Source organism: Mycolicibacterium llatzerense (assembly GCF_000878195.1).
Taxonomy (GTDB): domain Bacteria; phylum Actinomycetota; class Actinomycetes; order Mycobacteriales; family Mycobacteriaceae; genus Mycobacterium; species Mycobacterium llatzerense.
Window position 1 is genome coordinate 55,464 of record NZ_JXST01000008.1, and the last position, 57,671, is coordinate 113,134.

Annotated in this window: 50 protein-coding genes (2 of these 50 cut by a window edge); 20 read left to right on the plus strand and 30 right to left on the minus strand. The window is 68.4% G+C overall.

The window, feature by feature from the left end; all coding sequences use genetic code 11:
- Positions 1-91: the 3' portion of a TPM domain-containing protein gene (locus tag TL10_RS07630; RefSeq protein WP_043985181.1), read on the plus strand. Its footprint begins 1,856 nt before the window's first position; 91 of the gene's 1,947 nt are visible here — the last part of the coding sequence; its start codon lies beyond the left edge, outside the window; the stop codon is at positions 89-91.
- On the opposite strand, the gene TL10_RS07635 is transcribed toward TL10_RS07630, so the two are convergent.
- The 4 genes from TL10_RS07635 to TL10_RS07650 all read right to left on the minus strand — a co-directional run bounded on the left by TL10_RS07635 (position 88) and on the right by TL10_RS07650 (position 3,431).
- Positions 88-927, minus strand: a complete 840-nt coding sequence (locus TL10_RS07635) for an SDR family oxidoreductase (protein ID WP_043985182.1) — start codon at positions 925-927, stop codon at positions 88-90. The genes TL10_RS07630 and TL10_RS07635 overlap by 4 nt on opposite strands.
- Before the next feature lie 68 nt (positions 928-995).
- A complete protein-coding gene (locus TL10_RS07640; protein WP_043985183.1) occupies positions 996-1,436 on the minus strand; it encodes a hypothetical protein in 441 nt (146 codons plus the stop codon).
- Entirely contained in the window at positions 1,433-1,960 is a 528-nt protein-coding gene (locus TL10_RS07645; RefSeq protein ID WP_043985184.1) for an EspA/EspE family type VII secretion system effector, read from the minus strand. The genes TL10_RS07640 and TL10_RS07645 overlap by 4 nt, the downstream gene beginning before the upstream one ends.
- A gap of 85 nt (positions 1,961-2,045) precedes the next feature.
- Entirely contained in the window at positions 2,046-3,431 is a 1,386-nt protein-coding gene (locus TL10_RS07650; RefSeq protein ID WP_043985185.1) for a glycine--tRNA ligase, read from the minus strand.
- A gap of 152 nt (positions 3,432-3,583) precedes the next feature.
- On the opposite strand from TL10_RS07650, the gene TL10_RS07655 reads away from it, so the two are divergent.
- Positions 3,584-3,940: an ArsR/SmtB family transcription factor gene (locus TL10_RS07655; RefSeq protein ID WP_043394106.1), complete on the plus strand. Its 357-nt coding sequence runs from the start codon at positions 3,584-3,586 to the stop codon at positions 3,938-3,940.
- Positions 3,937-4,329, plus strand: coding sequence for a Fur family transcriptional regulator (locus tag TL10_RS07660; protein WP_043394108.1), 393 nt, complete (start codon positions 3,937-3,939; stop codon positions 4,327-4,329). The genes TL10_RS07655 and TL10_RS07660 overlap by 4 nt, the downstream gene beginning before the upstream one ends.
- 15 nt (positions 4,330-4,344) lie before the next feature.
- On the opposite strand, the gene TL10_RS07665 is transcribed toward TL10_RS07660, so the two are convergent.
- From TL10_RS07665 to recO, 4 genes are read right to left on the minus strand one after another with little or no spacing between them, the layout of a single operon-like run.
- A complete protein-coding gene (locus TL10_RS07665; protein ID WP_043985186.1) occupies positions 4,345-4,734 on the minus strand; it encodes an NUDIX hydrolase in 390 nt (129 codons plus the stop codon).
- A complete protein-coding gene (locus TL10_RS07670; RefSeq protein WP_043394112.1) occupies positions 4,731-5,144 on the minus strand; it encodes a hypothetical protein in 414 nt (137 codons plus the stop codon). Before TL10_RS07670 ends, TL10_RS07665 begins: the two co-directional genes overlap by 4 nt.
- A 25-nt stretch (positions 5,145-5,169) precedes the next feature.
- On the minus strand, positions 5,170-6,054 hold the full coding sequence (locus tag TL10_RS07675) for a decaprenyl diphosphate synthase (RefSeq protein ID WP_043985187.1): 885 nt from the start codon (positions 6,052-6,054) through the stop codon (positions 5,170-5,172).
- Positions 5,999-6,844 carry a DNA repair protein RecO gene (gene recO, locus TL10_RS07680; protein ID WP_043394116.1) on the minus strand — a complete coding sequence of 282 codons (846 nt, stop codon included), beginning with the start codon at positions 6,842-6,844 and terminating at the stop codon, positions 5,999-6,001. Before recO ends, TL10_RS07675 begins: the two co-directional genes overlap by 56 nt.
- A gap of 79 nt (positions 6,845-6,923) precedes the next feature.
- Between recO and TL10_RS07685 the strand changes: the two genes are divergently transcribed.
- Positions 6,924-8,357: an amidase gene (locus TL10_RS07685; RefSeq protein WP_043985188.1), complete on the plus strand. Its 1,434-nt coding sequence runs from the start codon at positions 6,924-6,926 to the stop codon at positions 8,355-8,357.
- Here TL10_RS07685 and era read toward each other — a convergent pair.
- The 5 genes from era to TL10_RS07710 all read right to left on the minus strand — a co-directional run bounded on the left by era (position 8,354) and on the right by TL10_RS07710 (position 12,575).
- A complete protein-coding gene (gene era, locus TL10_RS07690; protein WP_110788996.1) occupies positions 8,354-9,271 on the minus strand; it encodes a GTPase Era in 918 nt (305 codons plus the stop codon). The genes TL10_RS07685 and era overlap by 4 nt on opposite strands.
- The gene (locus TL10_RS07695; RefSeq protein WP_043394122.1) at positions 9,261-10,610 is read right to left on the minus strand and encodes a hemolysin family protein; all 1,350 of its coding nucleotides are present in this window, start codon (positions 10,608-10,610) and stop codon (positions 9,261-9,263) included. Before TL10_RS07695 ends, era begins: the two co-directional genes overlap by 11 nt.
- Positions 10,607-11,143: an rRNA maturation RNase YbeY gene (ybeY, locus tag TL10_RS07700; RefSeq protein WP_043985189.1), complete on the minus strand. Its 537-nt coding sequence runs from the start codon at positions 11,141-11,143 to the stop codon at positions 10,607-10,609. The genes TL10_RS07695 and ybeY overlap by 4 nt, the downstream gene beginning before the upstream one ends.
- 4 nt (positions 11,144-11,147) lie before the next feature.
- Positions 11,148-12,209, minus strand: a complete 1,062-nt coding sequence (locus TL10_RS07705; protein ID WP_051954778.1) for a PhoH family protein — start codon at positions 12,207-12,209, stop codon at positions 11,148-11,150.
- A 150-nt stretch (positions 12,210-12,359) separates the two neighbouring features.
- Positions 12,360-12,575, minus strand: a complete 216-nt coding sequence (locus TL10_RS07710; RefSeq protein ID WP_043394126.1) for a hypothetical protein — start codon at positions 12,573-12,575, stop codon at positions 12,360-12,362.
- 276 nt (positions 12,576-12,851) lie between these two features.
- Here TL10_RS07710 and TL10_RS31945 point away from each other — a divergent pair, with 276 nt between their 5' ends.
- Genes TL10_RS31945 through TL10_RS07740 form a run of 6 tightly spaced genes read left to right on the plus strand, consistent with a single transcriptional unit; the run spans position 12,852 to position 17,871 of the window.
- Positions 12,852-14,510, plus strand: coding sequence for an EspA/EspE family type VII secretion system effector (locus TL10_RS31945; protein WP_043985190.1), 1,659 nt, complete (start codon positions 12,852-12,854; stop codon positions 14,508-14,510).
- Between the two features lie 21 nt (positions 14,511-14,531).
- The gene (locus tag TL10_RS07720) at positions 14,532-14,846 is read left to right on the plus strand and encodes an ESX-1 secretion-associated protein (RefSeq protein ID WP_043394130.1); all 315 of its coding nucleotides are present in this window, start codon (positions 14,532-14,534) and stop codon (positions 14,844-14,846) included.
- Between the two features lie 3 nt (positions 14,847-14,849).
- Entirely contained in the window at positions 14,850-15,431 is a 582-nt protein-coding gene (locus TL10_RS07725; RefSeq protein ID WP_043394132.1) for a hypothetical protein, read from the plus strand.
- 44 nt (positions 15,432-15,475) lie between these two features.
- Positions 15,476-17,002 carry an EspA/EspE family type VII secretion system effector gene (locus TL10_RS31950; protein WP_052506341.1) on the plus strand — a complete coding sequence of 509 codons (1,527 nt, stop codon included), beginning with the start codon at positions 15,476-15,478 and terminating at the stop codon, positions 17,000-17,002.
- An 18-nt stretch (positions 17,003-17,020) separates the two neighbouring features.
- A complete protein-coding gene (locus tag TL10_RS07735; RefSeq protein ID WP_043985191.1) occupies positions 17,021-17,335 on the plus strand; it encodes a type VII secretion target in 315 nt (104 codons plus the stop codon).
- Positions 17,336-17,340: 5 nt separating this feature from the next.
- Entirely contained in the window at positions 17,341-17,871 is a 531-nt protein-coding gene (locus TL10_RS07740; RefSeq protein WP_052506342.1) for a hypothetical protein, read from the plus strand.
- Here the strand turns inward: TL10_RS07740 and TL10_RS07745 are convergent.
- From TL10_RS07745 to hrcA, 3 genes are read right to left on the minus strand one after another with little or no spacing between them, the layout of a single operon-like run.
- Positions 17,868-18,605, minus strand: coding sequence for a 16S rRNA (uracil(1498)-N(3))-methyltransferase (locus tag TL10_RS07745; RefSeq protein ID WP_043985192.1), 738 nt, complete (start codon positions 18,603-18,605; stop codon positions 17,868-17,870). The two genes, TL10_RS07740 and TL10_RS07745, sit on opposite strands and share 4 nt — an antisense overlap.
- 15 nt (positions 18,606-18,620) lie before the next feature.
- Positions 18,621-19,772: a molecular chaperone DnaJ gene (gene dnaJ, locus TL10_RS07750; protein ID WP_043394137.1), complete on the minus strand. Its 1,152-nt coding sequence runs from the start codon at positions 19,770-19,772 to the stop codon at positions 18,621-18,623.
- 41 nt (positions 19,773-19,813) lie between these two features.
- Positions 19,814-20,845, minus strand: a complete 1,032-nt coding sequence (gene hrcA, locus TL10_RS07755) for a heat-inducible transcriptional repressor HrcA (protein WP_043394138.1) — start codon at positions 20,843-20,845, stop codon at positions 19,814-19,816.
- 179 nt (positions 20,846-21,024) lie between these two features.
- On the opposite strand from hrcA, the gene TL10_RS07760 reads away from it, so the two are divergent.
- Complete coding sequence (locus tag TL10_RS07760; protein ID WP_043394140.1) at positions 21,025-21,354, plus strand: type II toxin-antitoxin system VapB family antitoxin; 330 nt, start codon at positions 21,025-21,027, stop codon at positions 21,352-21,354.
- Between the two features lie 7 nt (positions 21,355-21,361).
- On the opposite strand, the gene TL10_RS31215 is transcribed toward TL10_RS07760, so the two are convergent.
- From TL10_RS31215 to TL10_RS07805, 9 genes are all read right to left on the minus strand, one after another.
- Positions 21,362-21,742 (minus strand): hypothetical protein, encoded by a 381-nt coding sequence (locus TL10_RS31215; protein WP_052506343.1) that lies wholly within the window; start codon positions 21,740-21,742, stop codon positions 21,362-21,364.
- A gap of 431 nt (positions 21,743-22,173) precedes the next feature.
- A complete protein-coding gene (locus tag TL10_RS07770) occupies positions 22,174-22,386 on the minus strand; it encodes an MbtH family protein (RefSeq protein ID WP_043394144.1) in 213 nt (70 codons plus the stop codon).
- On the minus strand, positions 22,364-23,656 hold the full coding sequence (gene mbtG / locus TL10_RS07775) for an NADPH-dependent L-lysine N(6)-monooxygenase MbtG (RefSeq protein WP_043985193.1): 1,293 nt from the start codon (positions 23,654-23,656) through the stop codon (positions 22,364-22,366). Before mbtG ends, TL10_RS07770 begins: the two co-directional genes overlap by 23 nt.
- Positions 23,653-28,011 carry a non-ribosomal peptide synthetase gene (locus tag TL10_RS07780; protein WP_043985195.1) on the minus strand — a complete coding sequence of 1,453 codons (4,359 nt, stop codon included), beginning with the start codon at positions 28,009-28,011 and terminating at the stop codon, positions 23,653-23,655. The genes mbtG and TL10_RS07780 overlap by 4 nt, the downstream gene beginning before the upstream one ends.
- The gene (locus TL10_RS07785) at positions 28,008-33,095 is read right to left on the minus strand and encodes a non-ribosomal peptide synthetase (protein WP_479724572.1); all 5,088 of its coding nucleotides are present in this window, start codon (positions 33,093-33,095) and stop codon (positions 28,008-28,010) included. The genes TL10_RS07780 and TL10_RS07785 overlap by 4 nt, the downstream gene beginning before the upstream one ends.
- A 1-nt stretch (position 33,096) precedes the next feature.
- Positions 33,097-36,003, minus strand: a complete 2,907-nt coding sequence (mbtD, locus tag TL10_RS07790; protein ID WP_043985196.1) for a mycobactin polyketide synthase MbtD — start codon at positions 36,001-36,003, stop codon at positions 33,097-33,099.
- Entirely contained in the window at positions 36,003-37,307 is a 1,305-nt protein-coding gene (locus tag TL10_RS07795) for a beta-ketoacyl [acyl carrier protein] synthase domain-containing protein (protein ID WP_043985241.1), read from the minus strand. Before TL10_RS07795 ends, mbtD begins: the two co-directional genes overlap by 1 nt.
- Before the next feature lie 4 nt (positions 37,308-37,311).
- Positions 37,312-38,070: a thioesterase II family protein gene (locus TL10_RS07800; RefSeq protein WP_082067882.1), complete on the minus strand. Its 759-nt coding sequence runs from the start codon at positions 38,068-38,070 to the stop codon at positions 37,312-37,314.
- Positions 38,067-41,558, minus strand: coding sequence for a non-ribosomal peptide synthetase (locus tag TL10_RS07805; protein ID WP_313957341.1), 3,492 nt, complete (start codon positions 41,556-41,558; stop codon positions 38,067-38,069). Before TL10_RS07805 ends, TL10_RS07800 begins: the two co-directional genes overlap by 4 nt.
- A gap of 105 nt (positions 41,559-41,663) precedes the next feature.
- On the opposite strand from TL10_RS07805, the gene TL10_RS07810 reads away from it, so the two are divergent.
- From TL10_RS07810 to TL10_RS07820, 3 genes are all read left to right on the plus strand, one after another.
- Entirely contained in the window at positions 41,664-43,310 is a 1,647-nt protein-coding gene (locus TL10_RS07810; RefSeq protein ID WP_043985198.1) for a (2,3-dihydroxybenzoyl)adenylate synthase, read from the plus strand.
- A 150-nt stretch (positions 43,311-43,460) separates the two neighbouring features.
- Positions 43,461-44,123: a VC0807 family protein gene (locus TL10_RS07815; RefSeq protein ID WP_043394606.1), complete on the plus strand. Its 663-nt coding sequence runs from the start codon at positions 43,461-43,463 to the stop codon at positions 44,121-44,123.
- A 43-nt stretch (positions 44,124-44,166) separates the two neighbouring features.
- On the plus strand, positions 44,167-45,549 hold the full coding sequence (locus TL10_RS07820; RefSeq protein ID WP_082067883.1) for an acyltransferase family protein: 1,383 nt from the start codon (positions 44,167-44,169) through the stop codon (positions 45,547-45,549).
- Here the strand turns inward: TL10_RS07820 and TL10_RS07825 are convergent.
- On the minus strand, positions 45,490-46,200 hold the full coding sequence (locus TL10_RS07825) for a VldE C-terminal domain-containing protein (RefSeq protein WP_231575548.1): 711 nt from the start codon (positions 46,198-46,200) through the stop codon (positions 45,490-45,492). The genes TL10_RS07820 and TL10_RS07825 overlap by 60 nt on opposite strands.
- A gap of 90 nt (positions 46,201-46,290) precedes the next feature.
- On the opposite strand from TL10_RS07825, the gene TL10_RS07830 reads away from it, so the two are divergent.
- Positions 46,291-46,782: a MarR family transcriptional regulator gene (locus tag TL10_RS07830; protein WP_043985199.1), complete on the plus strand. Its 492-nt coding sequence runs from the start codon at positions 46,291-46,293 to the stop codon at positions 46,780-46,782.
- A 1-nt stretch (position 46,783) separates the two neighbouring features.
- Here the strand turns inward: TL10_RS07830 and TL10_RS07835 are convergent, their stop codons facing one another.
- The 4 genes from TL10_RS07835 to hemW form a co-directional block, all read right to left on the minus strand.
- Positions 46,784-48,136 (minus strand): salicylate synthase, encoded by a 1,353-nt coding sequence (locus TL10_RS07835; RefSeq protein ID WP_192830200.1) that lies wholly within the window; start codon positions 48,134-48,136, stop codon positions 46,784-46,786.
- A gap of 42 nt (positions 48,137-48,178) precedes the next feature.
- Positions 48,179-49,933 (minus strand): ABC transporter ATP-binding protein, encoded by a 1,755-nt coding sequence (locus TL10_RS07840; protein WP_043985201.1) that lies wholly within the window; start codon positions 49,931-49,933, stop codon positions 48,179-48,181.
- A 2-nt stretch (positions 49,934-49,935) separates the two neighbouring features.
- Entirely contained in the window at positions 49,936-51,738 is a 1,803-nt protein-coding gene (locus tag TL10_RS07845) for an ABC transporter ATP-binding protein (RefSeq protein ID WP_043985202.1), read from the minus strand.
- Between the two features lie 101 nt (positions 51,739-51,839).
- Complete coding sequence (hemW, locus tag TL10_RS07850) at positions 51,840-52,982, minus strand: radical SAM family heme chaperone HemW (protein ID WP_043985203.1); 1,143 nt, start codon at positions 52,980-52,982, stop codon at positions 51,840-51,842.
- A gap of 72 nt (positions 52,983-53,054) precedes the next feature.
- Here hemW and TL10_RS32075 point away from each other — a divergent pair, with 72 nt between their 5' ends.
- The 5 genes from TL10_RS32075 to TL10_RS07870 all read left to right on the plus strand — a co-directional run.
- Entirely contained in the window at positions 53,055-53,177 is a 123-nt protein-coding gene (locus TL10_RS32075) for an Ms4527A family Cys-rich leader peptide (protein WP_377042186.1), read from the plus strand.
- 123 nt (positions 53,178-53,300) lie between these two features.
- Positions 53,301-54,965, plus strand: a complete 1,665-nt coding sequence (locus TL10_RS07855; protein WP_082067887.1) for a nitrite/sulfite reductase — start codon at positions 53,301-53,303, stop codon at positions 54,963-54,965.
- An 8-nt stretch (positions 54,966-54,973) separates the two neighbouring features.
- Positions 54,974-55,675 carry a phosphoadenylyl-sulfate reductase gene (locus TL10_RS07860; RefSeq protein ID WP_043985246.1) on the plus strand — a complete coding sequence of 234 codons (702 nt, stop codon included), beginning with the start codon at positions 54,974-54,976 and terminating at the stop codon, positions 55,673-55,675.
- 8 nt (positions 55,676-55,683) lie between these two features.
- Positions 55,684-56,385 (plus strand): sirohydrochlorin chelatase, encoded by a 702-nt coding sequence (locus tag TL10_RS07865; RefSeq protein WP_043394165.1) that lies wholly within the window; start codon positions 55,684-55,686, stop codon positions 56,383-56,385.
- Positions 56,386-56,686: 301 nt separating this feature from the next.
- Positions 56,687-57,671, plus strand: the 5' portion of a protein-coding gene (locus TL10_RS07870) for a potassium transporter Kup (protein WP_043985204.1). It continues 932 nt past the right edge of the window; only the first 985 of its 1,917 coding nucleotides appear in the window; the start codon lies at positions 56,687-56,689; the stop codon falls past the right edge of the window.

Genomic DNA, 57,671 nt, shown 5'->3' on the forward strand with positions numbered 1-57,671 from the left:
CAGCAGTGGCAGCAGCAGTGGCGGTGGTTGGAGCTCAACGACTTTCGGCGGCTCCGGTGGCGGCTTCTCCGGCGGTGGCGGCCGGTTCTAGCCCTGCGCGGCGGCGAGGCGGGCGCGCTCGCGCATCGAGGCGACCACGCCGCCGTCGTTGAGGATGTCGGTGCCGGTGAGGTAACCGGCCTGGTCGCTGGCGCAGAACGCGAACAGCGCCGCCATCTCTTCTGCTTTGCCCCAGCGTGGGACGGCGGCGTTCGTCAGCATCGCGCCCGCACCGGCGTCGGCCTCGAGCAGCCCCATCTCGGTGTCGACCGAACCCGGCGACACCGAGACGATGCGCAGGCCCTTGGCGTTGAAGCGCTCGGCCTGCGAGCTGCTGTACCACTTGACGAAGTTCTTGCTCACCCCGTAGGCCATGCCCGAGCGCAGTTCCTCGGGCGCGAACGCACAGGCCGTCGCCAGCTCGGCCAGGAACGCGTCCTCGTCGGTGAGTGCCAGCGGGAATTTCGTGGTCGGGATGATCTCGTCAGGCAACAGGTGTGCCGCCATCGACGCCACGTTGACGATCGCCGCGCCCTCGTTCGCGACCCGGTAGAAGGTCTCGTTGACGTTGACAGTGCCGACGGCGTTGGTGCGCGTCACATAGTCCGCCGCCCCCATGCTGGGGCTCACGCCGGCGGTGTGGATCACCGACGCGATGGGGCCGAGACCTGTTGCGGTAACGAACAACTGGTCCACCGCGGCCCGGTCGGTGACATCGGCGTTGACGATGGTCGCGGCGATACCGAGTTCGGCCAACTCGGCGGCGGCTTTGTCGAGGCGGTCCTGACGGACGTCGGCGAGCACCACCGCATGATCCCGCCCGACGACCTTGGCCGTCGCTGTACCCATGCCGCCCGCACCGCCAGTGATCACCGAAACCCGAGTCATACCGGCACGCTATACCGGAAGCCCAACGGGACGCGGACCGGTGCTCACAAACCGCTCAGCAGAATGGCTCAGGTGGTGTACAGCGACAGGTGGACGTACACCTCGTCGGGCGCGCGTTGGTCGACGACGACCTCGCGGTTGACCAGCCCGTGATCCTTGGTGGTGACCTTGTCCTGCAGGAACAACGGCGTGGGAGCACTCGCCAGCGACGGCCCCGCGAGCGCCGTCATCGTCTTGGGAATCTGGGACGGCCGCGGCGCCGCCGGGAACTGGCCCAGAAAGTCGTGCAGTTGGCTGTCGGTCATCCGCAGCGCCACGCGATAGCGGGTGTCGCGGCCCGAATCGGTGACAGTGGCGAGGACCGCTGCGCTCTGCGGCAACGTCACATCGCCGAACGCCGCGGCCAGCTCAGCGGGAACCGGCACCTTCTGCTCTCGGTTCTCGGTCGAGCACGCGGACAGCGCACACAGCAGCAGGACTGCGGTCAACGCACGCAGGTATCGCGTCATGGATGTTTATCGTTCGGCTCGTCGGCCTCACCGCCGCGCCCGGCGATGTCGCCGTAGGCCGTGCCGATCTCGCGGATGCGCGCCGCGATGGCGTCCAGATCCGTGTTCGACCGACTGATGATTGCGGTGATCTCCGCAGTCCCCTTGGCTACCACGGGAAGCAGCGCACGGTCACCCGCCGCGGTGGACGGGACGCTGGCCGCGGCATCGATCACCCATTGCTTGACGGAATCGAGATCGCGACGACCCGCCGTCACCACGGCCGCGGACCGATCGACCTCGGCACCGAGGCGCCGGTCGAGTGCGGCCAGCCTGCCGATGGTCCCGGCATGCTCCCGATTGCAGCCGTCGTATGCCTCGGCCGCAGCACCCGTCCACTCTCCTCCGGGCGCCACTGACAAGACCGTGCTGCGCAGTTCGTGGAACTGCGCACTTCTGTCGAATTCGGAGCCGCCAACCGGCGTGTCGGACCCGAACGTCGCGCGCGCGTCGTCCCAAGTCGCAAGAAATGCGCCGAGAACCATCACTGTCGCCCCCTCCAGCGTCCCTTGGCCCTTGGCTCACAAGCCTATTCGAGCCCGCGGCAGGTCCCCGGCGGCAATTTCTCCGTCAGCAGCCCTTGAGGCGCACCGCGAGGTAGTCGCTGACGGCGTCGATCGCGACGCGCTCCTGGGTCATGGCGTCACGCTCGCGGATGGTCACGGCGTGGTCCTCGAGCGTGTCGAAGTCGACCGTGATGCAGTACGGCGTGCCGATCTCGTCCTGACGACGGTAGCGGCGGCCGATGGCGCCGGCGTCGTCGAACTCGACGTTCCAGTTCTTGCGCAGCTCGGCGGCCAGGTCGCGGGCCTTCGGCGACAGGTCGGCATTGCGCGACAGCGGCAGCACCGCCGCCTTGACCGGCGCGAGGCGCGGATCGAGCTTGAGCACCGTGCGCTTGTCGACGCCGCCCTTGGCGTTGGGGGCCTCGTCCTCGTGGTACGAGTCGACCAGGAACGCCATCAGCGACCGGGTCAGGCCGGCTGCGGGCTCGATGACGTACGGCACGAAGCGGGTGTCGGTGCCCTGGTCGTAGAACGACAGGTCGACGCCCGAGTGCTCGCCGTGCGTGCTCAGGTCGAAGTTGGTGCGGTTGGCGATGCCCTCGAGCTCACCCCACGGGTTGCCGGCGAAGCCGAACTTGTACTCGATGTCGGTGGTGCCGGCGCTGTAGTGCGACAGCTTCTCCAGCGGGTGTTCGTACAGCCGCAGGTTCTCCGGGTTGATGCCCAGGTCGGTGTACCACTGGAAGCGGGTCTCGATCCAGTACTTGTGCCACTCCGGCGCGGTCGAGGGCTCGACGAAGAACTCCATCTCCATCTGCTCGAACTCACGGGTCCGGAAGATGAAGTTGCCCGGCGTGATCTCGTTGCGGAAGCTCTTGCCGATCTGGCCGATGCCGAACGGCGGCTTCTTGCGCGCGGTGGTCACCACGTTGGCGAAGTTCACGAAGATGCCCTGCGCGGTCTCCGGGCGCAGGTAGTGCATGCCTTCTTCGGACTCGATGGGGCCGAGGTACGTCTTGAGCATCATGTTGAAGTCACGCGGCTCGGTCCACTGGCCCTTGGTGCCACAGTCCGGGCAGACGATCTCGTCCATCGAAACGGAGTCGGGGTCGTCGAGGCCCTTCTTGAGGGCGTAGGCCTCCTGCATGTGGTCCTGACGGTGCCGCTTGTGGCAGTTCAGGCACTCGACCAGCGGGTCGTTGAACACCGCGACGTGGCCCGAGGCCACCCACACCTGCCGCGGCAGGATGATCGCGCTGTCCAGGCCGACGACGTCGTCGCGGGAGGTGACGACGGACTTCCACCACTGGCGCTTGATGTTCTCCTTGAGCTCGACACCCAATGGCCCGTAATCCCACGCAGACTTTGTGCCGCCGTAGATTTCGCCGGACTGGAAGACCAGACCACGGCGTTTGGCCAGGTTGGCAACGGTGTCGATGATGGACGCCACGATGTTCGAGCACTCCTCGAGTCAGCTGGGATGCAACCCGTCCAGCCTAAAGGCCCCACTCACCGGTGAATGTCGCACCCACCTTTGACATGCGTATGCACGCATGGAAAGCTAAATGAAAACTATTTCCAATAGCTTGGGAGTTACCTAGGGTGCCACCCACCACCACGCATGACGAGCTCGACCACCAGCACAGCGGTGCGCCGTTCCCGTCGCCCCCGCCGCGGGAGACGCTCGACGCCGCCGGCGACCTGCTGCGCGCCCTGGCCGCCCCCATCCGCATCGCGATCGTGATGCAACTGCGGGAGTCACAGCGCTGCGTGCACGAACTCGTCGACGCCCTCGGTGTGGCGCAGCCACTGGTCAGCCAGCACCTGCGCATCCTCAAGTCGGCCGGGGTCGTCGCCGGTGAACGCGCCGGCCGCGAGGTGATGTACCGCCTGGTCGACCATCACCTCGCGCACATCGTGGTCGACGCCATCGCCCACGTCGAGGAGGACCGGCCGTGACCGCCCCTACCCGATCCACCAAACAGCGCACCGCGATCGCCGCACTGCTCACCAACGTCGAAGAGTTTCGCTCCGCCCAGGAGCTGCACGACGAACTGCGCCGCCGCGGTGAAGGCATCGGCCTGACGACCGTCTACCGCACCCTGCAGTCGATGGCCGCGGCCGGACAGGTCGACAGCCTGCGCAACGACAGCGGTGAGGCGCTGTACCGGCGCTGCTCGCAAGCGCACCACCATCACCACCTGGTGTGCCGGCAATGCGGTGCGACGGTCGAGGTGGCCGGCAGCGAGGTCGAGGCGTGGGCCACCGAAACCGCTGCGGCCCATGGCTTTTCCGACGTCAGCCACACCCTGGAGATCTTCGGCGTTTGCAGTCGGTGCACGGCCTGACCGCGTCCGCGCCGGTCAGCTGATCCGGACGAAATCCAGCACGATGTCGCGGGTCAGCGGCGCCAACACGACGTCGCCGAGATCGTGCGGATCGATCCAGGCCATCTCCTCGATCTCCGCGGCAGCCTGCGGTACGCCGTCGAGCCTCACGAAGAACAGGTCGGCCGCGACACTGTGCCCAGGCTCGTTGGCCGCGATCGCGGTGTGGTGACCCAACTCCCGCACGTCGGTCACCCCTACCCCGAGCTCTTCACGAACCTCGCGGACCAGCGCGTCGACCGGCGCCTCCCCCGGCTCGAACTTGCCGCCGGGCTGCATGAACGCCGTCGTCCCGCGTTTACGGACCAACAGCAGCCGCCCGTGCTCGTCGACCACCACCGCGGCGACGATCCGGATGACGGTCATGACGCCAGGTCGGCCCGCACGTCGACACCGGTGGACAGCACCAGCAGGACCAGCGTGGACAACGCGTCGTCGCTGAGACCAGCGGCCGGAAAGTTGTAGCGCAGCATGACGTCGCCGACCTTCTTGGCGCCGTTGCTCCGCGGGTCGCCCGCCCGCTCGACCAATACCACCGAGCCGAGCATGGTGCGTCCCGCATGATCGGACACCCGGTCACGAATCTTGTTGTCCAGCTTGATGTCCCACGCCAGCGGCTGGGTCAGTGAGATCAGCTCCAGGCCCTCGCTGATGTTCACCACCCGCAGTGAGGCCACCGTCCCGTCGTGCCCCACGGTCAGGGCGCCGTCGTTCTCCTCGACGATGGTGACCGTATCGGCCAACACCGAAGCCAAGCGCTGCAACAAGTTCGACATCAGGCCCTCCCACTCAGGTTCATCGTCAGGCTCTGCCGAAGCGTCGGTTGCGATTGACGTATTCCTCGCACGCAGCCCACAGGTCGCGGCGGTCGTAGTCCGGCCAGAGCTTGTCCTGGAAGACGTACTCCGCGTAGGCCGCCTGCCACAGCATGAAGTTGCTGGCGCGCTGCTCGCCCGAGGTGCGGATGAACAGGTCGACGTCAGGAATGTCGGGGCGGTGCAGGTGCTTGGCGACCGACGCCTCCGTGATCCGGCTCGGGTTGATCTTGCCCGCGGCCGCCTCCTCGGCGAGTTTGCGTGCGGCTTCGACGATCTCGGTGCGCCCGCCGTAGTTCACGCAGTAGTTGACGGTGATGACGTCATTGCCGACCGTCATCTGCTCGGCGATGTCGAACTCTTTGATGACGCTGCTCCACATGCGCGGCCGGGACCCGACCCAGCGCATGTTGACGCCCATCGCGTTGAGGTTCTCGCGGCGGCGGCGCACCACCTCGCGGTTGAAGCCCATCAGGAAGCGCACCTCTTCGGTGCTGCGCTTCCAGTTCTCGGTGGAGAACGCGTACACCGACAGGTGCTTGATGCCCAGTTCGATGGCTCCGCAGGTGATGTCGATCAGCACCGCCTCGCCCATCTTGTGGCCTTCGGTCCGCCCGAGCCCGCGCTGGGTGGCCCACCGGCCGTTGCCGTCCATCACGACGGCGACGTGGTTGGGCACCTGGTCGGCGGGAATCTGCGGGGCCACGGCCTTGGACGGGTGCTGCGGCGGCCGGGCGAAGCGGCCATTGGACCTCGGTGGGAGCTCCGGAAAGACCACCGGCCAGGTCGAAACGTCCGGGAAAATCGGATAGTCGTCAGGCGCCTGCGGCAGCTGCGGATAGCTGGTCTTGCGCGCCCGGTTGAGTGCCATGGGCAATATCCTGCCTGAGGAGGGTTACTCGCTGTTCAATGAGTGCGGTATCAGGGCGGTAGACGCGCTCGACCAGAGGCAATGTCCGCAGCTGACGCTCCAGATGCCACTGCAGGTGCGCGGCCACCAAGCCGCTGGCCTGGGTGCGATGCCCCGCCGGTGAGTCCTGCGCAAACTCCCAGTCGCCGTCGTGCAGCGCGGCCATCAGATCCAGCACACCCTGAGGTGGGGTGACCGATCCCGACGGCCGGCAGTGCACGCACACGCTGCCGCCGGCCGCGACGTGGAACGCCCGGTGCGGACCGGGTGCGGCGCAGCGGGCGCATTCGGTGATGGCCGGCGCCCAGCCGGCGATCCCCATGGCCCGCAGCAGATAGGCGTCGAGCACCAGTTCACGGGGCCTGCTGCCGTCGGCGACGGCCCGCAGCGCACCGACGGTGAGCCGCTGCAGCGCCGGCATCGGGTTGCGCTCCTCACCGGACAGCCGTTCCGCGGTCTCCAGGATGGCGCAGCCGGAGGTGTAGCGACCGTAGTCGTTGACGATGTCGGTGGCGAACGCGTCGATGGACACCACCTGGGTGACGATGTCGAGGTTGCGGCCGGGATGCAGCTGCACGTCGATGTGGGCGAACGGCTCCAGCCGCGAGCCGAACTTGCTGCGGGTCCGGCGCACGCCCTTGGCCACCGCGCGGACCAGCCCGTGGTCGCGGGTGAGCAGCGTCACGATCCGGTCGGCCTCGCCGAGCTTGTGCTGGCGCAGCACGACCGCTCGATCCCGGTACAACCGCATCGGCAGATTGTCCCATCGCGGACCGACAACTTCGGTTAGGCAGCGCCGGGCGAGTGGCCAATCTATTCTCGGAATCGCTATGGCCAGCCTTCCGAAACCGTCCACTCCGCCCCGATTCCCGACCCTGACCCAGCAGTTGTACCGGCTCGCGAGCGGCGCGGTGACGTCCCAGCAGATCGTGCAGCAGTCGCTCGACGCCATCGCCGCCAGCCAGCTCGAGTTGAACGCGTTCCGGGTGGTCTTCACCGAACAGGCACTGGCCGACGCCGCCGAAGCAGACCGCAAACGCGCTGCCGGACAACACCTTCCACTCCTGGGTGTACCCATCGCGATCAAGGACGACGTCGACGTCGCGGGAGTGCCCACCCGGTTCGGCACCGACGGCACGGTGCGCCCGGCCACCGCGGACGCCGAAGTCGTGCGCCGGCTGAAGGCGGCCGGCGCGGTGATCGTCGGCAAGACCAACACCTGCGAGCTCGGCCAATGGCCATTCACCAGCGGCCCCGGATTCGGGCACACCCGCAACCCCTGGTCCCGCGAGCACACCCCGGGTGGGTCGTCGGGCGGCAGCGCCGCGGCCGTCGCCGCCGGATTGGTCACCGCCGCAATCGGATCCGACGGTGCGGGCAGCGTCCGAATCCCCGCCGCCTGGACCCATCTGGTCGGCATCAAGCCGCAGCGCGGACGGATCTCCACCTGGCCGCTGCCGGAGGCCTTCAACGGCATCACGGTCAACGGGGTGCTGGCCCGCACGGTGGCCGACGCCGCGCTGCTGCTCGACGCGGTCTCCGGCAATGCCGACGGTGATCTGCACCAGCCGCCGCCCATCGAGGCCGCCGAGGCCGTCGGGCGGGCGCCGGGTCCCCTGCGCGTCGCGCTGTCGACCAAGTTTCCGTTCACTCTGTTCCCGGCCCGGCTGCATCCGGAGATCCGGACCGCACTGAACAACGTTGCGGGACAACTGGAGGAACTCGGACACACCGTCCGGCCGGACGACCCGGAATACGGGCTGCAACTGTCCATGGACTTCCTGGCCCGCTCCACCTCCGGACTTGCCGAATGGCGCGACCGCGTCGGACCCGGGGTCGCTCTGGACCGTCGCACCCGCAGCAACATCCGGACCGGTTGGCTGCTGTCGGAGCACGCGCTCCGGGAGGCACGGCGGCGGGAAAAGTCCCTTCAGCGCCGGATCGGCTGGATTTTCAACCTCTTCGACGTGGTGCTGGCACCGACCACCGCGCTGCCACCGCCGCTGATCGACGCCTTCGACCGGCTCGGCAGCACCGCCACCGACCGCGCCATCATCGCGGCCTGCCCGGTGTGCTGGCCCTGGAATGCGCTCGGCTGGCCGTCGATCAACATCCCGGCCGGCTTCACCGCCGACGGGCTGCCCATCGGCGTGCAGCTGATGGGTCCGGAGGGCAGCGAACCGCTGTTGATCTCCCTGGCCGCCAGCCTCGAAGCGATCAGTGGCTGGGCCACCAAGCAGCCCGACAACTGGTGGGCCGGCTAAAAGCCAAGCTTGCCAAGCTGTTTCGGGTCGCGCTGCCAGTTCTTGGCGATCTTCACCCGCAGGTTCAGATACACCTTCGTGCCGAGCAGCTTCTCGATCTGGGTGCGCGCCGCGGTGCCGACCTCACGCAGCCGCGAGCCGCCCTTGCCGATCACGATGCCCTTCTGGCTGTCGCGCTCGACATAGATGATGGCGTGGATGTCGCACATCTCGCCCTGCTCGGGGGTGCGGCCTTCGCGCTCGGTGAACTCGTCGATGACCACCGCCAGCGAGTGCGGCAGCTCGTCGCGGACGCCTTCCAGCGCGGCCTCGCGGATGAGCTCGGCGATGAGCACTTCCTCGGGTTCGTCGGTGAGTTCGCCGTCCGGGTAGAAGGCAGGCCCCGGCGGCAACTTGCTCGCCAGCACGTCGATCAGCACGTCGACCTGTTCTCCGGCCACCGCGGAAACCGGGACGATCTCGGCCGTGCCCTCGGTGAGCTCGCTGACCGCCATCAGCTGCGCGGCCACCTTGTCGCGCGGCACCTTGTCGGTCTTGGTGACGACCACCAGCAACGTGGTTCGCGGTGCGACAGTGCGGATCTGCTGGTAAATCCAGCGGTCGCCGGGCCCGATGGCCTCGTCTGCCGGGATGCACAGGCAGATGATGTCGACCTCGGAGTAGGTGTCCTTGACCAGTTCGTTGAGTCGCTGGCCGAGCAGCGTGCGCGGCCGGTGCAGGCCCGGCGTGTCCACCAGGATGATCTGGAAGTTCTCGCGGTGCACGATGCCGCGGATGGTGTGCCGCGTGGTCTGCGGCCGATTCGACGTGATCGCGACCTTGGTGCCGACGAGCGCGTTGGTCAGCGTCGACTTGCCGGTGTTCGGCCGGCCGACCAAACAGACGAAGCCGGAATGGAATTCGTCACTCATCAGGTTCTCCTTCTTCAACAGCATCGGGCGCGGCGGATCGTTTCGGCTCGACGGGCTTCACCAGCACGGTGCCGACGCGGACCCGGCCACGATGGTCGCGCCCGCCCTCGGCCCGCAACTGGAGGTAACGGATGTCCTGCGAGCGATGCGACGGAAAGGACACCCGCACCTTGACCCCCGGCAGTGGCACGCGCCCCAGCTCGTGCGCGAGCAACCCACCGACGGTGTCCACGTCCAGGTCGTCATCGACCTCGAAGCCGTACAGTTCGGCCAGGTCTTCCAATGGGAGGCGGGCGGACACCCGAAACTTGTTGTTGCCCAATTCCTCTACCGGCAGCACTTCGTCGGTGTCGTACTCGTCGGCGATCTCGCCGACGATCTCCTCGAGCACGTCCTCGATGGACACCAGACCGGCGATCGCGCCGTACTCGTCGACCAGCAGCGCCATGTGGTTGCGGGTGCGCTGCATCTCGTTGAGCAGCTCGTCGAGCGGCTTGGAGTCCGGCACGAACACCGCGGGACGCATCACCTCGGCGACCTTGGTCCCGCGGCCGCCGTTGGTGGAGTTGTACGTCCGCTCCACCAGGTCTTTGAGGTAAACGACGCCGACGACGTCGTCGACGTTCTCCCCGATCACCGGGATGCGGGAGTGCCCACTGCGCACCGCCAGCGACGTTGCCTGGCCGGCCGACTTGTCACTTTCGATCCACACCATCTCGGTGCGGGGCACCATGACCTCGCGCGCGGGGGTGTCACCAAGTTCGAAGACGGACTTGATCATTCGCCGTTCTTCGGCGGCCACGACGCCACGCTGCTGCGCGAGATCGACGACCTCGAGCAGCTCGATTTCCGACGCGAAGGGTCCGTTGCGGAAGCCCCGGCCCGGAGTCAGGGCGTTACCGATGAGCACCAGCAGTCGGCTGATGGGGGTCAGCAGCACCGAAATGAACTGCAGCGGAAGCGCCGACAGCAGTGAGATGGAATAGGCGTTCTGCCGCCCCACGGTGCGCGGGCCGACGCCGATGCCCACGAAGCTGACGACCACCATGATGGCCGCGGCGGACACCAGCGCCCAACCCCGCGTCATCAGATCGTCGAGGTAGTCCACCAACAGGACGGTGGCCGACGCCTCGCAGATAACCCGCAGCAGCACAACGAGATTGACGTACTGTGGCCGGTCCCGGATGATCTTCGCCAGCCGCACCGCACCGGGACGCTCATCGCGGATCAGCTCATCGACGCGCGCGATGGAGACGGTGTTGATGGCGGCATCGATCGCCGCGAACAGCCCGCCGACGACGACGAGCACTATGGCGCCGACCAGCGGCGTCAACCCGGTCACGGCTCGTCGAAGTACCGCGACTTGTCGAGCAGCCTGCGGTCTTTCTCGGTCTGCCGATCCTCGTGGTAGGCGTGCACCTGGTCGGCAACCCACTCTTCGAGCAGCTGGCGCTGCAGGTCGAACATCTCTTTTTCTTCGTCGGGCTCGGCGTGGTCGTAGCCCAGCAGGTGCAGCACGCCGTGCACGGTCAGCAGCGCCAGCTCGTGGCCCAGCGAATGTCCTGCGGCCTCAGCCTGATTCGCGGCGAACTCCGGACACAGCACGATGTCGCCGAGCATCGACGGCCCCGGCTCGGGCGCATCCGGACGACCGCCGGGCTCGAGCTCGTCCATGGGAAAGCTCATCACATCGGTGGGGCCGGGCAGGTCCATCCAGCGCATGTGCAGATCGGCCATGGCCGACTGGTCCACCAGGACCATCGAGAGTTCAGCGGCCGGGTTCACGTCCATCTTGGAGATGACGAACCGCGCCACGCTGATCAGCTCGTCTTCGGATACGTCGATCCCCGACTCGTTGGAAACCTCGACCGTCACTCCGTCACCGCCTCGTCCGGCCGGTGGATCGGCGGTGTGAACGGTTGGCCAGACCGTGCTCGCTCACTTTGGCTTCCGCTGCTTCATACGCGTCGACGATTTCCGCAACCAGCTTGTGGCGCACCACATCCGCGCTGGTGAGTTCGGCGATGTGAATGTCGTCGATGCCTTCGAGCACCTCGACGGCCGTCCGCAGCCCCGACCTCGATCCGCCCGGCAGATCGACCTGAGTGACGTCACCGGTCACGACGATCTTGGACCCAAAACCCAAGCGGGTCAGGAACATCTTCATCTGTTCGGCGGTGGTGTTCTGCGCCTCGTCGAGGATGATGAAGGCGTCATTCAACGTCCTCCCCCTCATATATGCCAGCGGCGCAACCTCGATCACCCCGGCTGCCATCAGCTTCGGGATCATCTCGGCGTCCATCATGTCGTGCAGCGCGTCGTACAGCGGCCGCAGATACGGGTCGATCTTCTCGTTCAGGGTGCCCGGCAGGAAGCCGAGGCGCTCCCCCGCTTCGACGGCGGGCCGCGTCAGGATGATCCGGCTGACCTGCTTGGTCTGTAGTGCGCTGACGGCCTTGGCCATTGCCAGATAGGTCTTGCCGGTACCGGCGGGGCCGATGCCGAAGACGATGGTGTGGGCGTCGATCGCGTCGACGTAGCGCTTCTGGTTGAGCGTCTTGGGCCGAATCGTCTTGCCGCGCCGCGACAGGATGTCCAGCGTGAGTACCTGCGCGGGCGACTCGGTGTCGGCACCGTCGAGCATGCCCACACTGCGGCGCACCACGTCCGGGGTCAGCGACTGCCCGCCTGCGGCGATCGCGATCAGCTCACTGACGACGCGCTCGGCCATCGCCACTTCAGCGGGCCGGCCGGATATCGACAGCGAATTGCCGCGGACGTGGATGTCGGCCGCCAGCAGGTTCTCCAGGGCACGCAGATTCTCGTCGGCTGAGCCGAGCAGGCCCACCACAAGATCAGGCGGAACAGTGATGCTGCTTCGAACCGACGGGTCGAGCTCCGAGGAGCGCGACGAGGCGGCGTTCGTATCGCGGGGCGTCACGTGGTTTTCGATGCCTGCTTTCTTGGGTCGAGCTGAGAAGCACATTCTACCGCCGGGCCGATGTCACGCCCAATGAGTTGGCTGGTCACGCAACCGCGGGCGGTACCTTTCCGGTACCGCCCGCGGGGCCTGAGTAGTTGTGGTCGCCGATTACCGACTCTGGTGGACGTTGGTGTCGACCTTGGGCGACTTGGCGCCCTGGTGGACGTCATCCAGCCAGTTCAGGTGATCAACTCCGGTCGGCACCATCGTTGCCTGCACTCCTGTCGGTGCCGGGCCGGTGGCTGCAACGGCGGGAACGGCGAACCCCATGGCACCGGCGACCAAGCCGCCGGCGATAACTGCTGCAATTCCGAAATTCTTCATGGTGAGTTCTCCTTCACGTCTTCTGTCCGTCTTTGTCCCCTTGCAGCCCGAGCTGCTGTGACATTTAGGTAAACAGGCAGGTCAAGGGATTAATTCCGCTGGCAGGAAATTGTTGTTTCCTGGCAGGAATTGCTGTGCCCCAGGCCACACGATCCGGCCGTCCGGTCGCGCCGCGCAGTTCCGAATTAGCGCAATGGAGGGGCTTCGGCCGCTGTTAGGCTCGATTTCACCGGCGAGGGTCCGCCGGGGCGATGAGAAATCGGGGAGGGTTTCTGCATGGGTCGGCATAACCGTCACGGCGGTCACGGCGGATCGCATGATTCGCCGAGCACCCGCCGCCCGCGTCACGACGACGAGCCCACGGTGCGCATCCCCCGGCCACACCACAACGATCGCAACGACCACAACCCGCGGCGCCACGACGATCACGACGGCAACTCACACCGGCGCGGCGACCACGACGGCGGTGACACCCCGAGCCTCGGCGAGAAGATCAACGACATCCTCGACAAGGCCAACGATGTCCTCGACACCGCCACCGACATCGCGGACAACGTCAAGAAGCTGATGGAAGGCGACCCGATGGGCGTCGTCGGGCTGCTCAGCGACGCGGGCGACGTCGCCAAGATGCTGATGCCCGAGGCCGCGGCGACCCCCATCATCGAGGGCGGACTGTTCGCGTTGGACCTCGCAGGACTCGGCTTCGGCATCGGCGATCCCGACGTCGGCGAATCATTCTCCGACGGCGCCGAGCTCTTCCAGGCCGCGGGCGACGGACTCAGCGGCGCCTATCCCAACGCGTGGCACGGCACCGGCTCGTCTGCGTACTCCAACCGGAACGCCGAGCAGATCGGCAGCGCCGAACAGTTGCTGCAGGCCGACAATCTCGTCGTCGAAATCCTGAGCGCCGAAGCCGATCAGGTGGTCGCCGGCCGCGAGCAGATGGACAACATCGCTACCGGCCTCGGCGCGATGATCCCCGTCTGCCTGGCGCTGGAGGCGACGGTCATCGGCGCCCCCGAGTCGCTGGCGCTACAGGCCGCGTCCGTCGCCGTCGCCGCAGCGGCCTCCGCCCTGGTGATGAACAACATGATGGCGCAATCATCAAGCAACGCATCGAAACTGAGCCAAGCGACGAGCATGTATCAGAGCGCGTCGCACGCCCCACCGCTGAGCACCATGCCGCCGCCGGCGAAAAAGCCGGGCGACGGACCAGATTTCGGCAACAGCGATCCCAATGCGCCGGGCAACCCGAACCAGCCGGGAAATCCGCCGGGAACGAATTCGCCGTACGGTCCGCCGACGGGCAACCCACCCAGTTCCGGCAATCCCACCGGGACTGGGACGGGCACCGGAGGCGGAGGCAGCGGTTCCGGTGGTGGCTCGGGCTCCGGTGGCGGTTCGGGCTCCGGTGGCGGTGGCGCCACGCCGAGCATGCCGAAGATGCCTGAAATGCCCACGGCCCCAGCGGCATCGGGTGCGGGCACCGGCGCGGGCGCCGGCATGGGCGGTATGCCGTCCCTGCCGCAGATGGGTGGCGGCTCCGGCAGCGGAGGCGGCGGTCTCCTCGGTACTCTCGCCGGCCTCGCAGGACAGGCCGCGCAAACCGCGACGCAGGCCGCTCAGGCTGCGCAGCAGGGCAAGCAGGATCCGAACGCCCAGGATCCGAACGCACCCGGTGCGGACAAAGACGGCGACGGCAAGCCGGACGATCCGGCCGCCGACCCCAATGCCCAACCCGCGGCAGAGAATCCGCCGGGCGCCGCGGCCGGGACCGACTCCCCCGCGGGACGTGCGCCCATCCAGGTGTCGTTCGACGACGGTACCCATCACGTCGAGGTGGCCGTCGATCCCGACACCGCCAAAGGCCCTGTCCACGTGAGCCTCGACCCGGCGAATCCCACTGCGCCACCGCGCATCACGACCGAAATCTAGTTCTTAGCAAAGGAGCAACACATGAGCAGCAAGCTCAGCGTCGAGACCTCAGAGTTGCGAGAGCTCTCCACCAAACAAGACGACGCTGCCGCCACGTTCAGCGCAGCGGGCAACACCACGTCGTACGTCGAGGTCAAGGTGCTCGCGACCCACGGGCCGCTGTGCATGTCGACGCAATCAGCCCTGAGCGCCGCGAACAACGCGCGCAAGGCCGCCTGCGAGCAGATGATGAACAAGTCGCGCGACCTGGCCTCGAAGCTGACCACGGCCGCATCGCAATACGACCAGACGGATGCGCAGGAAGGCTCCAACCTCGGCAAGCAGATGCAGATCTGATCGATGTCAGACCATTCTTGGGACGACCACGACGACGAGCATCTCGCCGAACCCGAGGACTCGCTCGACTTTTTCGCCACCGACAGCGGTGACGACGCAGACCTGGAAGACTCGGGCCTGGATCTGTTCGCAGCGTCGGACGACGAAGGACCCGGCGCGGCAGCTGAGACCGACTCGTACGCGGCCGCGATGGAGCAAGCAGTTCCCCCAGTAGCGGACGCCGACGAAGATCAGGGCGACGAAGGTCCGCGAGTGGTGGTGTTCGCGGTGTCCGATCCCGCGGGCAACGTCACCGCCGAGGCGTCGATCGCCGGATCGATCCAGCGGATCAAGCTGGCCCCCAAGGCCGCATCGGTGACCGAGGCCGAGCTCGCTCGCAGCATCTTGGCGACCGCCAAGCTCGCGAACATGAAGGGCCGCGCGGTGCAACGCGCCCTCATGGAAGGCGTCCTCGCGGCCGAAGGGCTGGACGCGGATCGCGTCGAGACCATCATCGAGGCCAACGCACCCGACCTGCCGACAGCGAGACAAGCCGACGACGCGGTCGCCGATGCCCAGGCGGCATACCTCCGCGGTGAGCATTGATCGTCGATGCAGCGGCGCTGAACGAATACGGTTGGGTGGCTTAGATGTTCGGTGGACTCACTGACTTCCTGACCGACGTCGGGCGCGGCGCGGCCACGGTCGTGAGCGGCGTCGACCACGTCGTCGACGAGGCCGGCCACGCTTTCGCCGAAGGCGTGGAGACCTACACCCACACCCTCGGTGAGGTCGGCGAGAGTGTCCTCGACGGCGGCGAGAACCTGGTCGAAGGTCTGGTCGACGGGGTCAAAGGCATCGTCGGAGCCGAACTCGGACTCCTCGGTGACGTCAACACCGCGATCATGGACGGTGTCATGGCGGTCGGCGGACTGGTCGCCGACGCAGCCGACATGGCCGGCAAGTTGTTCCAGATGGCGTCATTCGAGACGCCGATCATTGCGCGTGGCCTGCAGGACCTCGACAAGATGTCCAAGCAGCTGGGGACGGGTGCACCCGAGAACGGAGAGTCCTTCACCAAGGGCGCGACCGAATTGAATTCGGGCGCCACGGCTCTCGGCCAGGCGGTGCCCGGAGACAGTTGGTCCGGCAGCGGTGCCGACGCCTACTCGACGAAGAACAAGACCCAGATCGCGCAGACCAACGCCGTCGCCAAGACCGACAGTGCCGTAGCGAAAATCCTTGCCCGAGAAGCACAGCAGCTCGCCACTGCCCGCAAACAGCTGAACGCGATCTCTACGATGCTGTCCCTGGCCATCCCGGGGGCGGTGATGTCGCTGCACATGGGCGACCTCGTGGGGTGGCAGGTCAAGCAGATCACCGCAGTCAACCTCGCCATGGCCGCGGCCGGCCAGGTCATGAGCACGATGACGGCCCACGCCGCCACCAACGCAGCCGAAATGACCACGGCCGCAAGCGGTTACCAGACGGTGGCGACGGCCACGACGGCTCAGACCCCGACACCGCCTACCCCGCCCCCGGGCAACACTCCCGGCACCACGCCGGGATCCACGCCCAGCGGCAACCCCGGTACGGGTGGAAACCAGGGCGGTGGCGGCGGGAACTCGGGCGGTGGCGGTGGAAGCTCCGGCGGAGGTGGGTCACCCAGCGCACCCACGATGCCCGAAATGCCCAGCACCACAGGTGCATCCGGCGGGTCCGGCGGCGGTTCCCCGACCGGTGGCATGCCGTCCTCGGGTGGCTCGCCCTCAGGCGGCGGCGGGTCCCCCTCCGGGGGCGGCGGCAGCGGAGCCGGCAGCGGGCTCGGCTCCCTGGGCCAACTGATCGGCCAGGCGATCCAGGCCGCTCAGGAGAAGAAGGACGACAAGACCAAAGAGGGCGAAGAGGGGCCGGCCGACGAAAAGGACAAGGACGGCAAGGACAAAGAGGGCGAGGCGGACAAGCCTGGCGAGGAGTCGAAGGACCCGACCGCTGCGCCCGAGGGCGCTGCCGCAGCCGACGGCGCCGCCGGACGCGCGCCGATCCACGTCTCGGTGGACGACGGTGTCCGCCGCGTAGAGTTCGACGTCCAGCCCGAGCAGGCCCAGGGCACTGTCCACGTCAGCCTGGATCCGGCCAATCTGGCTGCGCCGCCGCGCATCACCACCGAGACCTAAACCCGAGAGGACTGCATCATGACCAACCTGAAAGTCATCCCGGGCAAGCTGCGGGAGCTGTCCGGCAAGCAGAGCGAAGCCGCCGCGCACTACCCCACCGCGAGCAGCGCCACCGCAGGCGCGGCTGCCAAGGTGACGTCGACACACGGCACCATCTGCTCGGCCACCGCCACCGCCGTGACCACTGCCGCGACCGCGCGCACCACCGCATGCACCAACCTCCAGCGGATGGTGACGCAGACCGCCGAAGACCTGATGACCGCTGCCGGCCAGTACGAGCGGGCTGACGCCCAAGGCGGCGAGAACATCAACGGCACCCCGATGCCGCGCTGATCGACATGCCCGGTGACTGGGATGACCCCGACGAGGACGATGCCGGCTGGCCCGACGAAGAACAGGACGAAACTGCTTGGGTGCCAACGCAGTATGACGAGCCGGTGCGCGAGGACCGCTGGCTGCCCGGCGACGACGGCGACCAGCAGCCGCAGGTAGCGCAATACGAGCAGCCGGCGCCGGACACCACCCCGGTCCCCGCTGTCCCGGTCTGGGTGAACGTCTCCAATCCGTCCGGTTCGGTCACGGTGCAGGCCAGCACCGGTGGGCGTATCCAGCGCGTGGCGCTCTCCCCCGAAGTCGCCCGCATGCCGGAATCACAACTCGCGCACCAGATTCTGACCACCGCCAGGCTGGCCAATCTGAAAGGCCGGGCGGTGCAGCACCTGTTGGTCGAACAGATGCTCACCTATCAAGGCCTGGATCGGGCCGCAGCCCGCGACTACATCGATCAGCAGATGCAGCTGCCGACGCCCGAACAGTCACTGGCAGCCGAGGCCGAAGCGCGAGCCCGGTACCTGCGCGGCGAGTACTAGACCTGCCAGCGCGGCGTCAGCACGCCCAAGGCGCCCAAAGCGACCGCGGCCGCGGTCGACGTCCGCAGCACCGATGGTCCCAGGCGAACGGCGATCGCGCCGGCGGCAACCAGCGCCGTCACCTCGCCGTCGGTGATGCCGCCTTCCGGTCCGACGATCAGCGTCACAGCCGCGGCGGACGGCGAAATCACGTCGCGCAGAGCTACTTCCGCCGACTCGTGCAGGACCAGGGTGACGCCGGTACCGATCGAGGCGACCAACTCGGCGGTCGATACCGGGCCGCTGACCGACGGTACGTACGGCCGCCGGGACTGTCGCGCCGCCGACCGGGCGACCGCGCCCCAGCGCCGTAAACCCTTGTCCGCCTTGGCCGCACCGTCCCAGCGCGCGACGCACCGCTCGGACTGCCATGCCACGAAAGCGTCGGCGCCCGCCTCGGTGGCCAGTTCGATGGCCAGCTCGGAGCGTTCTGATTTGGGCAGGGCCTGCACCACGGTCACCGTCGGCGCCGCGGCCGGGACCTCGGTGACCGACAGCACCCGCGCCGTCAGCCGGCCCTTCACCGCGTCCTCGATCACGCAGTGCGCCAACGTCCCTGCCCCGTCGGACAGGTCGAGTTCCTCGCCGGGACGGATGCGTCGCACCGTCGCCGCGTGGAATCCCTCGTCGCCGTCGACGACGGCGAGCCCGCCGACCTCCGGTACCGCATCGACGTAGAACAGCGCCCGGCTCACCAGCAGCCCCGAAGGCTAACGGCCGCTGAAGGTTTCGCGCAGGCGGCTGAACAGTCCGCCACCGCCGCCGGCGACGGACTGCGTGGACCGCACCTCGGTGACGTCCCGGGTCCGCTGCTCCTTGAACTTGCGCAGCAGGTCCAGATCCCTGTTGTCGAGGCGGGACGGCACCACCACGTCGATGTGCGCATGCAGGTTGCCGCGGACCCCGGACCGCAGGTGCGGCATGCCGTGGCCGCGCAGCGTGGTGATCGAACCGGGCTGGGTGCCCGGCGCGATGGTGATCTCGGTCGGCCCGTCGAGGATGGCGTCGACGCTCACGGTGGTGCCCAGCGCGGCGTCGACCATCGGCACCGAGACGGTGCAGTGCAGGTCGTCGCCGTCGCGGAGGAACAGCTCGTGCGCCTGCTCGTGCACCTCGACGTACAGGTCGCCGGCGGGTCCACCGCCCGGGCCGACCTCGCCCTGGGCCGCCAGGCGCACCCGCATGCCCTCACCGACACCGGCCGGAATCTTGACGCTGACGTCGCGCCGCGCGCGCACGCGGCCGTCGCCGCCGCAGCGGTGGCACGGGTCGGGAATGACCTCACCGACGCCGCCACACACCGGGCAGGGACGCGACGTCATCACGTTGCCGAGCAGCGACCGCTGGACCGTCTGCACCTCACCCTGACCGTGGCAGGTATCACACCGGGCCGGCTGGGAATTGCCGTGCGTGCCCTTGCCCTGGCACAGGTCGCACAGCACAGCGGTGTCGACGGTGACCTGCTTGGTGACACCCGTCGCGCATTCCTCGAGGTCCAGCCGCAGGCGCAGCAGCGAGTCCGAACCCGGGCGCACCCGGCCGATCGGACCGCGCGAGGATGCACCGCCACCGAAGAACGCCTCGAAGACGTCGCCGAGACCGCCGAAACCGGCGAAGCCCCCGGCACCACCACCGCCTCCGGCGCTTCCCATGGGGTCACCACCGAGGTCGACGATGCGCCGCTTCTCCGGGTCGCTGAGGACCTCATAGGCGGTGCTGATCTCGGCGAACCGTGCCTGTGCGCCCTCGTCGGGATTGACGTCGGGGTGCAGCTCCCGGGCCAGCCTGCGGTAGGCCTTCTTGATCTCCGAGTCGCTGGCGCCCTTGCTCACGCCGAGCAGGCTGTAGTAATCGCGTGCCACGCCTAAGAACCTTGCCTAATCTCTCGAACCGCTGTGCACCCTCACCGGGTGCCCAGGACCTCGCCTATATACCGGGCAACGGCCGCGACGTTGGCGATGGTCCCCGGATAGTCCATCCGGGTAGGACCCACCACGCCCATACCGCCGTAAACCTTGCCCAAGCTGCCGTAGGCGGTGCTCACGACTGACGTCCCTGCCATCTGCTCGGCCTCGGTTTCGTGGCCGATGCGTACCGTGACTTTACCTGCCTCCTGCTGGGCAGCCAGCAACCGCAGGACCACGACCTGCTCCTCCAGTGCCTCGAGCACCGATCGCAGGGACCCACCGAAATCCGCCGTGTTGCGCGTCAGGTTGGCGGTACCGCCGAGCAACAGGCGCTCCTCCTGGTGCTCAACCAGGGTCTCGACCAGCACCGTCGCCGCGCGGCCCACTGCGTCGCCCAGGCCGCCGTGACCGTCCATCTGCGATGCCAGGTCGGCCACCGCGATCGACGCGGCCGACAACAGTTTGCCTTCCAGCGCCGCGCCGAGCCGCTCCCGCAGCTGGGCCAGCTCGTGCTCACCGATGGAGTCGCCGAGTTCGACAACCCGCTGGTCAACCCGGCCGGTGTCGGTGATGACGACCAGCAGCAGCCTGGCCGGGGTCAGCGCGACAACTTCCAGGTGGCGCACCGTCGACCGCGACAGCGTCGGGTACTGCACGATGGCGACCTGACGGGTCAGCTGCGCCAGCAGTCGCACCGCGCGGCGCAGCACGTCGTCCAGGTCGACCCCGGACTCCAGGAAAGTCAGGATGGCGCGGCGCTCGCCGGACGACAGCGGCTTGACGTCGTCGATCCGGTCGACGAACTCGCGATAGCCCTTCTCCGTGGGCACCCGGCCCGAGCTGGTGTGCGGCTGGGTGATGTAGCCCTCGGCCTCCAGCACAGCCATGTCGTTGCGGACCGTGGCGCTCGAAACGCCCAGGCTATGGCGCTCGACGAGCGTTTTGGAGCCGATGGGCTCCTTGGTGGAAACGAAGTCGGCAACGATGGCGCGCAGCACCTCAAAGCGACGGTCGTCGGCACTTCCCATTCGCTACCTCCGGATTCACTGCCATTTTACGGTGACGATGGATTTGGGCGGGCGTCAGAGGCCATCTAGTGGTTGGATGCCTCGGCAAACCCCGAGTCGACCCGCTAGGGTCAGGTGTATGCCGACGCTGTCACCGCGGACCCGCTCGGCTCACGGGGAGCTTGCGGAGTGATCTACTCATGATTTTCAAAGGGGTACGCGACGGAAAGCCCTACCCGGAACATGGGCTGAGCTACCGCGAATGGGCCCAGATTCCACCGCGGCAGCTGCGCCTCGACGAAATCGTCACCACGACGACGGTGCTCGCCCTGGACCGGCTGCTGTCCGAGGACTCGACCTTCTACGGCGATCTGTTCCCGCATGCCGTGCGCTGGCAGGGCACCATCTATCTCGAAGACGGCCTGCACCGTGCTGTGCGCTCCGCGTTGCGGAACCGCGTGGTGCTGCACGCCCGGGTCTACGACATGGATGTGCCACTGTCGCAGCAGATTTCGCCGACCGGCGTGTGAACTCGCGCTAGCGCAGGTACATACCGGCCAGCACGATGATCACCAACGCGACGAGCCCGATCCCCATGCACATCAACGCCGTGACGACGCGGGCGCGGGCACTGCCGCCCAGCCGGTAGGTGCCGCGAAACAACAGGGACATTCCGATGCTGGCGGCCCGCCAGCCGGTGGAGTTGCCGTTGGGCGGCTCGCCCTGCTGCGGGTGGCCGTAGGGCTGTTGGTACCCGTACGGCTGCGGGTAGCCCGGCTGCTGGTACGGCTGCTGCGGGTAGCCCGGCTGCGCATACGGGTACGGGTACTGCTGCTGCGGATTCGGATGGCCCTGCGGCGGCGGATACGGCCCCGGCGGTGGTTGTTGCTGCGGATACCGAGGATCCGGATACGTCATTGCTGCACTCCCCCTGGTCAGCTTTGGCTATCGCGACTCTACTCGGGCTGGTAACCCTTCTGAGGATCGCCAAACTCCGGTGAACTGTACGAACGCAACTGCACGGTGATACCCGGCCAGATTTTCCGCCACCCAGTTGCGGTCGAGCTGCGCCGCCGGCACCAGGACACCCGACAACGGAGTCACGCCGGGTAGCCGCGGACACAAACGTCAGGGGCGGGTGCATTTCGCCGTGAATTCAGGGTCGACGGGTACCGCGGGTCGCAGTGCCGTTGACCCTGAAGCCACGGCGGCCTCTTCTCGGCTTTTCGCGCCCTGAGTACAGGCTCAACGCAAAACCTGGCCGTGAGTTCCGGTCAACCCGCCCACAACGCCGTAGCGCGTTCACCCTGAAACGTTGTCTCGTAATCCCCCACGCTCGAGGGAGCGGTTCAGCCGACCAGGGAGTCCCGCAACGTCTTGGGCCGGATGTCGGTCCAGGTCTCTTCGACGTAGGCCAGGCAGTCCGCGCGCGTGCTCTCGCCGAACACCACGCGCCAGCCGGCGGGCACATCGGCGAACACCGGCCACAAGCTGTGCTGCTCTTCGTCGTTGATCAGGACGTAGAACGCGCCGTTCTCGTCATCGAACGGATTGCTGCTCATCGCTTCTCCTCGCGGATCGAGTGGAATATTCGGCACCCAGCACACGGTCGCTGAGCAGACCGAGGCAGCTGAGGTTGGGGAAACCAGGGCCTTGGGTGAGCCAGGACAGGCTGGGCAGGAACAACTTCGGCGCGACGCCCGTGACCGCGAGGTCGTAACCGATGGACCGTTGCAGCGAGTCGGACGACAGCGGCGCACCGATGCCGAGCTCCAGTACGTCCAGTGCGTCCTGGCTCAGCAGCGGCGCGAACCACATGGCATCGGCACCGGAACCGTCGATCACCAGATCGAAGCCGTGCACCGTCTCCAGACTGCCGGAATCGCGTTCGGTCTGCAGGGTCAACCGGATTCGGTCTTCCCGGGGCACCGCATGGGCGACGCGGCCGCGCAGATGCCGGATGCGGTCGTCGGCCAGGAGCGAATCCTGCACCCGGGCGGAGAACACGCCACGGTCGGTGCGGGCCATGGCATCTCGGCGCTCGGAGACGCTGAGCCCGGCCCAGCCGGTCGGATCCGAGAACAGGGTGTTCTCGAAGTAACCCTCGCCGCGGGTGAACAGGGTGACGCCCGGGGAGATCACCGTGATGGTCGAAACCCGGTGCGAGAACAGCTCATCGAGCATGGTGGCGGCCGTCTCGCCGCCACCGATGACGGCGACCCGCTCGGCGTTGATGCGCTCGTCCTGGGCGACGCGATGCCAGAACTGGGCGATCGACAGCACCCGCGGGTGTCCCGGCAGGATGGATCGCTCGGCCTGGCCGGGCCCGGTGATCATCACGCCGTCGGCGCGGACCTGCTGATCGCGGCAGTGCAGCACCCACTGGTCGCCATCCACCGACAGTTGCGTGACCTCGCCCGTAACCACCTGCATGGCAACGCTTTCCGCCACCCACGCCAGGTACTGGCTCCAGCGCCGGTGGGTGGGCGCGGGCCGGCCGCGGTCGATCCATTCAGCGAACTGCCCCGTCGAGACCAGGTACGACTGCCAGCTGTGCCGCATCATCCGTTCGTCGAGCTCGACGTTGCGGCGCGGCACCAGCGCGGACCGGTACGGGAATCCGACGTCCTTCTCGGGGCCGGTACCCAGCCGGTGCCGGCCGTCGGTCCAGCCGCCGGCGGCCTGCCAGTTGGCGCCCACGCCAAGGCGTTCCACTGCGATGATGTCGGGCGCGTCCACGCCCATCGCCCGCAGTTCAGCAGCCTTGGCGGCCACGGCGACGGCCTTGGCACCGGCGCCGATGACGGCCAATGTGTTTCTGGTCTCGGTCATTTCACCACTTCCCTGAGCTGCGATTCCCACAGCTGCTGCAATTCGGCAATGTCATCTGCGCTGAGAATTTCTGGCACCGTGCGCCATTGGACACCGAGCATCGTGGTACCCCCATGGTCGATGATCCCGGCCATCAAGGTCAGCTCGTGGTGCACCGCGTAGTTCGGCTCGGGTACCGGTGACGCGCCGGCCAGCAGTGCACCATCGAGCTGCATCGCATCACCGTTCGCCCCGAGGTGCACTCGGCCCAGGTAGTTCAGCAGCACCTGAGGTTCCGGGTAGGCCGACAACCGCTCCGCGGTGTCCGCGCGCAGATACCGCAGTAGCCCGAAGTCGATGCCGTGCCCCGGGACCGCGGCGATCTCGACGCTGACCTCGTGTGCCGCTTCGGAGCTGATCCGGACCGGGTAGATGGCACTGAGCAAGCCGACGGTGTCACCGGTGTCGACGTCATCCGACACCACGGAGTCTGCGCGGCCATGGGTCTCCAGAGCCAGCAGCGGAGCCGGGGTGTCCTGTCCTCGGCGCTGCCGCCAGCGGGTCACTGTGCGTGCGGTCGCAGCGGCCAGCAGATCGGTGACCGGTTGACCCGCCGCAAGCACTCGCGCGGCCAGCTCCGGGTCGATGGTCGCCATGGCGACCACCACGTCTGCGGCGCAGTCCGTCTCGGGCCGCACCCGGCGGCTGCCGAGCTGCGGATCGGGGCCGGCGACCTGTGCCTCCCAGAAGTCCGCGGTGTCGAGGCGCTGCGCTCGTTCGGCGACCAGTCGGGACCACGCCCGATAGCTGGTGTGTTCGCGGATGGCGGCGGGTTCGGCACCGGAGGTCAGTGCGTGCCAGCCGTTCTCCAACTCGCCGAGCACAATTCGCCAGGATGCCGGGTCGACGGCCAGCACGTGCGCACTGAGGACCAGCACCTTGTCGCCGAACTCGGTGTGTATCAGCACCGCCTGCAGCAGGCGTCCCTGCTCCGGGTCGAGCCGTTCGACCGCGAGATCGGTCTGCTCGGCGACCGCGACCACGACGTCGCCGTCGACGGTGATCTCGGAGAGGATGTCCCCCACCGGATGGTCGACCAGGGTCATCGTGGCCCGGTCCAGACGGCTGCGCAGGGCCGGGTGTGCGGCGATGACGTTGTGCAGCAACAGGGTCAGTTGTTCGGCGGTGATGGCGTCCGGTAGTCGCAGCGCCTGGGTCTGGGCCAGTCGCCGGCCGTCGCCATATTGGTACAGCCAATGCACGTTGGGCAGCACCGGTACGGGGCCGGCCTCCTCTGCCGCGGTGGCGGCCAACTCGTTCTCGGCGTCCAGTTCGTCGGCCAGTTCGCGAATGCTGTTGCAGTCCAGCATCATCCGCGCACGCAATGCCAGCCCGCGGCGGCGTGCGGCCTGTACCACCGACAGCGCGACGATGCTGTCGAGCCCCAGATCGAGGAAATCGGCGGTGACGTCGAGTCCGGACGGCTCGGCCACACCGAGGACCTCGGCGAACAGCTCGGCCACGGCCAGTTCGGTAGCGGAGGCCGGAGCTGCCGTCTGCCCGGCGCCGGCTGCGGCGTCGATCGCGGCCAACGCGGCATCGTCCACCTTGCCGTTCACTGTCAGCGGAATCTCGTCGACGGCGATGATGTGGTGCGGCACCAGGTATCTCGGCAGCCGGGACGCCAGCATCCGCCGCAACTCGGCGACAGCTGCCGCTCCGGCGACGTAGGCGACCAGTCGTGGCCCGCTGCCGTGCCGCCGGACGGTGACGTGCGCGTGCCGCACCCCGGGGTGCGCGTGCAACACCGCGGCGACCTCGCCGGGTTCCACCCGGAAGCCACGGATCTTCACCTGGTCGTCGGAGCGCCCCTGGAACTGCAGGCCACCGCTGGCGGGATCGCGGCGCACCACGTCGCCGGTGCGGTACATCCGGGCGCCGGGCACGAACGGATCAGCGACGAATCGAGCGGCGGTCTCGCCGGCGCGGCCCAGATAGCCGCGCGTGAGCTGTTCACCGCACAGGTACAGCTCACCGGTGACACCGTCCGGCACCGGCCGCAGCCAGGCGTCCAGGACGTACGCGCGCGTGGCGGTGGTCGGGTGCCCGATGGACGGCGCGTCGTGCTCGGTGAATGCGGCCACGACGGCTTCGACCGTGGTTTCGGTTGGGCCGTAACAGTTGTAGGCCGACATGCCGGTGCGATCGCACTCGGTGCGGATGGCCGCCCACGCGTTCGGGTCGACGGCTTCGCCGCCCAGCGCCAGCGCGGTCAGTGGCACGGTCGTCAGCAGACCTTCGGCTTGCAGCTGGGTGAACATCGACGGCGTGGTGTCGATCAGGTCGACGCCGTACTGCCCGATGGTCGCCACCAGCGCCTCGGCATCGCGCTGCACCTCATCACCGACGATGTGCAGGCCGTGGCCGTCCAGCAGCGCGGCCAGCGGCTGCCAGGCCGCGTCGAAGGTGAACGACCACGCGTGCGCAACCCGAAGTGGCCGACCCGTTTTCGCCACCGCGGGGTGCAACACCCGAGCGGCATGATCGGCGGCGTACGCGAGCACCGCGGCATGCGTCCCGATCACGCCCTTGGGCGTGCCGGTGGTACCCGACGTGAACACGATGTAGGCACCCTGGCCGGGATGTGTTGGCGCTGGCTCGAATTCGCCGACGGGAGTGCTGCCCGCGGCGGTCAGCAGGGCGTCGTCCACCACGATCGATGCACTGGTCTGGCCCAGGATCTCTTCGATCCGGTCGGCGGGCATCGACGGATCCAGCGGCACGATCAGTCCGCCGGCCTTGAGCACGCCGAGCATCGCGACCACGTAGTCGGGGCCCCGGCGCAGCAGTATCGGCACCGGCGTCTCGGTCACCACGCCGCGGCGCCGCAGTTCGGCGGCGACGTGGTCGGATGCTTCGTCGAGACCGCGGAAGGTCAGTGCGCCGCCGTCGTAGGTCAGGGCCACCGAGCCCGGCTTGCTGCGCGCCGCGGCGGTGAACTTCTCGTGGATGCCACCGGTTTCGGTGGTGGCCGGCGCCCCCGCCACAGCGGGCGCCGTCAGATGGATGCCGACGTCCCGCAACGGCCGGTCCCAGCCGTCGACGAGCCGCTGCATCACCGCGAGCACCTGCCGGCCGAGACTCTCCGGCGAAAGCAGCCCGGTGGCACCGTCTTTCGTCTCGACCAGAATGGTCAGTTCGCCGTCGGTCAGGTGCGCCGCGACGGTGATCGGGAAATGCGCGAGGCTCTGCAGTGCCCGGGGCCGGAAAGTGGCTCCGCGGACGTCGAATTCGCCGCTGCCGACCAGGGCACCCGGCGGGAAGTTCTCGTAGACCAGGAGGCTGTCGAACAGTTCCCCCACACCGCCGAGGGATCGGAGTTCGGTGTGCGTCAGGTAGCTGTGCTCGCGCAGTTCGGCGGCGTCCCGCTGCAGTGCCAGACACTGCTCGCCGACGCGCCGCAGCGGGTCCAGCCGGATCCGCAGCGGCACGGTGTTGATGAACAGCCCGACCATCGACTCGACGCCGGCCAGTTCTCCCGGCCGTCCCGAGACGGTGACGCCGAAGACCACGTCGCGCCGGTCGGTGAGCACCGACAGTATTGCCGCCCAGGCCATCTGGGTGAGCGTGTTGACCGTGACGCCGTGCGCCCGCGCAGCCTCGACCAGACGGCGCGTGTCATCGCGGGATGCGTTGATCTCGGTGCTGTGCGGCAGATCGTCGCCGAGTTCGCCCGAGCCGAGCGCCGGAGCCAGCATGGTCGGGCCGTCGAGTCCGGACAGGTGCTGCAGCCAGAGCCGGCGGCTGGCCTCCGGGTCGCGGGCCGCGAGCCATCCGATGTAGTCGCGGTACGGACGGGGTGCGGCGGGCAGCACCGTGATGTCGCCGCCGGCGGCGTACAGCGCGAGCAGTTCGCCGACGAACAACGGCAGCGACCAGCCGTCGATCACGATGTGATGCGCGACGACCGCGAAACGCCAACGTCGTTCCGGCATTTCGATGAGCAGGAAGCGGACGGCCGGGCCGCGCTCCAGGGTGAACGGACGGCGCCGTTCCCGCGCTTCGAGGTGGTCTGCATCGTCGGACGACTCGGCCGTGAGCTGCTGCCACGGCAGCTCGACGGCACTCGGAATCAGCTGCACCGTGCGGGTTCCGGCCTGCACGAAGCTGGCCCGCAGGTTCGGATGCCGCACCAACAACGCTGCCGCGCAGTCCCGCAGGAGCGCTGCGTCGACGTCGCCATCGATTTCGGCCGACATCGCGATCAGGTATGGATCGTCCGCCTGATCGAGCTGGGCCATCGAGTACAGCCCGTGCTGCAGCGGGCTCAGTGCCAGCACGTCCTCGATGACCGGTGCCGGTTGCAGTGTGGTCACTGCGGCTCCTGCGACGCCGCGAACGATGCGGTCAGCTCGGCCAGCTCTGCCGCGGACAGACCGGACACCGTCATCGGCGCGTGCTCGCGGTCCTCACCCTGTTCCCCAGGAGTTTCCGCGGACGAGCGGGCGTCGATCGCCGCCGCCAGCTCGTGGACCGTCGGATACTCGAACACCATGCGAGCGGTCAGCTTCAGGCCCGTGTCGCGGCCCCGAGCTGCCAGCTGCACTGCCTTGATGCTGTCGCCACCCAGACTGAAGTAGTCGTCGTTGCGTCCGATCTCGGCGTCGGCGTCGAGCACCTCGGCCAGCAGGGCGATGAGGGCGCGTTCGGTGTCGGTCCGCGCAGGTTCCGCGACGGTTGTCCCGGTGCCGGCCGCGCGCAGCTGTATGGCCTCGATGCGCTCGAGCTGCCCGTGTGCCAGCCATCTGCCGCGTTCGCCGGTCGGCTCCGAACCTGTTGCAGCGTCGTAGATGTCACCCACCACACCGACGCCCACGGGCTGACGCCACTCGTCGAGCACCAGCACCCCGTCGGTACCTTCGACCGCCTCATCGACACGCAGATCTCGCAAGCGCTGATCGGCGTTCTCGGCGATGCCGGTGATCACGCGGACCAGCCGATCGGCAAGCCGCTCCGCCGTCTGCCGCGTGTACAGATCGGTGCGGAAGATCAGGTGACCGCGGTAACCGTCCTGCGTGGCAAAGAAATTCACCGACAGGTCGGCATGCGCCACATCGAACGTCGGCTCCAGCGCGGTGAACGTGGTGTCGCCATCGGCACGCGAATCGATGACGTGGTCGGTGGGCAGGTCTTCCCGCACGTGCACGACGACGCCGAACAGCGGGTTGCGCGACAACGACCGGGCCGGGCTGACCGCATCGACGACGTGATCGAACGGCAGGTCCTGATGCGCGTAGGCCGCCAGGGCGGTGTCCCGGGACCGGACCAGAATCTCGCGCAGGGTCGGGTCCCCGCTCAGGTCGTTGCGCAGCACGAGGATGTTGATGAAAAAGCCCACCAGCGCATCGAGTTCGGCTTCGGTGCGGCCGGCGACCGGGGTGCCGAGCGGAATGTCGAGCCCCTCCCCCGATTTCGCGAGCGCCACGGCCACCGCGGACTGCAGCAGCATGAAGTCGGTGATACCGAGCTCGCGGGTCAGCGCGGTCAGCTTGGCCCGAACATCCGGGTCGACGACGAACGGCACCGACGCGCCCTCACCCGAGAGCACCGGCGGCCGGGTGAAGTCGGGCCGCAGACCCGGGTCGGCGGCCGGCGCGGCGAGTTGGCCGCGCCAGTAGTCGCGTTGCTCGGCAAGCATTCCCGACTCATCGGACAGCAGGGTGGCCTGCCAGGCCGCGTAGTCCGAGTACTGGATCGGCAGCGGCGCGAACTCGGGAGCGCGGTGCTCGAGGCGAGCCCGGTACGCGGTCACCAGATCGGTGAACAGCACGCCGGCCGACCAGTGATCGGCGGCGATGTGGTGCACCATGATCGACAGCACGTGCTGGCCCGGGATCGACAGCACCGCGGCCCGGATCGGCCACTGCGCCTCCAGGTCGAACACGTACCGGCGTTCCTGGTCGAGTTCGGCCTGCAACCACTCCTCGTCGGCGCCGCGGGCGCGGCGCACCGGCAGCGGCGCCGGGTCGTTCACGACCTGGTAGGGCACGCCGTCGATTTCGGTGTAGGTGGTGCGCAGCACCTCATGCCGCTCGACCAGATCACCGAGCGCGGCGACGAAGGCATCGACGTCGCACGGGCCGGTGATCCGGGCCGCGAACGGGATGTTGTTGACCGGGCCGGGACCGTCGATGCGGTACTGGAACCATTGGCGCAGTTGCGATGCCGACATCTGGCGCGGGCCGGTGTGCTCGATCGCCAGCAGCGGCGGCCGGTTGTGCGGCGCCCCGGTGTCGACCCGGGCGGCGATCTCGGCGACGGTGCCCAGCTCGAACACCTCACGAACGCCGATCTCGGCGTTGCAGCGCGCCCGGATTGCGGCGACCAGTTTGGTGGCCAGCAGCGAGTGCCCGCCGAGTTCGAAGAAGGAGTCGTCGGCACCGATCTGGTCGACGCCGAGCAGGTCGGCGAACAGTTCGGCGACCTTCCGCTCGGTGTCAGTGGTCAGTTCACGGAAAGCGTTGCGGGACTGGATGTCCGGATCGGGCAGCTCGCGGCGGTCGATCTTGCCGTGCGCGGTGATCGGGATTTCGTCGAGCACGACGTACCCGGCCGGCACCATGTACTCCGGCAGCGCTGCCGCCACCCGGGCCTTGATTCTCTGCACGTCAACCGATTCCAGGTCACCGCGCTCGGCCGGGGTGAGGTAGCCGACGAGGCTCTTGCCCAGCCCGGGCAGGTCGCTCGCCACAACGACGGCCTGGCCGACGCTGGGGTCCACCGCGATGGCGGCGGCGATCTCGCCGAGTTCGATGCGGAAGCCGCGGATCTTGACCTGCTCGTCAGCGCGGCCGACGAACTCGATGTCACCGTCGCTGTTCAGACGCGCCAGGTCGCCGGAGCGGTAGAGCCGGCCACCCGCGGTGAACGGGTCGGCGACGAAGCGCTCGGCCGTCAGGCCGGGGCGCCGGTGGTATCCGTGCGCGACATGTGTTCCGCCGATGTAGATCTCGCCGATGACGCCGACCGGCACCGGCCGCAGGGCATCGTCGAGCAGGCGCATCTGCGTGTTGATCTTCGGCTTACCGATCGGCACGATGCGCGTGCCCTGCTTACCCTCGACGCGGTACCGGCTGGCATTGATGACCGTCTCGGTCGGTCCGTAGAAGTTGTGCAGCAGCGCGTCGAAGGTGGCGTGGAACTTGTCGGCCACCTCGCCCGGCAGCGCTTCACCACCGATCGGCACCCGCTTGAGGCTGCGCCATTCGTTGACGCCCGGCAGGGACAGGAACAGCCCCAGCAGCGAAGGCACGAAGTGCATGGACGTGATGCCCTCGCCGCGCAACAGCTCGGTCAGGTACCCGATGTCGTTGAGGCCGCCCGGGCGCGGAATGACCAGGCGCGCACCGCACGCCAACATGCCGAACACCTCGGCGATCGACACGTCGAAGCTCGGCGAGGCGACCTGCAGCAGCCGCTCGTCGGCGTCGATCTGGTACTCGTCGACGAACCACACGAAGTACTCGGCGACCGGCCGGTGCGGCACCGGGACGCCCTTGGGCAGACCGGTCGAGCCCGAGGTATAGATCAGGTAGGCGGTGTTGCCCGCGGTGAGCGGCCGCACCCGATCGGCGTCGGTGGGGTTGTCCTCGCGCTGCCCCGAGAGGTCCGTGATCGGTTCGCGGATCACGAGTTTCGGGTCGCAGTCACCCAGGATGAAGGACAGCCGGTCTTCCGGGTAGGTCGGATCGACCGGCAGGTACACGCCGCCGGCCTTGACGATGGCGAGCGCCGTGATCACCAGCTCGGGCGACTTCTCCAGTAGTACGGCAACCCGGTCTTCGGTGCCGATGCCCTGGCTGATCAGCCAGTGCGCCAACCGGTTCGCCTCGGCGTTGAGTTCGCGGTAGGTGTAGTACCGGCCCTCGTAGGCGACGGCAACCGACTCCGGGGTGCGCTCGGTCTGGGCCTCGATCAACGCGGCCAACGTGGTGTCCGGGGTGCTGAACTGTTCCCCGTTCGCCATCTGCCGCAGCCAGTCGGCGTCGTGGTCGTCCATCAGTTCCAGCTCGGCCAGCGCCCGGGTCGGGTCGGCCAGTGCGGACTCCAGCAGCACCACGTAGTGCCGCAGCAGTTGGTCGGCCAGTGCGGCGTCGAGGATTTCGGTCAGGTACTCCGCCTCGACCACTGCCCCGTCGTCCTCGAACTCGACCATGAAGCCCAGCGGCAGCTGCGTCTGGTGGCCCCGGTACTCGGCCCGGCGGCAGGTGATGCCGGACGGGCAGAAGCCGCGGCCGTCGGCCTCGCGGGCGCCGAACGAGACCCGTGCCAGCCGCTCCACGCCGTGCCGGCGGTCCGGGTTGAGCTCGCGCACCACCCGGTCCAGGTTGATCTGCTGATGCGCGAAGGCGCCGTGGGTGGTGTCCTTGGCCTGAGTGACGAATTCGCCGAAACTCTGGCGTGATTCAGGGCGCAGGCGCAGCGCCACCGTGTTGCCGTAGTACCCCAGCGCTTCCTCGGTGCCACCGCTGCGGTTGAGCACCGGCGTCGCGACCAGGACATCGTCGGCGTGGGTGTAGCGGTGCAGCAAGGTGCCGAACGCCGCCAGCAGCACGGTGTACGGCGTGGATCCGGTCTGGCGAGCCAGCTCGGAGATCCGGGCCACGGTATCGGCATCGATGCGCCGGGTGACGCGCTGCGAGCGGTGACCGGTCGGCACCAGCGAGCCGTGCGGACCCGGAAGTTCCAGCGGCTCAGGCGGATCGGCGAGCACGCCGCGCCAGTACTCCAGGGCCTCGGTGTGGTCATCGGCGGGCACCGCCGCCGGCACCACCTCGGCCAGCCGCTCGCCGTCGTACGCCCGTGTGAGATCGCCGAAGAAGACCTGCCAGGACGCGTCGTCCCAGGCGATGTGGTGTGCGGTGAGCAGCATGATGTGTTCGTCCGCCGCGGTGCGAATCAGGCTGATCCGCAAGGGTGATTCGGTGTCGAGCTGGAACGGCGTGCCGAATTCCCGCTGTGCCAACACTTCGAGCCGCAGGGCGCGGGACGCTTCCGAGAGCTCGCTCAGGTCGTGGGTGCTCCAGCCCGGTGCCAACTGGTCGTGCACCGTCAGGCCGGGTTCGCCCGTCGCGTCCGCCCGGTAGGTGGTGCGCAGTACCGCGTGCCGGGCGGCCACCGCGTTCACCGCAGCCCGCAGGCGCTGGTGGTCGAGTTCGCCGGTGATCGCGAAGGACACACAGACATTGAGCAGGGCGCCCGCTGGTTCGGCGGTCTGCACGAACCACATCCGGCGCTGGCCGTCGGACAGCACCGGCACTACCGGCGCCCCATCGTTCGACTGCGTGTTGCCCTGGGACTGCAGGCCGCGCTCGGCCAGCTTGCGCCGCATGAGTACGAAGCGCGCATCGTCCTCATCTGCTCCTCGCGTGCGCGGCGCCCGGATGTCGGTCTCGGTCACGCTAGCTCTCCACCTTTTCTGATCTATCGGTTAGCAAATCCACCAGTTCGATACCGGTGATGCCGCTGAGCAGCCCGGCCAGCGGCACGGACCGGCCGGTGCCCCGGCGCAGTCGCTTGCGCAGGTCCAGCGCCAGCAGCGAATCCAGGCCCAGGTCGAACAGGGCCGCGGTCAGGTCGATGCCGCCGGGGTCGCCCAATTTGAGCACCGCCGAAAGCTCGTGCCGGACGACGTCTTCGGCGTCGGCACCGGCACTGATGGCGACCGGAACCTGCTGCGGTACAGCCGGTTCCGCGTCAACATGGGCAGCGCCGAGCAGCGTCGCCAACCGCTCGGCATCGGCGCTGAAGATCAACGGCGCGGGCGCGGAGGTCCCCAGGGCCGCTTCGATGGCGACGTCGGGATCCATCTCCCGTAGCCCGGCGCGCTCGATCCGCGCCACCTCCTCGGCACCGACGATGCCGGCGCCCGGCCACAGTCCCCACCGCACGGCCACACAGTCGAGCCCCTTGGCGCGGAACTGCCCGGCCAGCACATCCTGCATGCGGTTCACGGCTGCGTAGGCGACATGACCGAGCCCGCCCCACAGCCCGGACACCGATGAGCACACCAGGATTCGGGCATCGGGACGCAACGGCCAGGACTCGGCCAGCCGGGCCAGACCGGCGACCTTCGCGGCCGCGGTGGCGATGAACTCATCCGCGCCGACCGTCGTGCCGAACGCTGCCACACCGGCCGCGTGGACCACGAGCGTCGCACCGTCACCGGCGTGGGCGGCCGCGGCGGCCGAAACCTGTTCGGACGACGTGATGTCGCACTGCACCGACACGACGTCGGTGCCGTCGAACTCGGCCAGTTGCTGTGCATCGGTGCCCCTGCGGCTGACCAGCACGATGCGCCGGGCGCCCGCGGCGGCGAGAGTCCGCGCGGAATGCAGCCCGACGGCACCGCTTCCGCCGGTGATCACCACGTTGTCCAGTAGCCCGGGCGCCGGCGCGTCAGCAGCCGGCAGGGCCGCCAGGCCGCGCCGGTACTGCTGCGAATCACGCAGCGCCACTTCGGTACCCGTGCCCAGCATGGTGTCGACGACGGCAGTCGCGGCCGGCGTGTCGATTTCCCAGGAGGCCAGGTCAAGGTGGCGGAAGGACTGATCCGGATGGTCGAAGCCGATGCTGCGGTGCATGGCGGCCAGGGCCGCCTGAGCCGGCAACGCCACCGGCTCGTCGTCGCGCACGTGCTCGCCGCCGACGGTCACCAGCCACACGTCGTTGCATTGTGACCCAATGGCATTCGGGTAGTCGCAGAGTCCACCGCGGATGAGCTCGGCGAGGTCCGTGATCGCCGCCTCGGTGTCGGGGTGGTCGAGCATCGGCGCGACGACGATGAGCAGATCGGCCTCGGCGGGCTCGACCAGCACGGTGCCGAGATTGGCCCGCACGCCGTCGCGGATCCGGTCGGCCAGCTCACCCCGCGGTCCCGGCAGGTCCAGCACCGCGGCACGCCGGATGATCAGCGGCACGGTCTCGTCGGGCTGCGGCAGCCAGTGTTCGGCGCTGACCGTCAGTCCGGCCACCGCGGGCAGCGGTTCCGGCGCGGCCCACAGGTGCATCGCTGCCATCGGGGCATGCGGAAATCCGCGCAGCATCGGTTGATTCGGCTCGATGTGCTCGGCCCAGTCGTAGTCGGGATCGGCCACGGCCATGGTGGCGATGTTGTCGGAGAGCACGTCGACGAGAGCCTCGTCGCGGCGTCCCGACCCGACGATCAGCGGCGCATCGGTATCGGCGAGCGCGTGCAGCAACGCGGGGTGCGCGGACATCTCGACGAATCCCTCGACGCCACTGTCCCGCACCGTCGCGGCGGCCCGGTCGAACCGCACGGTGTTCCGCAGGTTCGAGTACCAGTACTCACCGAATTCCGTGTCCGCGCCGACGACCTCACCGGTCACCGATCCGACGAACGGCACCGCGCCATCGCCGAATCGAGACTCAGGCACACCGGCGAGCAGTTGTGCCCGCAGCGGATCCAGCGCACTGGTGTGGGCGGGGAAGCTCATGGCGATGACGCGCGCGAAGCGACCGCGCGATTGCAGGTCGGACACCAGGTCCGCGATGGCGGTCCGGTCCCCGGACACCACCACCGAGGCCGCCGAGTTGACCACCGACAATTCCATCCAGCCGGCGGCCTCCGAAACCGCTTGCCGCGCTTCGTCGACACTCACGCCCAGACTCGCCGCGCCGAAGTCGCCGGCCAGGCTGTCCAACGCCCCGGCCCGGGCGATCACCACGGCGACCGCTTCCGCCAGCGTCATGGCACCGGCGACATGGGCCGCGGCGATTTCACCGAGGCTGTGCCCCAGCGTGACGTCGGGCTCGATGCCCAGCGCCCGCCAGACCGAGGTCAGTCCGACGGCGTGCGTGAACTGCGCGCTCTGACTGTCGATTTGGGTCCACTCGCGATCAACGGGGTCGACCAGGAAGTCCAGCGGAGAGTCGATTCCCGCGGCGACGAACGCGGCGGCGCAGCGGTCGACCGCGGCGCGGTACACCGGCAGCTGCCGATATGCGTCGGTGCCCATCGACGGCCACTGGCCACCGTTACCCGGGAACACGAAGGCCGTCCGGGGGGCTGCGGTCCGGGAGGACACCGCCGCCAGGGGGTGCTCTTCGCCCGCAGCCAGCGCCCGCAGTGCGGCCGCCAGTTCGGCGGCGTCATGCGCCCGGACCACGGCGCGGAACCGACGACGACGGCGCAGCCGCAACAACATCGCGGCCACCGCACCCAGGCTCACGGCCCCGATCCGGTCCAGGTAGTCGGCGACGCCGGTCGCCTCAGCCGTCAGCAGCTCCTCGGTGTGCGCGCTGAGCAGCACGGGTACGCGGCCGTCAGGAAGGTGCGAAAGGCTCATCACGCCACCTGCTCCTCGGGCATGGCGACGATGACGTGCGCATTGGTGCCGCTCATGCCGAACGCCGAAACCGCGGCAAGACGTTCGCCGTTCACCGCAGGCCACGGCGTGGGGTCGGTGGCGAGCTTCAGTCCCTGTGCGCTCCAGTCGATTTCGGCGCTGGCCAGTTCGATGTGCAGGCTCGCCGGGATGGTGGCGTGCTCGGCCGAGACCAGCACCTTGGCCAGTCCGAGCGCGCCCGCGGCGGCCTGACTGTGTCCGACATTGGATTTCACCGAACCAAGGACCGCACCCTGCCCGGGTGCGGTGGCACCGTAGGTCTGGGCCAGCGAGTTCAACTCGGTCCGGTCCCCGAGTTTGGTTCCGGTGCCGTGCCCTTCGATCATCCCGATCTGGTCGGGCCGGGCACCGGATTGGTCGAGCGCGCGGCCGAACAGCCGTGCCTGGGCCGGACCGCTCGGAGCGGTCAGGCCGGTGCTGCGTCCGTCCTGGTTGAGGCAGCTGGCACGCACCTCCGCGAGCACGCGGTGCCCGTTGCGCTGCGCCACCGACTTTCGTTCCAGCACGAACATCCCGGCGCCTTCGGCCCACACGGTGCCGCTGGCCTGCGCGCTGTAGGGCCGGCAGTGCCCGTCGTCGGAAAGTGCGTGCTGCTTGGCGAATTCGACGAAGTATCCGGGCGACCCCATCACGCATACGCCGCCGGCCAGCGCCATGCTGCAATCCCCCGCGCGCAGTGCCTGCACCGCGGTGTGGAACGCGGTCAGCGCCGACGAACACGACGTGTCGACCGTCAGCGCCGGACCATCGAGGCCCAGCAGGTAACCGATGCGTCCGGAGATCACACCCAGCGACGTCCCGGTGATCAGATGCCCGCTCAAGTCCGAGTATTCGGCAAGGTCGGGGCCGTACCCGGTGACCGAGGCGCCGATGTAGCAGCCGACGTCGTGTCCGGCCAGCTCGTCCGGGTTGATCCCGGCGTCCTCCAGCGCCCGCCACGTCACCCGCAGCGCCACTCGCTGCTGCGGGTCCATCGCCACCGCCTCGCGCGGCGAGATACCGAAGAACGACGGATCGAACAGGGCGGCGCCCGAGAGGAAGCCGCCGCGGTTGTGGATGCGCTTGAATCCGTCGCGGCGCGATCCGGCGAGCAGGTCACGCACGGCCCAGCCCCGGTCCTCCGGGAACGTGCTCAGCGCCTCGTGCCCGGAAGACAGCAACTGCCAATAGCTTTCGGCGTTGTCCACGTCACCGGGCGCTTCGACCGCCATCCCGACGATGACCACCGGATCGTCCGTGCCCATCAAGTCAGCGCGCACTGATCACTTCCGCGATCGCGTCCAGCTGGTCGTTGAGATAGAAGTGACCGCCGTCGAATTCGGTCAGGGTGAAGGCACCCGACGTGTGATCTTCCCAGCGGCGCAGCATGTCCTGGTCGATGCGATGGTCGTCGCGTCCGCCGAGGGCGTGGATGTCGGCGGCGATGCGGCCGCCGCCCAGGTACCGGTTGAGTGCTTCGTAGTCGGCACCCACCGCCATCAACAGGAGTTCGACGAAATCTGGATCGGCGAGCAGCCGGGGGTCGGTACCCCCGAGATCGACCATCTCCGCAAGCATTTCGCGAGGTCCGGTCGGCAGCGGAGGCGCGTCGACCACATCGCACGGCGCCTGACCGGCGGATGCCCAGAGGCTGTGCACGGTGGCGCCGCTCTGTTCGGCGACCCGGGCGAACTCGAATGCCACCACCGCACCCATGCAGTGCCCGACGAGCCGCAGCGGGCCCGCGGCCGCCCAGTCGCCCGCGGCGAACAGGTCGACTGCCAGTTGCTCGACCGTCGGGTGCGCCGGATGCGCGAGCCGATCGGCGCGACGCGGATACTGCACGACGTACGTGTCGATCCCCTTGCCCGACAATGCAGTTGCCAGGTCGCGGTAGGCCACCGCGGCACCGCCGGCATGCGGGAAGACCACCACGGCCCCCGCGTCGCCGGTGCCCGGGTAGTACTTGATCCATGGCGCGAAGGCGCCTTTCAGCCCCGTCGCGGAGGCCGATCCCATTTCGGTCATGAGACAGCCGCCGGATCCAGCGCGGTGAGCACGTCGTCGTGGTTCATGTCAGCAATCTCCAGATAGAGCTCGGCGACCATATCCAGTCGCCCGTTGCCGTCCTCGCGGCCGATGAGCCGCTGCGCCAGCGCCCGCACGGTCCGGGCGGCGAAGATGTCGGGCACGCCGACGGTCGGGGTGTCCAGCCACTTCCGGATCCGCGCCACGGTGGCGGTCGCCAGGACCGAGTCACCGCCGAGCTCGAAGAAGTCGTCCTCCACACCGGCGTCGACCGCGAGCAGCTCGGAGACGATCGCCACCAGCGCCCGCTCCAGCGTGGTCTCCGGCAGTGCCCGGCCGGCGCCGTCGGCCGCCTGAACCAGCGCCGCCAGTTGACCGGCTGCGGCCCGACGGTCGGTCTTGCCGCCGACGGTGAACGGAATCGCCGCAACCACCTGCAGCTGCCGCGGAATCATGTGCGGCGGCACGAGTTCGGCCACCGCCGCGCTGATGCGCTCGGTGGTCAGGGCGGGATCGTCAACCGAGACCAGCGCCGCCAGCACGTCGTGCCCGCGTTCGCCCCCGGAGACCACACCGGCCACCGCGGCGCGCACCCCGGGCACCCGCTGCAGTGCGGCTTCGACGTCACCGAGCTCGATCCGGTAGCCGCTGATCTTCACGCGGTGGTCGGCACGCCCGACGAACTCCAGGACGCCGTCCGGCCGGTACCGCGCCAAATCCCCTGAGCGGTACCAGGTTCGGCCGGCGTAGCGCACGAATCGGTCGGCGGTCAGGTCCGCCCGGCCACGGTAGCCGGAGGCGATGCCGCGTCCGGTGAACCACAGTTCGCCGGCCACCCAGTCGGGGCAATCCTGGCCGGCCTCGTTGACCACCCGGCATGCGTTGTTCGTGAACGGCACGCCGTAGGGCACCGCCGACCAGGTTTCGGGCAGCTCGCCGGCCTCGAAAATGGTTGCGTGGATGGCAGTTTCGGTGGCACCGCCGAGCCCGGCGACGCGCACACCCGGTGCCTGCGCCTGCAGGTGCCGCACCATGGCGGTCCGGACCCAGTCACCGCCGGTCAGCACCACTCGCACCGACGCCAAGCGGTCCGCGCCCGCCCCTTCGTTCACGGAAACGAGCATCTCCAGCCAGCCCGGCAGGAAATTGAGCACCGTCACGCCGTGCTCGGCGATGAGGGCGGCCCAGTGGTCCGGGTCGCGCCGGTACGGCTCGTCGACCACCACGATGCTGCCGCCGGTGGCGAGGGTGGCGAACATGTCGAGCACCGACAGGTCGCATTCCAGGGTGGCCAGCGCGAGGCAGCGGTCAGCCGGTCCGATGTTGAAGTGCCCGTACAGGAATTCGGCGGTGTTCATCGCCGCATCATGGGTGACCTCGACGCCCTTGGGCTCGCCCGTGGAACCGGAGGTGAACAGCACGTAGGCCAGCTCGTGCGGATCGGTGGCGGCGGGGACGAACGGCCCGTCGGCGCGGCGCCCGATCCGCATTGCCTCCGTCACGGTCAGTGACGGCTTCCACGACGGTGTCAGGTCGCCGCAGTACAGCGCCATCCGGACGCCGCCGGTCGCCAGAATCTTCTCGGTGCGGTCGGCGGGCTGGTCGACGCCGATCGGCAAGTAGACGCCGCCGGCAGCCAGGATGGCCAGCAGCGCGATGATCTGTTCTGCGCCCTTGGGGCCGAGCACGGCCACGGTGTCCCCCGGCGTGATGCCGGCGATCCGCAATGCCGATGCCACGGCCGAAACTTCTTCGGCCAGTTCGGCATACGTCCACTGCCGGGTCTCGCCGATCATCGCCGTGGCAGCCGGCCGCGCGGCAGCCGAGGCGAAGAAACCGGTGTGCAGCGCCGCGCCACTGGGCGCCCCCGTGCGGCTGTTGGCCTCGTCGCGTACCGCGCGCTGCGCCGCCGACAACGGCTCCGGCGTGGTGGCCTCCCAGGCAGTGTCGTCGACGGCCAGCCGCTCCAGCTCGGCGATGTGCCGCGCGAACATGGCGTCGATGACGCCCGCCGGGAACGCCTCTTCGCGGACGTCCCAGTTGACCAGCACGCCGCCGTTGAACTCGGTCACCTGGGCGTCCAGCATCACCTGCGGCCCTTGCGAATTGATCCACCCCGGCGTGCCGAACGTCTCGATCACCGCCGAGCCGAACAGTTCGCCGAGGCCGAGGGCGCTGGTGAAGACCACCGGCGCCAGCACCTGGGTGCCGCGGTGCCGACTCAGGTCCCGGAGGACTTCGAGCCCGGAGTAGTCGGAATGTGCTGCGGCGCTGCGGAATGCGTCCTGCAGGACAGCGCATCGCCCCGTCGCGGTGGCCGCGTCGGTCAGGTCGACGTCGAGCAGCAGCGACGACGTGAAGTCGCCCACCAGGCGGTCGACATCAGCGTGGCGTTGGTCGCGCCCGAACAGCGGCACGTTCAGCAGGAAGCGTTGCCCGGCCGACCAGCAGGCCAGCGCGTCGGAGAACGACGCGGCCAGTGCCATCGCGGGCGTGATGCCGCGCCGGCGTGCGGCGGCATACAGCGCGTCGCGTACGTCGGGCGCCAGCCAGTGCCAGCGCCGGGTGGTGTGGCGCGGGTCGTTCTGCTCGGCGGCCGGTACCAGCGGAAGACGAGGCGGATCGGGCAGTTCCGGGATCCGGTCGCCCCACCACTGCCGGTCCGCATCAGCCCTGGGATTGACCTGTTCAGCTGATTGTGTTGTGGCCATGCGATATTCGCGGTAGGTGTAGGCCAGCGGAGCCAGCTCGACACCGCGGTACAGAGCCGCGAGATCGGCCATCAGGGTGCGGTAGCTCATCGCGTCAGCGGCCTGCATGTCCAAGTCGACGTGCAGGCGGGTGGCGCCGTCCGGGAGCAGCGTCAGGCTCAGTTCGAACACCTGGCCGGTCAACTGCTGATGTGCCTTGCGGCGTTGGATGGCGGCCAGCTGCTGCGCGATCTGATCGGCAGGCAAGGCCCGCAGGTCGGTGACCGTCACCGGAAAGTCACCGTCGAGCGCGGCGATGCGCTGCGTGCCGTCGGCCAGGAACTGCACACGCAGCATGGGGTGCCGCGCCGCCAATGCCGTTGCGGCAGCGGTCAATCGCTCCGCATCGACCTCGTGGCCGTCGAATTCGACATAGAGATGTCCGGCCACACCGCCCAGTAGCTGGTCGTCTTCCCGGCCGATCCACATGGCGTGCTGCATCGGCGCCAGCCCGAACGGCTGGTCATGTTCCGAATTATCCTGCGGTACCGATGCTTCGGCGCGTTGCAGACCGCCCGCCGCGGACAGCAGTTCGGACCAGGCCGCGATCGTCGGCTCCGCTGCCAGTGCGGCGAAGTCGATGTCGATGCCCTGCTTCCGCCAGCGCCCGGCCAGCGACATCATGCGAATCGAGTCCAGCCCCTGACCGATCAGGTCGGCGCCGGGATCGAGGGTGTCAGCGCGGGCGCCCAGCAGTTCGGCAACCTCCTCGCGGATGGCCTGCGAATTCACTGCCACGACGCCCACAACACCCCTCCAAATACGTTAAAGACAGGCTGTCCTAATTTTGATTAGGCTACCCTATATTGCTGCTACCTCCATGCCTACCCCGAGGGATCTGCCGTGACGCGCACCACTGCCTCCGCCGAGGTCGATCAGCATTTGCTGAACGGATTCGTACCGTTTCCGCACGATCGCGCCGAGCGCTACCGCAAAGCGGGCTATTGGGCCGGCAAACCACTGGACAGCCTGCTGACCGACGGCGCGAGGCAATGGCCGGACCGCGTTGCCGTCATCGATCCGTCCGCGTCATACACGTTTGCCAAACTCGATGAGCTGGCCGCAGAGGCGGCCGCCGGCTTCGCCGCCCTTGGCATCGGAATCGGCGATCGGGTCCTGCTTCAAGTGCCCAACACCGCGAACTTCGCCATCGCCCTGTTCGGGCTGCTGCACGCGGGTGCGGTGCCCGTCATGTGCCTGCCCGCCCATCGCCGCGCCGAACTCAGTCATTTCGCCACGGTCAGCGGCGCGGTCGCCCTCGTCATCGCCGACCGGTTCGGCGGCTTCGACTACCGGGACATGGCGCGTGAGCTGGTCGCCGAGCACCCGAGGCTCGAGCAGGTGATCGTCGACGGCGACGCCGGCGAATTCACCAGCTGGACTTCCCTTTTCGGCCATGCGCCAATACCCGCGCCGACAATCAACACAGCGGAACCCGCATTGCTCCTGGTATCCGGCGGCACCACCGGAGCGCCGAAGCTGATCCCCCGCACCCACGACGACTACTACTACAACGCCACCGCCAGCGCCGCGCTGTGCGAAATGACCGGCGACGACGTATATCTGACGGTGTTGCCGGCGGCGCACAACTTCCCGCTGTCCTGCCCGGGCATGCTCGGTGCGATGTCCGTGGGTGCCACCACCGTCTTCACCACCGATCCCAGCCCGGAATCCGCGTTCGCCACCATCGCCCGGCACGGCGTCACCGTCTGCGCCCTGGTGCCCGCGCTGGCCACCCTGTGGACGCTGGCGTGCGATTGGGAACCGCAGCGCCCCACCACGTTGCGACTGCTCCAGGTCGGCGGCGCCAAGCTCTCCGCACCGGACGCGGCGGCCGCCCGCGCCGCGCTCACGCCCGGCCTGCAACAGGTTTTCGGCATGGCCGAGGGGCTGATCAACTACACCCGCCCCGGCGACGACCCCGAACTGCTCGATCACACCCAGGGCGCGCCGCTGTGCCCCGACGACGAACTGCGCATCGTCGACGACGAGGGCGCCGACGTGCCGGCCGGCAGCGAAGGCGAACTCCTGGTGCGCGGGCCGTACACCCTGGGTGGCTACTACCGCGCGCCGTCCGACAACGAGCGGTCGTTCAGCCCAGACGGCTACTACCGCAGTGGGGATCGGGTGCGCCGCAGGGCCGACGGCTACCTCGAGGTCACCGGACGCATCAAGGACGTCATCCACCGCGGCGGCGAGACCATCTCGGCGCTCGATCTCGAAGAGCACCTACTCACGCACCCATCGATCCGGGCCGCCGCCGCGGTCCCGATGCCCGACCCCTACCTGGGCGAAAAAATCTGTGCGGTGGTCGTTTTCAGCGGACCGCCGGTCAGCCTCAGCGACCTCAACGGCTACCTCGACGGCCGCGGTGTCGCCGTACACAGCCGGCCTGACACCCTGGTGGCACAGACGTCGCTGCCGGTGACCGCGGTCGGCAAGGTCGACAAGAAGGCCATCATCCGCGCGATCGCCACAGCCACTACCTGACAGCCACTCGCGAGCAGACATAAAACTGTCGATTTGCGACTGAAATTGACAGTTTTGCTGGGGGCACCTCCCGCTTGCGGGGGACTGCTCGCGAGACAACACCGACCCCCACCAGGAGCAACCCGAATGTCACAGCAAGCCGACGCCGGCATGGACACACCCAAGAGTCTGCGCGAATACATCACGAACACGGCGATCAACACCGTGCCGCCATTGGTCGCGTACTACGTGCTGCGCATGTTCGACTTCGAGCCGTACCTGGCGCTGGTCGGGGCGATCATCACCGCGGCTGTGCAGGGCGCGCTGACCATGGTGCGCAAGCGGAAGGTCGAGCCCGCGAACGTCGTGGTGATCGTCGGCGCGGTGTGCTCGCTGACCATCGCGCTTACCACCAAGAACCCGCGCATCGTCCAGGCCCTCGAGCTCGTCCCGATGTCCCTGCTGGTGTGGTCGTTCGCCATCAGCGGGCTGCTCCGCAAGCCGAATTCGAAGAAGATGACCGGCGTCATCTCCCCCGCCCTTGCCGAGCCGGCCCTGCCCGAACGCGGCTGGACCGAGCAGAGCCTCCAGGACTGGCACCGGTTGCACACCCAGCTGTGCGTCGGACTCGGGCTGCTGTGCGGTTTCTATCCCGTCTTCGCCCTGTACATGATCTTCAGCTATCCCGTCGACCTCTCGCAGTTCGTCATCGTCGCGACCGGGCCCACCCTCGTGGTGCTCTGCATCGTGTTCGCGGTGGCCCGCATTCGTCGTTTCGTCGGACAGCACGACGCTGCCGCCGAGGCGGTGGCAATACCTACCGGTTCTGAGTAGTCACACTCATCCGCGCCGCGCGGCGCTGGGGCATCATCAGTTCATGCCGAGACTCCTGCCCGACTTCCGCGCCGTGATCGATGGCACCGCGCCCGACCGCGACCGCAGCATCGATGTCGCCAGGCTGGGTGCACTGCTGGTGGTGATGTTCGGGCATTGCGCGCTGCTGCTCGCCACCATCACTGCAGGCGGCGTCCAGATCGGCAATACCTTGGGTGCAGTCCCGAGCCTGCAACCGGCCACCTGGGTGCTGCAGGTCATGCCGCTGTTCTTCTTTGCCGGAGCCGCGGCAGGCATCTACAGCTGGCAGGACGGCACACCGTGGGGCACCTGGCTTTTCACCCGGGCGCAACGGTTGTGCCGACCGGCGCTGTGGTACCTGGCCGCCTGGACGGTCGCCCTGGTCGTGGTGCGGTTCACCGTGGGCGCCGAATCCGCAGCTGCCCTGGGCAACGAGGCGGTGGCGCTGCTCTGGTTCCTCGGCACCTATCTGATCGTGCTGGCGTTCGTTCCCGCATTGGCCCGGTTGCGCTCGGCCCGAGCTGCCACCGTGGTGGTCGCGACCCTGATGGCGGTCGCGGCGCTCGGCGACTGGGCCCGCATCAGCACCCACACCCTGGAGGCCGGCGCGGCGAATCTGGTGGTGGTCTGGCTGATTCCGATGGTCATCGGCGCGGCGTACGCACACCGCCTCGTCACTCCTCGCACAGCGCTGATGGTCGCCGCCGCCACACTGGCCGTCCAGGTACTGGTCGCCAGGTGCGGCCCGTACGAGGCGTCACTGGTGGTCACCGGCACCGAACGGATGTCCAACGTAACCCCGCCCACGATCATGCTTGCGCTGCAGTGCATCTGGATGTCCACCCTGTTCATCGGCTGTGCCTCGGTGGTTCGCCGGTGGGCCCAGCGTCCCCGCGTCTGGTACCTGATCGTCGTGGGCAACAGCGGGGCGATGACGTTGTACCTCTGGCACATTGCGGCCATCGCGATCGCGACGTTCGGCCTGCACGCGGTGGGCCTGGACGCCTACGACCCTGCGGCCCCGCACTTCTGGCGCAATATCGCGATCCGGGCGCTGGTCTTCGCGGTGGTGATGACGGTCATGTTCCTGCTGCTGTCCCCACTCGAGCACAACCCGTTGAAGTGGTGGGATGCCCGGGTCCAGGCGACCGGAAGCCCGTCGACCGTGGCAGGTGTGCTGGTCTGCGCCGCCGGCGTGGCGTTGCTGCTGATGGCCAAGTACGGGCTGGGTACCAGCTCGGGCTGGACACTGTTGGCGCTCTTCACGATTACGCTCGCCGGCGCACGGATCAGCGCAGGACGATCGGCGGCGCGGCGGCCAGTGACCCCGGGCGAATCGGCCGGCTCAGTGCGCGCTGACGAAGATGGCGTTGACCGTGCCGCTCTTGACCAGAGTCGGCCCTGACGCGGAGACGAGGTACGCCTCGTTGCCCGTCGGGTAGCCGCCACCGTTGGTCGAGATGTGCACGTGGGTGTAGTGATTGGCGTCGGGACCGCCGTAATCGGGCATCCGGTGGGCAGTGCCGTCCGGGTAGTAGATCACCTGCCGCCAGATCACATGGTTCAGATCGAACCGCCGCGCGTTGGCCAGCACGTACGACAGGATGCGGTCGCCCAGCGCCTTGCCGGCGGACGACCCGTAGTCGGGCACCATCACGTCCAGCGCCAGGCCTTCGGGATGCCAGCGCAGCGAATCCGGGCGAACTCCGGTCATCGTGTGGATTTCCGGGAACGCCGCGCTGACGGCGCGCTCGGCGAGGATGGTGTCGATCTGCAGCCCCCGCTCGGCGGCGACACCCACCGGCAAAGCGATGCTGCGCACCATGGCGCGCGAACTCTCGGCCGCCTCGGCGACGATCAGCGAACCCGGATGCAAAGCAGTGGGCTCGGCCAGGACCACCTGCGCGCAGCAGACGTCCACCTCAGTGGCGGTGGCGCCGGTGTGGGCCGCCGTGCCCGCAGCGACGAACGCCGCAGCCGGCATCACCAGCGCCGCCAGAGCCACCGACCAACGGCGCCGTGCGCGCGTCTCGGTAGCTAATCCGGGCTTGTCCACCGGTGCACCATACCCTGCAGGTCACCGTTTGGTAACGGCTTCGAATTAGCAGCGCTGGTAAATTCGCAGTACACGTCAGCAGGAGGAGCCGTGGCGAGCGCACGACCGAGAACCACCGCCGAGCCGTCGGTCGACGCGATCGCCGATGCTCTCGTCACCGCATCGCGGCTGCTCCTGGACATCACGGCACGCTCGGTCGCGGGCGTCGACGACACGTTGACCGTCCCCCAGCTGCGGGTTCTGGTGATCCTGTCGTCGCACGGCGCGAGCAACCTGACCACGCTGGCCAGTCAACTCGACGTCCAACCGTCGACCATCGGCCGGATGGCCGAGCGCCTCGTCACCGCCGGCCTGATCGACCGGCGCACACACCCGAACTCCCGCCGCGAGATCGTCGTCGAGCTGACCAGACGAGGACACGCCGTCGTGGACACCGTGACCAAGCGCCGCCGCGCCGAGATCGCCCGGGTCGTCGAGACCATGCCGGCCCGCGAGCGACTTGGCATGGTCCGCGCATTGCACGCATTCACCGACGCCGGCGGCGAACCGCCCGCCGACGCCCCGGCCGGCCTGGACTTCTAGCTCAGCTGCGGGGCACCAGGTACGGCGCGAGCGTCGTCAGCTTCTCGCAGGTCTCCTCGAACTCGCGTTCCGGAGTCGACTCGGCGATGATGCCGGCGCCCGCCCGCAGCCAGGTCTGGCCGTCGGCCTCGTAGGCCGAGCGCAGCGTCAGCGCCGCGTCCATGCCGCCGTCGGCACTGAACATCACCACTGCGCCGGAATACAACCCACGCGGCGACTCGTCGAGCCGCATGATGGCGTCGACGCTCTCGGCCTTGGGGATTCCGGAGGCCGTCACCGCCGGGAAGAGTGCCTCCAGCGCGTGCATCCGGTTCATCTGCTCCGACAGCTGGCCCGACACGGTCGAGCCCAGGTGCTGCACGCTGCCGCGCTCGCGCACGGTCATGAAGTCGCTGACGACGGTGGTGCCGGGCTCGGCCACCTCGGTGATCTCCTCTTGGGAGCTGCGCACCGAGATCGCGTGCTCGACAATCTCTTTCGAGTTCGATTCCAGATCCGCACGTGCCGCACGGTCTTGGTCGGCGCCGCGGCCGAAGGCCCGCGTGCCGGCCAGCGGTTCGGTGATCACGGTCCCGTCGGCGCGCACCGCGGCCACCAGCTCCGGGCTGAAGCCCAGGGCGCGAATCCCGCCCAGCCGCAACAGGAATGACCGCACCGGGGTGTTGTTCGCCCGGCCCACGCGGTACGTCGCCGGGAAGTCGACCGCGAAGGGGACCTCGAACCGGCGCGACAGGATCACCTTCTGGTAGTCGCCGGCAACGATCTCGGCGACGGCCGCGGCAACCCGCGACGGGTAGTCGCTGCCATCGACGCTCACATCGACGGCGCGGGTGACGCCGGCTGCCGGAATCCCCGACTGCAGCAGACGATTCAGCGTGCCGGCCACGACGTCGACGTCGCCCAGCACGTACACCTCACCGCCGGTGACGACCACCTGAGTCCGTGCGCTGAAGACCCGCGCCAGCGGGGTCCCCGCCGGCAGGCTCTGCTGCAGCCCGAACCGGTAGGCGCCGAATTCGAAAGCGACCCAACCGAACAGCCGGTTGGTCTCCAGGAGTAGCCGATCGACGGCGTCGCCGAGTACCTCTCCGGGTCGGCCGCTCCACGCCTGGCGGGCGACTGCGCCGCCGGCGTCGACGATCCGCAATTCGTCACAGTCGAGTTCGATGGCGGTGCGCACTCCGATGGCCAGCACCCACTCACCCGAATGCTCGTAGGCGACGTAGTCGGCGCCGGAGCGCTCCGGCAGTTCGGCTGCCAGTTGCGCGATCAGATCGGCCGGGGAGACATCGGCGGGCAAAGCAATCCGCGTCACAGACGCCGCGTCTATAGCTTCAGCAGTCACAAAGTTAATTTAGCCTAACCTCACCAAAAAGACACCGCCTACCCCTGTGATTCACGCCCCAGCATCAGCCTTGGCCGCCGCTTTCGCGACGGTCCAGCCACTGGCCGACGTCCGCTGCGCCCAGAAATCGGCGTAGCGGCCACCGCGCGCCATGAGCTGCTCATGGGTGCCGCTGTCGTCCACCGTGCCGCGACCGGACAGCACGACGATGTTGTCGGCGGCAGTGACCGTGGACAGTTTGTGCGCGATCACGATGACGGTGCTGCGGTCCGCCAATTCGCGGATGGACGCGGCGACATGGCGTTCGTTCTCGGGGTCCAGTGCGCTGGTGGCCTCGTCGAACAGCACCACCGGGGCGTTTTTCAGCAAAGCGCGCGCGATCGAAACCCGCTGCCGCTCACCGCCGGACAGTGCCGAACCGCCCTCACCCACCCGCGTTTGCCAACCGGCCGGCAGGCGGTCCACGACAGACTGCAGTCCGGCGATGCGGGCCGCTTCCCGGATGTCGTCGTCTGATGCGGTCGGCGCACCGATCCGCACGTTCTCCCACAGGGTGTCGTCGAACAGGTACACGTCCTGGAACACCAGGGACAGCTGGCCCATCAGCTCCGCGGTGCCCTGATCGCGGACGTCGACGCCACCGACCCGGACCACGCCGGCGTCCACGTCGTAGAACCGCGCCAGCAGCCGGGTGATGGTCGTCTTGCCCGAGCCCGACGGACCCACCAGCGCCGTCATGGTGCCGGGCGCCGCGACGAAGCTGACATCCTCGAGCACCCGGCGCCCCGGATAGCTGAATCCGACGTGGTCCAGCTGAACCCGACCGCGCTCTGAAACTGGTTGCGGGGCAGCCGATTCCGGCAGCGCCGGGGTATCCAGCACCGATGTGATGCGGTCCAGTTCGGCACCGGCCATCCGCATGGCGGAGCCGTATTCGGCCAGTTCTGACAGCGGAGAGGTGAACCGCGCCGCCAGACCGAGGATCGCCACCAGCGTCACCGGATTGATCTCGCCGCCGACCGCCAGCCAGACGCCCACCGTGATCAGCCCGCCCAGCACCGCCTGCACGCCGACGCCGCTCAGCATCATGCCCGCCACCGACGCCCACAGGGCCCGCTTGCCGACCTGCTCTTGCTCGGCCAGGGCTGTCGTCAGCGGATCGAACTCGGCCCCGGTCCGCCCGAACGCGCGCAACACCGGCTGGCAGCGCGCGAATTCGATGACGCGGGAGTTCACCTCGATCTCGGCAGCGTGGGTGCGCGCTTCGGCCGACGCGATCAACGTGGCCGAGGCCCGGGTGGCCAGGATCAGGACCACCCCACCGGCCAATGCGGCGATGCCGATCCGCCAGTCGAAGACGAACAGGCCCACCACCACGGTCAGCGCACTGGTGGTGTTGACCACCAACGGCGTGACCAGGTGCGCACTACTCGTACCGACGAAAGTCGTGCCCTTGACCGCGATCTGGGATACCTGGCCGACCCGTTCCCGGGTGAACCAGCCCAGCGGCAGGGTGACCATGTGGTCGCCGAGGCGGTGGTGCAGCAGCCGCATGGTGGTCAACGCCATCCGCATCGACTGCGCCGCCTGCACGTAGTGCGCGACAGCACTGAGCAGCACGACCACCGCCAGGACGACCAACCAGCGGCCCGCGGCACCGAAGTCGCCGCCGAACAGCGCGAGCGAGATCGGCACCAGCAGCGTCATCGAAAGACCGTGCAGCAGCCCGTAACCGACGGCCCAGGCCAGGAAGCTGTACATCCGGCCGCGCTCGGCGCCCAGAATCCGCAGGAACCCACTGATCATCGTCATCGCGATGCCTCCAACTCGCCGGACGCCGTGTAGGTCTGCCACATGCGCGCGAAAACACCTTCCTGAGACAGCAATTCGTCGTGCCGGCCCTGTTCGACGATCCGCCCGTCCCCCAGGACGACGATGTTGTCGGCACCGACGATCGACCCCAACCGGTGTGCGATCACCAGCACCGTGCGCCCTTCGATCAGGGTCGACAGTGCCGCCTGGATCTGCGCCTCCGAGTCGGGGTCCGCGAAGGCCGTGGCCTCGTCGAGCACCAGGATCGGGGTGTCGGCGAGCAATGCGCGGGCGATGCTGATGCGCTGCGCCTCACCGCCGGAGAAGTGCGCGTCCTCCCCGACCACCGAGTCATATCCGTTGGGCAGGGCCATGATCCGGTCGTGAATGTGCGCGGCACGCGCGGCCTGCCGCACTTCCTCGTCGTCGGCGCCGGAGCGGCCCAGCCGGATGTTGTCGGCCACGCTCATGCCGAGCAGTTGCACGTCCTGCAGGACGAATCCGACGTTCCGGTACAGCACCGCGGGGTCGATCTGGCGGACGTCGACGCCGCCGACGCGCACCGCACCGGCGGTGGCGTCGTGGAAGCGCGGGACGAGCGTCGCGAGCGTGGACTTGCCGCTGCCGGACGGGCCGACCAGCGCCGTGATGCTGCCGGCAGGCAGGTCCAGCGAAATGTCGTGGAGCACAGTGTTGGTGCCGTCGTACGAGAAGTCGACGCCGGAGAAGCTGACCGAATTGTCCTGCGGCACTTGCGGGTCCTGGGCGACCGGCAATTCGGGGGCAGTCAGCAGCGCCATCAGCCGGCCGGCCGCTGCCACCGCCTGGCGGCTCGCGGCGGCGGAGTATCCGACGGCCAGCACCGCGGTCGGGATGGTGACCGCGACCAGCGTGGAGCCCAGCACCTCGATGGGCGTCACCCAACCGTTGCGGATGAACCACAGGCCGCCGGCCAGGTTCACCAGCAGCACCACCGGCGCCTCGACGAACACCGACGACACCGCGCGCAGGCGCACCATGGGCCCGACGAAACCAGCGAAGCCGTCGTTGAACTCGTCGGCGGCGTCGGCAAATCGCTTGTGCGCCTTGCCGGTTTCGCCGAAGGTCTTGACGACGGAGACGCCGGCGATGAACTCGACGATGGTCGCGCTGATCTGCGCGATGCCCTCGTTCATCTGCCCCATCCGGGCCATCGCGCCGCGCATCAGGACGCCGTAGACCACGAGGTAAATCGGGATGGTGCCGATGGCCAGCAGCCCCAGCCGCCAGTCCAGGTACGAGCAGTACGCCAGGCCGAACACCGGCGTGGCCAGCGCGCCCGTCTTCTCGACCGCGGCGTGGGCCACCAGGTGGTGCAGTTCGCCGACATCGTGCTGCACCGCTTTGCGCACCTCGCCGGAGGACGTCGCGCCGAACCAGCCCAGCGGCAGCCGTCCGAGCGTGGTCACCAATCGACGACGAAGCTCGCCCTGCAACTGGACATCGGCGTGATGCGTGAGGGTCAGCGCCAGACCGCCGGCCAGCGTGCGCACCGCCAGGCCGCCACCGATCAGAACCGCGACGATGGTCCACACCCGGGCCGCGTCGATCGGGCCACCGGCCAGCAGATACCGGCCCAACTCGACGATGCCGATGAACGGCACCACCGTGGCCGCCGCGGCGATCAGCTGCAGCAACTGCGCCAGCGCGGTGCGGCCGCGCACCGGGGCCAGCAGTTCTTTCAGCGCCACGCGGTCCTGCGCGGCCGCGAGCTTGGCCTGTTTGAGCTGCTCACGCGGCGACGGTTCTGCGTTGGTCATACGAATACCCACTCCACCCAAAGACTAAGGTTTGCCTAACCATAGCGACTGGCTGCGGGGTGCGAGTACCCGCCTGCTCGTTCAGTTCAGTCCAGTTCAGTTCAGTCCAGGACGGTGCGCACCACGGCGTCGGCCAACAACCGGCCCGGGTCGGTCAGCACCAGACGATCGTCGGTGACCGCCACCAGACCGTCGGCCACCGCCTCCTGTGCCCGGTCCCGCTCCGCGGGCGTGAGCACGGCAACCGGCAAACCGGAGCGCAGCCGCAACCGCAACATGACGTCCTCGACGTGCCGGGTGGCGTCGTCCAATTCCTCGAAGTCCGCGATCGGCAGCCTGCCCTCGGCCAGCGCCTCGGCATAAGCGTTGGGGTGCTTGACATTCCACCACCGACGGGCCCCCACATACCCGTGCGCGCCGGGTCCGGCACCCCACCACTGGCCGCCGTCCCAGTAACCCAGATTGTGCCGGCACTCGCCGCCCGGGCGGCTCCAGTTCGACACCTCATACCAGTCCAGCCCGGCCCGGCTCAGGTGTGCGTCGAGCAGCTCGTAGCGGGCCGCCAGCACGTCGTCGTCGGGCGCGGGGAGCTCGCCGCGCCGGACCCGTCGGGCCAGGGCGGTGCCGTCCTCCACGATCAGCGCGTACGCCGACACATGGTCGACGCCGACCTCGATCGCGGCGTCCGCGGATCGGCGCAGGTCGTCGTCGGACTCCCCCGGCGTGCCGTAGATGAGATCGAGGTTGACGTGCTCGAACCCGGCCGCCAGCGCCTCCCGCGCCGCTGCGGGCGCCCGTCCGGCCGAGTGGGTCCGATCGAGTGCCGCCAAGACGTGCGGCGCCGTCGACTGCATACCCAGGGACACCCGGGTGTAGCCCGCGTCGAGGAGCTCGGTGAAGAACTCGGGTGACGTCGACTCCGGATTGGACTCGGTGGTCACCTCGGCGCCGGGATTCAGGCGGAAATTGTCGCGGACCGCGTCGAGCACCGCCCGCAGCCCGGAGCCGCCGAGCAGGGACGGGGTACCGCCGCCGACGAACACCGTGTCGACCGGCAGATCAACCTGGGCGCCGGCCATCGACAGCTCGGTGCGCACCGCGGCGAGCCAGCCCTCGGGGTTGGCTCCGCCCAGCTCACCGGCGGTATAGGTGTTGAAGTCGCAGTATCCGCACCGGGTCGAGCAGAACGGCACGTGGATATAGATGCCGAACGGCCCGGTGTCGCTGGTATGGGCGTCGGTCATGGCAACCAGTGTCCCATCGCAGGTGGCGAACTTTTGCTCGCGATGATTCCGAACCTGGCCCGGTTAGGCCGAATGTCCTGTTCGTGGCAGAATGACGGGGTGTCCGCCAGCCTCAACCGCGCCCTCGGTTCCGCATTGGTAATGCGGCGGCATGTCGACTTCAAGCGTGTATGCAGCTGTTGCTGTCTGCCTTGACGCCTGCCTTGATGCCCTAGTTCTGACCACAGAATCTTTCAGCCGGCACAGGATCGGCAGTGTCGGACAGCCCCCGGCGAACGCGTGATCCAACGCCTGCTCTTGCGCGAAGGAAACCACCCAGTGACAACAGCAAAACCTGCCAAGACCCGCGACGAAGGCCAGTGGGCGCTGGGCAATCGCGAGCCGCTGAACCCCAACGAGGTGTTCAAGCTGGAAGACGACGCCCTCAATGTGCGGCAGCGCATCATCGACGTCCACTCCAAGCAGGGCTTCGAGTCGATCAGCAAGGACGATCTCCGCGGCCGCTACCGCTGGATGGGTCTGTACACCCAGCGTGAGCAGGGTTACGACGGCACCTTCACCGGCGACGACAACGCCGACATGCTGGAGGCCCCCTACTTCATGATGCGGGTGCGCTGCGATGGCGGCGCCCTGACCAGCGCCGCGCTGCGGACCATCGGTGAGATCTCGACCGAGTTCGCCCGTGACAGCGCCGACATCACCGACCGCGAGAACATCCAGTACCACTGGATCCGGGTCGAGGATGTGCCGGAGATCTGGCGTCGTCTCGAATCGGTCGGCCTGCAGACCACCGAGGCGTGCGGCGACTGCCCGCGCGTGGTGCTCGGTGGCCCGCTGTCCGGTGAGTCCCTCACCGAGGTGCTCGACCCGAGCTGGGCCGTCGACGAGATCGTGCGCCGCTACGTCGGCAACCCGGAGTTCTCGAACCTGCCGCGTAAGTACAAGACCGCCATCTCGGGTCTGCAGGACGTCGCCCACGAGATCAACGACATCGCGTTCATCGGCGTCAACCACCCCGAGCACGGCCCCGGTCTGGACGTCTGGGTCGGCGGTGGCCTGTCCACCAACCCGATGCTGGCCCAGCGCCTCGGCGCGTGGGTGCCGCTGGCCGAGGTGCCCGACGTCTGGGAAGGCATCACCAAGGTCTTCCGCGACTACGGCTACCGCCGCCTGCGGTCGAAGGCTCGGCTGAAGTTCCTGGTCAAGGACTGGGGCGTAGAGAAGTTCCGGGAAGTTCTCGAGACCGAATACCTCGGCCGCAAGCTCATCGACGGCCCGGCGCCGGAGCAGGTCCCGCACACCATCGATCACGTCGGCGTGCAGAAGCTCAAGAACGGCCTGAACGCCGTCGGTGTCGCGGCCATCGCCGGCCGCTCCTCGGGGACCATCCTGACCAAGGTCGCCGACTTGGCCGCGGCCGCCGGTTCCGACCGGATTCGCCTGACCCCGTACCAGAAGCTGGTCATCCTCGATGTCGCGGACGACAAGGTCGAGGAACTGGTGGCCGGGCTGGAGGCGCTGGGTCTGCAGGCGCGGCCGTCGCACTGGCGCAAGAACCTGATGGCCTGCAGCGGCATCGAGTACTGCAAGCTGTCGTTCGCCGAGACCCGGGTGCGGGCCCAGTCGCTGGTGCCCGAGCTCGAGCAGCGGCTCGTCGACCTCAACGCCCAGCTGGACGTGCCGGTCACCATCAACCTCAATGGCTGCCCGAACTCGTGCGCCCGCATCCAGATCGCGGACATCGGCTTCAAGGGCCAGATGATCGACGAGGGCAACGGCCCCGAGGAGGGTTTCCAGGTGCACCTGGGCGGCAGCCTGGGCCTGGACAGCGGTTTCGGACGCAAGCTGCGCCAGCACAAGGTGCTGGCCACCGAGCTGGGCGACTACATCGACCGTGTCGTGCGCAACTTCGTGAAACAACGCGAGGCCGGAGAGCGTTTTGCCCAGTGGGCCATTCGGGCCGACGAAGCTGACTTGAGGTGACCGCTGACATGACGGACGTATCGGAAACCGACTTGAGGGAACTGGCGGAGCGCGGGGCCGCGGAACTGGCCGACGCCAGTGCCGAGGAACTGCTGCGCTGGGTCGAGGAGAATTTCTCCGGCCACTACGTCGTCGCCTCCAACATGCAGGACGCCGTACTGGTCGAGATGGCCGCGAAGGTCCATCCCGGCGTCGACGTCCTGTTCCTGGACACCGGCTACCACTTCGCCGAGACCATCGGCACCCGTGACGCGGTCGAGGCCGTCTACGGCGTGAACGTCGTGAACGTGACCCCCGAGCAGACGGTCGCCGAGCAGGACCAGCTGGTGGGCAAGGACCTGTTCGCCAGCGACGCCGCCCGCTGCTGCAGCCTGCGTAAGGTGCAGCCGCTGTCCAAGGCCCTCAAGGGCTACACGGCGTGGGTGACGGGCATCCGCCGGGTCGAGGCGCCGACGCGCGCCAACGCGCCGCTGATCAGTTTCGACGAGGCGTTCGGTCTGGTGAAGATCAACCCGATCGCCGCGTGGAGCGACGAGCAGATGCAGGAATACATCGAAGCCAACGGCATCCTGGTGAATCCGCTTGTGGACGAAGGCTATCCGTCCATCGGCTGCGCACCGTGCACCCAGAAGCCGGTCGAGGGTGCTGATCCTCGCAGCGGTCGCTGGGCCGGTCTGGCCAAGACCGAATGCGGTCTGCACGCATCCTGAGGCGGCCCGTGCAACTGATCCTCACCGCGCACGGCAGTGCCGATCCGCGGTCCGCGGCGAACGCCCGCGAGGTGGCCCGTACAGTGGCCGCCTTGCGGCGCGACGTCGACGTCAAAGTGGCGTTCTGCGAACAGAATTCGCCGAATCTGCGGGAGGCACTGGCCGACTCCCCCGCCGGCGGTGTCGTGGTGCCGCTGCTGTTGGCCGACGCGTACCACGCCCGCATCGACATTCCCGAGATGATCGCCGGCGCCAATCCGGCGGTCCTGCAGGCCGGCGTACTCGGCGAGGACGACCGGCTGATTCACGTGCTGAGCCAACGACTCACCCACTGCGGGGTGTCCCGGCTGGACTCCAGCGTCGGTGTCCTGGTGACGGCCGTCGGGTCGTCGTCGGCCGCCGCCAATGCACGTACCGCCGCGGTGGCCACCGGCCTGGTTGCGGGCACCCACTGGCAGGCCACGACGGCGTTCGCCACCGGCCCGCAGGCCAACCTGGCCGAGGCCACCGAGCTGATGCTGGCCCAGGGTGCGACGCGTCTGGTCATCGCGCCCTGGTTCCTGGCCCACGGCACCATCACCGACCGGGTCGCCGAATTCGCCGCAGCGCACCGGATTCCGATGGCGCAGCCGCTGGGCTCGCACCGGCTCGTCGCCGAAACCGTGCTGGACCGGTTCGACGACGTCGCGGCCGCTCGCCGCGCCGCGTAACCCAAGGCATCTGGATCCCGGCAAGACCAGGACTGTCTGCGTATGGATTGCGTATAGATCGTGGCACCGGATCGATGACGCCCGTTGACTCGGCCTCATGCGAATATCTGGGACCGCTGATGTCTGACCTGCTGCAACTGCTGTCGATGCTGGCGCTGCCGGCATCGGTCCTGCTGCTGTGCCGACGCGCCAACCGCCGCAACCCGCAGGCGCCCGCGATTCGAACCTGAGCACGCACCCCGCCGCCGTCGCCTACGATCCGGACCGTCGAGCAACGATCCGGACGAAGGAGACACCACGCGTGGGTACACACCCCGACACCAGTCGGAAAGGGTTGGGCGCCGGCCTGGCCGTCAGCGCGCTGGGCGTCGTCTTCGGTGACATCGGCACGAGCCCGATCTACACGATGCAGACGGTGTTCGACCCGGGCGACCCGCATCCCGTGCCGATCAGTCGAGACCACATCTACGGCGTGGTCTCGGTGATCTTCTGGTCGGTGATGCTGATCGTCACCATCACCTACGTCAGCCTGGTGATGCGCGCCAACAACGACGGCGAGGGCGGCGTCATGGCGCTGATCACCCTGGTGAAGCGGTCGTCGGACAAGCTCGGCAAGCGCACCGCGGGCATTCTGGCCAGCCTTGGAATCCTCGGCGCCGCACTGTTTTTCGGTGACTCGATGATCACCCCGGCGATCTCGGTCTTATCCGCCGTCGAGGGCGCGAAAACCATCGACCCCGGTCTCGCCGACTGGGTCGTGCCCATCACCGCCGTCATCATCGCCGTGTTGTTCAGCGTGCAGCGGCACGGCACCGCGGCCGTCGGCCGGCTTTTCGGCCCCGTGATGATCCTGTGGTTCGGCGCGATCGGCGCCTGCGGCGTCATGGGCATCAGCAGAGAGCCCGAAATCCTGCGCGCGCTGAACCCGATGTACGCACTTGGCTTCATGGCCGGGCACTTCCACATCGCGTTCTTCGCCCTCGCCGCCATCGTGCTGTCTGTGACCGGCGCCGAGGCCCTCTATGCCGACATGGGCCATTTCGGCCGTAAGCCGATCACGCTGGCCTGGCTGCTGCTGGTGTTTCCGGCCTGCACGCTGAGCTACTTCGGTCAGGGCGCGCTGCTGCTGCAGAATCCGTCGGTCCACGACGCCCCGTTCTTCCTGCTGACGCCCGACTGGGGCCGGCTGCCGATGGTGCTGCTGGCGACGGCAGCCACCGTGATCGCATCGCAGGCGGTGATCACGGGAGCCTTCTCCGTCGCCGCCCAGGCCGCGCACCTCGGAT

What these genes read in the sequence shown, in the direction of transcription:
- TL10_RS31215 (WP_052506343.1), bottom strand. Translation starts at nt 21,742, where the DNA reads ATGACGTATCCGGATCCTCGGTATCCGCAGCAACAACCACCGCCGGGG.
- TL10_RS32075 (WP_377042186.1), top strand. Translation starts at nt 53,055, where the DNA reads ATGTCCTGTTCGTGGCAGAATGACGGGGTGTCCGCCAGCCTCAACCGC.
- TL10_RS07640 (WP_043985183.1), bottom strand. Translation starts at nt 1,436, where the DNA reads ATGACGCGATACCTGCGTGCGTTGACCGCAGTCCTGCTGCTGTGTGCG.
- TL10_RS07685 (WP_043985188.1), top strand. Translation starts at nt 6,924, where the DNA reads ATGGCCAGCCTTCCGAAACCGTCCACTCCGCCCCGATTCCCGACCCTG.
- TL10_RS07645 (WP_043985184.1), bottom strand. Translation starts at nt 1,960, where the DNA reads ATGGTTCTCGGCGCATTTCTTGCGACTTGGGACGACGCGCGCGCGACG.
- TL10_RS07840 (WP_043985201.1), bottom strand. Translation starts at nt 49,933, where the DNA reads ATGATCAGTGGGTTCCTGCGGATTCTGGGCGCCGAGCGCGGCCGGATG.
- TL10_RS07800 (WP_082067882.1), bottom strand. Translation starts at nt 38,070, where the DNA reads ATGACCGAAATGGGATCGGCCTCCGCGACGGGGCTGAAAGGCGCCTTC.
- hrcA (WP_043394138.1), bottom strand. Translation starts at nt 20,845, where the DNA reads ATGGGAAGTGCCGACGACCGTCGCTTTGAGGTGCTGCGCGCCATCGTT.
- TL10_RS07675 (WP_043985187.1), bottom strand. Translation starts at nt 6,054, where the DNA reads ATGGCACTCAACCGGGCGCGCAAGACCAGCTATCCGCAGCTGCCGCAG.
- TL10_RS07845 (WP_043985202.1), bottom strand. Translation starts at nt 51,738, where the DNA reads ATGACCAACGCAGAACCGTCGCCGCGTGAGCAGCTCAAACAGGCCAAG.
- recO (WP_043394116.1), bottom strand. Translation starts at nt 6,844, where the DNA reads ATGCGGTTGTACCGGGATCGAGCGGTCGTGCTGCGCCAGCACAAGCTC.
- mbtD (WP_043985196.1), bottom strand. Translation starts at nt 36,003, where the DNA reads ATGAGCCTTTCGCACCTTCCTGACGGCCGCGTACCCGTGCTGCTCAGC.
- TL10_RS07725 (WP_043394132.1), top strand. Translation starts at nt 14,850, where the DNA reads ATGTCAGACCATTCTTGGGACGACCACGACGACGAGCATCTCGCCGAA.
- TL10_RS07665 (WP_043985186.1), bottom strand. Translation starts at nt 4,734, where the DNA reads ATGACCGTCATCCGGATCGTCGCCGCGGTGGTGGTCGACGAGCACGGG.
- TL10_RS07635 (WP_043985182.1), bottom strand. Translation starts at nt 927, where the DNA reads ATGACTCGGGTTTCGGTGATCACTGGCGGTGCGGGCGGCATGGGTACA.
- TL10_RS07860 (WP_043985246.1), top strand. Translation starts at nt 54,974, where the DNA reads ATGACGGACGTATCGGAAACCGACTTGAGGGAACTGGCGGAGCGCGGG.
- TL10_RS31945 (WP_043985190.1), top strand. Translation starts at nt 12,852, where the DNA reads ATGGGTCGGCATAACCGTCACGGCGGTCACGGCGGATCGCATGATTCG.
- hemW (WP_043985203.1), bottom strand. Translation starts at nt 52,982, where the DNA reads ATGACCGACGCCCATACCAGCGACACCGGGCCGTTCGGCATCTATATC.
- TL10_RS31950 (WP_052506341.1), top strand. Translation starts at nt 15,476, where the DNA reads ATGTTCGGTGGACTCACTGACTTCCTGACCGACGTCGGGCGCGGCGCG.
- TL10_RS07710 (WP_043394126.1), bottom strand. Translation starts at nt 12,575, where the DNA reads ATGAAGAATTTCGGAATTGCAGCAGTTATCGCCGGCGGCTTGGTCGCC.
- TL10_RS07735 (WP_043985191.1), top strand. Translation starts at nt 17,021, where the DNA reads ATGACCAACCTGAAAGTCATCCCGGGCAAGCTGCGGGAGCTGTCCGGC.
- TL10_RS07760 (WP_043394140.1), top strand. Translation starts at nt 21,025, where the DNA reads ATGATTTTCAAAGGGGTACGCGACGGAAAGCCCTACCCGGAACATGGG.
- TL10_RS07670 (WP_043394112.1), bottom strand. Translation starts at nt 5,144, where the DNA reads ATGTCGAACTTGTTGCAGCGCTTGGCTTCGGTGTTGGCCGATACGGTC.
- TL10_RS07795 (WP_043985241.1), bottom strand. Translation starts at nt 37,307, where the DNA reads ATGGGCACGGACGATCCGGTGGTCATCGTCGGGATGGCGGTCGAAGCG.
- mbtG (WP_043985193.1), bottom strand. Translation starts at nt 23,656, where the DNA reads ATGACCGAGACCAGAAACACATTGGCCGTCATCGGCGCCGGTGCCAAG.
- TL10_RS07770 (WP_043394144.1), bottom strand. Translation starts at nt 22,386, where the DNA reads ATGAGCAGCAATCCGTTCGATGACGAGAACGGCGCGTTCTACGTCCTG.
- TL10_RS07720 (WP_043394130.1), top strand. Translation starts at nt 14,532, where the DNA reads ATGAGCAGCAAGCTCAGCGTCGAGACCTCAGAGTTGCGAGAGCTCTCC.
- TL10_RS07815 (WP_043394606.1), top strand. Translation starts at nt 43,461, where the DNA reads ATGGACACACCCAAGAGTCTGCGCGAATACATCACGAACACGGCGATC.
- TL10_RS07820 (WP_082067883.1), top strand. Translation starts at nt 44,167, where the DNA reads ATGCCGAGACTCCTGCCCGACTTCCGCGCCGTGATCGATGGCACCGCG.
- TL10_RS07740 (WP_052506342.1), top strand. Translation starts at nt 17,341, where the DNA reads ATGCCCGGTGACTGGGATGACCCCGACGAGGACGATGCCGGCTGGCCC.